Annotated in this window: 58 protein-coding genes and 1 tRNA gene (2 of these 59 running past the window's edge); 36 read left to right on the top strand and 23 right to left on the bottom strand. The window is 60.0% G+C overall.

The genetic code is table 11. From position 1 onward, the window contains the following. The 8 genes from IEX57_RS11020 to IEX57_RS10985 all read left to right on the top strand — a co-directional run. A protein-coding gene (locus IEX57_RS11020) for an NAD(P)/FAD-dependent oxidoreductase (protein ID WP_188704364.1) crosses the window boundary here: on the top strand, window positions 1-742 show its 3' portion. 500 nt of this gene lie to the left of the window's left edge; 742 of the gene's 1242 nt are visible here — the last part of the coding sequence; its start codon lies off the left edge, out of view; the stop codon is at window positions 740-742. After that, window positions 742-1272 carry a DUF3261 domain-containing protein gene (locus IEX57_RS11015; protein WP_188704363.1) on the top strand — a complete coding sequence of 177 codons (531 nt, stop codon included), beginning with the start codon at window positions 742-744 and terminating at the stop codon, window positions 1270-1272. Before IEX57_RS11020 ends, IEX57_RS11015 begins: the two co-directional genes overlap by 1 nt. Beyond that, the gene (locus IEX57_RS11010; protein WP_188704362.1) at window positions 1269-2435 is read left to right on the top strand and encodes a beta-ketoacyl-ACP synthase; all 1167 of its coding nucleotides are present in this window, start codon (window positions 1269-1271) and stop codon (window positions 2433-2435) included. Before IEX57_RS11015 ends, IEX57_RS11010 begins: the two co-directional genes overlap by 4 nt. Further along, window positions 2432-2890 (top strand): hotdog family protein, encoded by a 459-nt coding sequence (locus tag IEX57_RS11005; RefSeq protein ID WP_188704361.1) that lies wholly within the window; start codon window positions 2432-2434, stop codon window positions 2888-2890. Before IEX57_RS11010 ends, IEX57_RS11005 begins: the two co-directional genes overlap by 4 nt. Beyond that, window positions 2887-3609, top strand: a complete 723-nt coding sequence (locus tag IEX57_RS11000; RefSeq protein ID WP_188704360.1) for a 3-ketoacyl-ACP reductase FabG2 — start codon at window positions 2887-2889, stop codon at window positions 3607-3609. Before IEX57_RS11005 ends, IEX57_RS11000 begins: the two co-directional genes overlap by 4 nt. After that, entirely contained in the window at window positions 3606-4844 is a 1239-nt protein-coding gene (locus tag IEX57_RS10995; protein WP_188704359.1) for a beta-ketoacyl-ACP synthase, read from the top strand. The genes IEX57_RS11000 and IEX57_RS10995 overlap by 4 nt, the downstream gene beginning before the upstream one ends. A 151-nt stretch (window positions 4845-4995) precedes the next feature. After that, window positions 4996-5421: an OsmC family protein gene (locus IEX57_RS10990; protein ID WP_188704358.1), complete on the top strand. Its 426-nt coding sequence runs from the start codon at window positions 4996-4998 to the stop codon at window positions 5419-5421. 418 nt (window positions 5422-5839) lie between these two features. Then, on the top strand, window positions 5840-6142 hold the full coding sequence (locus IEX57_RS10985) for a hypothetical protein (protein ID WP_188704357.1): 303 nt from the start codon (window positions 5840-5842) through the stop codon (window positions 6140-6142). Window positions 6143-6238: 96 nt separating this feature from the next. Here IEX57_RS10985 and IEX57_RS10980 read toward each other — a convergent pair whose 3' ends face one another. Beyond that, window positions 6239-7303, bottom strand: coding sequence for a porin (locus IEX57_RS10980; RefSeq protein ID WP_188704356.1), 1065 nt, complete (start codon window positions 7301-7303; stop codon window positions 6239-6241). Window positions 7304-7631: 328 nt separating this feature from the next. Beyond that, complete coding sequence (locus IEX57_RS10975; protein WP_188704355.1) at window positions 7632-7808, bottom strand: hypothetical protein; 177 nt, start codon at window positions 7806-7808, stop codon at window positions 7632-7634. Between the two features lie 291 nt (window positions 7809-8099). Between IEX57_RS10975 and IEX57_RS10970 the strand changes: the two genes are divergently transcribed. Together IEX57_RS10970 and IEX57_RS10965 are read left to right on the top strand one after the other, a co-directional pair. Continuing rightward, on the top strand, window positions 8100-8774 hold the full coding sequence (locus tag IEX57_RS10970; protein ID WP_229708968.1) for an NAD(P)H-dependent oxidoreductase: 675 nt from the start codon (window positions 8100-8102) through the stop codon (window positions 8772-8774). A 541-nt stretch (window positions 8775-9315) separates the two neighbouring features. Continuing rightward, window positions 9316-11001, top strand: coding sequence for a hypothetical protein (locus tag IEX57_RS10965; protein WP_188704354.1), 1686 nt, complete (start codon window positions 9316-9318; stop codon window positions 10999-11001). A 325-nt stretch (window positions 11002-11326) separates the two neighbouring features. Here IEX57_RS10965 and ssb read toward each other — a convergent pair whose 3' ends face one another. From ssb to uxuA, 6 genes are all read right to left on the bottom strand, one after another. Further along, a complete protein-coding gene (ssb, locus tag IEX57_RS10960) occupies window positions 11327-11848 on the bottom strand; it encodes a single-stranded DNA-binding protein (RefSeq protein WP_188704353.1) in 522 nt (173 codons plus the stop codon). A 237-nt stretch (window positions 11849-12085) separates the two neighbouring features. After that, complete coding sequence (locus tag IEX57_RS10955) at window positions 12086-14524, bottom strand: glycoside hydrolase family 31 protein (RefSeq protein ID WP_188704352.1); 2439 nt, start codon at window positions 14522-14524, stop codon at window positions 12086-12088. Window positions 14525-14620: 96 nt separating this feature from the next. Further along, window positions 14621-15943: an MFS transporter gene (locus tag IEX57_RS10950; RefSeq protein ID WP_188704351.1), complete on the bottom strand. Its 1323-nt coding sequence runs from the start codon at window positions 15941-15943 to the stop codon at window positions 14621-14623. Window positions 15944-16032: 89 nt separating this feature from the next. Continuing rightward, the gene (locus IEX57_RS10945) at window positions 16033-16758 is read right to left on the bottom strand and encodes an oligogalacturonate-specific porin KdgM family protein (protein WP_188704350.1); all 726 of its coding nucleotides are present in this window, start codon (window positions 16756-16758) and stop codon (window positions 16033-16035) included. Between the two features lie 147 nt (window positions 16759-16905). Further along, window positions 16906-17796 (bottom strand): SDR family oxidoreductase, encoded by an 891-nt coding sequence (locus tag IEX57_RS10940; protein WP_188704349.1) that lies wholly within the window; start codon window positions 17794-17796, stop codon window positions 16906-16908. Beyond that, window positions 17793-18857, bottom strand: a complete 1065-nt coding sequence (gene uxuA / locus IEX57_RS10935) for a mannonate dehydratase (protein WP_188704348.1) — start codon at window positions 18855-18857, stop codon at window positions 17793-17795. Before uxuA ends, IEX57_RS10940 begins: the two co-directional genes overlap by 4 nt. A 208-nt stretch (window positions 18858-19065) precedes the next feature. On the opposite strand from uxuA, the gene IEX57_RS10930 reads away from it, so the two are divergent. Next, a complete protein-coding gene (locus tag IEX57_RS10930) occupies window positions 19066-19755 on the top strand; it encodes a FadR/GntR family transcriptional regulator (RefSeq protein WP_188704347.1) in 690 nt (229 codons plus the stop codon). Here the strand turns inward: IEX57_RS10930 and IEX57_RS10925 are convergent, their stop codons facing one another. Both IEX57_RS10925 and IEX57_RS10920 read right to left on the bottom strand, forming a co-directional pair. Then, window positions 19756-21126, bottom strand: coding sequence for an MFS transporter (locus IEX57_RS10925; RefSeq protein WP_188704346.1), 1371 nt, complete (start codon window positions 21124-21126; stop codon window positions 19756-19758). 36 nt (window positions 21127-21162) lie between these two features. Next, a complete protein-coding gene (locus tag IEX57_RS10920; protein ID WP_188704345.1) occupies window positions 21163-22380 on the bottom strand; it encodes an MFS transporter in 1218 nt (405 codons plus the stop codon). A gap of 357 nt (window positions 22381-22737) precedes the next feature. Here IEX57_RS10920 and uvrA point away from each other — a divergent pair, with 357 nt between their 5' ends. Further along, window positions 22738-25593: an excinuclease ABC subunit UvrA gene (uvrA, locus tag IEX57_RS10915; protein WP_188704344.1), complete on the top strand. Its 2856-nt coding sequence runs from the start codon at window positions 22738-22740 to the stop codon at window positions 25591-25593. Between the two features lie 74 nt (window positions 25594-25667). On the opposite strand, the gene IEX57_RS10910 is transcribed toward uvrA, so the two are convergent. Together IEX57_RS10910 and gloB are read right to left on the bottom strand one after the other, a co-directional pair. After that, on the bottom strand, window positions 25668-27305 hold the full coding sequence (locus IEX57_RS10910) for a lytic transglycosylase (RefSeq protein WP_188704343.1): 1638 nt from the start codon (window positions 27303-27305) through the stop codon (window positions 25668-25670). A 99-nt stretch (window positions 27306-27404) separates the two neighbouring features. Further along, the gene (gene gloB, locus IEX57_RS10905; protein ID WP_188704342.1) at window positions 27405-28160 is read right to left on the bottom strand and encodes a hydroxyacylglutathione hydrolase; all 756 of its coding nucleotides are present in this window, start codon (window positions 28158-28160) and stop codon (window positions 27405-27407) included. Between gloB and IEX57_RS10900 the strand changes: the two genes are divergently transcribed. Continuing rightward, on the top strand, window positions 28159-28920 hold the full coding sequence (locus IEX57_RS10900) for a class I SAM-dependent methyltransferase (protein ID WP_188704341.1): 762 nt from the start codon (window positions 28159-28161) through the stop codon (window positions 28918-28920). The genes gloB and IEX57_RS10900 overlap by 2 nt on opposite strands. A gap of 6 nt (window positions 28921-28926) precedes the next feature. Here the strand turns inward: IEX57_RS10900 and IEX57_RS10895 are convergent, their stop codons facing one another. After that, on the bottom strand, window positions 28927-29241 hold the full coding sequence (locus IEX57_RS10895; RefSeq protein ID WP_188704340.1) for a hypothetical protein: 315 nt from the start codon (window positions 29239-29241) through the stop codon (window positions 28927-28929). Window positions 29242-29396: 155 nt separating this feature from the next. Here IEX57_RS10895 and rnhA point away from each other — a divergent pair, with 155 nt between their 5' ends. From rnhA to IEX57_RS10865, 6 genes are read left to right on the top strand one after another with little or no spacing between them, the layout of a single operon-like run. Further along, on the top strand, window positions 29397-29840 hold the full coding sequence (rnhA, locus tag IEX57_RS10890; protein WP_188704339.1) for a ribonuclease HI: 444 nt from the start codon (window positions 29397-29399) through the stop codon (window positions 29838-29840). A 20-nt stretch (window positions 29841-29860) separates the two neighbouring features. Continuing rightward, window positions 29861-30604, top strand: coding sequence for a DNA polymerase III subunit epsilon (gene dnaQ / locus IEX57_RS10885; protein ID WP_188704338.1), 744 nt, complete (start codon window positions 29861-29863; stop codon window positions 30602-30604). Further along, on the top strand, window positions 30601-31308 hold the full coding sequence (gene ispD, locus IEX57_RS10880) for a 2-C-methyl-D-erythritol 4-phosphate cytidylyltransferase (RefSeq protein WP_188704337.1): 708 nt from the start codon (window positions 30601-30603) through the stop codon (window positions 31306-31308). The genes dnaQ and ispD overlap by 4 nt, the downstream gene beginning before the upstream one ends. A gap of 7 nt (window positions 31309-31315) precedes the next feature. Beyond that, on the top strand, window positions 31316-31813 hold the full coding sequence (gene msrC, locus IEX57_RS10875) for a free L-methionine (R)-S-oxide reductase MsrC (RefSeq protein ID WP_188704336.1): 498 nt from the start codon (window positions 31316-31318) through the stop codon (window positions 31811-31813). Next, a complete protein-coding gene (ispF, locus tag IEX57_RS10870) occupies window positions 31810-32286 on the top strand; it encodes a 2-C-methyl-D-erythritol 2,4-cyclodiphosphate synthase (RefSeq protein ID WP_188704335.1) in 477 nt (158 codons plus the stop codon). Before msrC ends, ispF begins: the two co-directional genes overlap by 4 nt. A 9-nt stretch (window positions 32287-32295) precedes the next feature. After that, a complete protein-coding gene (locus tag IEX57_RS10865) occupies window positions 32296-33228 on the top strand; it encodes a homocysteine S-methyltransferase family protein (RefSeq protein ID WP_229708967.1) in 933 nt (310 codons plus the stop codon). Between the two features lie 14 nt (window positions 33229-33242). On the opposite strand, the gene IEX57_RS10860 is transcribed toward IEX57_RS10865, so the two are convergent. The 3 genes from IEX57_RS10860 to IEX57_RS10850 all read right to left on the bottom strand — a co-directional run bounded on the left by IEX57_RS10860 (window position 33243) and on the right by IEX57_RS10850 (window position 35230). Continuing rightward, a complete protein-coding gene (locus IEX57_RS10860; RefSeq protein ID WP_229708966.1) occupies window positions 33243-34034 on the bottom strand; it encodes a UDP-2,3-diacylglucosamine diphosphatase in 792 nt (263 codons plus the stop codon). A gap of 82 nt (window positions 34035-34116) precedes the next feature. Then, window positions 34117-34620, bottom strand: a complete 504-nt coding sequence (locus IEX57_RS10855; protein WP_188704334.1) for a peptidylprolyl isomerase — start codon at window positions 34618-34620, stop codon at window positions 34117-34119. Between the two features lie 49 nt (window positions 34621-34669). Beyond that, window positions 34670-35230, bottom strand: coding sequence for a peptidylprolyl isomerase (locus IEX57_RS10850; protein WP_188704333.1), 561 nt, complete (start codon window positions 35228-35230; stop codon window positions 34670-34672). Between the two features lie 113 nt (window positions 35231-35343). Between IEX57_RS10850 and coq7 the strand changes: the two genes are divergently transcribed. After that, complete coding sequence (gene coq7, locus IEX57_RS10845) at window positions 35344-35997, top strand: 2-polyprenyl-3-methyl-6-methoxy-1,4-benzoquinone monooxygenase (RefSeq protein ID WP_188704332.1); 654 nt, start codon at window positions 35344-35346, stop codon at window positions 35995-35997. Window positions 35998-36163: 166 nt separating this feature from the next. After that, window positions 36164-37021 carry a formate/nitrite transporter family protein gene (locus IEX57_RS10840; RefSeq protein ID WP_188704331.1) on the top strand — a complete coding sequence of 286 codons (858 nt, stop codon included), beginning with the start codon at window positions 36164-36166 and terminating at the stop codon, window positions 37019-37021. A gap of 93 nt (window positions 37022-37114) precedes the next feature. Here IEX57_RS10840 and IEX57_RS10835 read toward each other — a convergent pair whose 3' ends face one another. Then, window positions 37115-37534 carry an OsmC family protein gene (locus IEX57_RS10835; protein ID WP_188704330.1) on the bottom strand — a complete coding sequence of 140 codons (420 nt, stop codon included), beginning with the start codon at window positions 37532-37534 and terminating at the stop codon, window positions 37115-37117. Window positions 37535-37894: 360 nt separating this feature from the next. Here IEX57_RS10835 and rplM point away from each other — a divergent pair, with 360 nt between their 5' ends. From rplM to recQ, 10 genes are all read left to right on the top strand, one after another. After that, window positions 37895-38323 carry a 50S ribosomal protein L13 gene (gene rplM, locus IEX57_RS10830; protein ID WP_184099901.1) on the top strand — a complete coding sequence of 143 codons (429 nt, stop codon included), beginning with the start codon at window positions 37895-37897 and terminating at the stop codon, window positions 38321-38323. Window positions 38324-38334: 11 nt separating this feature from the next. Beyond that, window positions 38335-38727 carry a 30S ribosomal protein S9 gene (gene rpsI / locus IEX57_RS10825; protein WP_188694433.1) on the top strand — a complete coding sequence of 131 codons (393 nt, stop codon included), beginning with the start codon at window positions 38335-38337 and terminating at the stop codon, window positions 38725-38727. 240 nt (window positions 38728-38967) lie between these two features. Next, complete coding sequence (gene argC, locus IEX57_RS10820) at window positions 38968-40011, top strand: N-acetyl-gamma-glutamyl-phosphate reductase (RefSeq protein WP_188704329.1); 1044 nt, start codon at window positions 38968-38970, stop codon at window positions 40009-40011. A 64-nt stretch (window positions 40012-40075) separates the two neighbouring features. Next, complete coding sequence (locus IEX57_RS10815; protein WP_188704328.1) at window positions 40076-40735, top strand: DUF6776 family protein; 660 nt, start codon at window positions 40076-40078, stop codon at window positions 40733-40735. After that, entirely contained in the window at window positions 40735-41160 is a 426-nt protein-coding gene (locus IEX57_RS10810) for a bactofilin family protein (RefSeq protein WP_188704327.1), read from the top strand. Before IEX57_RS10815 ends, IEX57_RS10810 begins: the two co-directional genes overlap by 1 nt. 108 nt (window positions 41161-41268) lie before the next feature. Further along, window positions 41269-41619 carry an iron-sulfur cluster insertion protein ErpA gene (gene erpA / locus IEX57_RS10805; protein ID WP_188694446.1) on the top strand — a complete coding sequence of 117 codons (351 nt, stop codon included), beginning with the start codon at window positions 41269-41271 and terminating at the stop codon, window positions 41617-41619. Between the two features lie 100 nt (window positions 41620-41719). After that, entirely contained in the window at window positions 41720-43237 is a 1518-nt protein-coding gene (gene pap / locus IEX57_RS10800) for a polyphosphate:AMP phosphotransferase (protein ID WP_188704326.1), read from the top strand. 70 nt (window positions 43238-43307) lie between these two features. Then, window positions 43308-43898 carry a malonic semialdehyde reductase gene (locus tag IEX57_RS10795; protein ID WP_188704325.1) on the top strand — a complete coding sequence of 197 codons (591 nt, stop codon included), beginning with the start codon at window positions 43308-43310 and terminating at the stop codon, window positions 43896-43898. A 148-nt stretch (window positions 43899-44046) separates the two neighbouring features. After that, a complete protein-coding gene (locus IEX57_RS10790) occupies window positions 44047-45123 on the top strand; it encodes a hypothetical protein (protein WP_188704324.1) in 1077 nt (358 codons plus the stop codon). A gap of 74 nt (window positions 45124-45197) precedes the next feature. Further along, window positions 45198-46994: a DNA helicase RecQ gene (gene recQ, locus IEX57_RS10785; RefSeq protein ID WP_188704323.1), complete on the top strand. Its 1797-nt coding sequence runs from the start codon at window positions 45198-45200 to the stop codon at window positions 46992-46994. 33 nt (window positions 46995-47027) lie between these two features. Here recQ and IEX57_RS10780 read toward each other — a convergent pair whose 3' ends face one another. Both IEX57_RS10780 and IEX57_RS10775 read right to left on the bottom strand, forming a co-directional pair. Next, entirely contained in the window at window positions 47028-49493 is a 2466-nt protein-coding gene (locus IEX57_RS10780; protein ID WP_188704322.1) for an ABC transporter permease, read from the bottom strand. Further along, on the bottom strand, window positions 49490-50206 hold the full coding sequence (locus tag IEX57_RS10775) for an ABC transporter ATP-binding protein (protein WP_444544640.1): 717 nt from the start codon (window positions 50204-50206) through the stop codon (window positions 49490-49492). Before IEX57_RS10775 ends, IEX57_RS10780 begins: the two co-directional genes overlap by 4 nt. Here IEX57_RS10775 and IEX57_RS10770 point away from each other — a divergent pair. Further along, window positions 50190-50804 carry an arylesterase gene (locus IEX57_RS10770; protein WP_229708965.1) on the top strand — a complete coding sequence of 205 codons (615 nt, stop codon included), beginning with the start codon at window positions 50190-50192 and terminating at the stop codon, window positions 50802-50804. The genes IEX57_RS10775 and IEX57_RS10770 overlap by 17 nt on opposite strands. Before the next feature lie 70 nt (window positions 50805-50874). Here the strand turns inward: IEX57_RS10770 and IEX57_RS10765 are convergent, their stop codons facing one another. The 4 genes from IEX57_RS10765 to IEX57_RS10750 are packed head-to-tail and all read right to left on the bottom strand — an operon-like array spanning window position 50875 to window position 53598. Continuing rightward, the gene (locus IEX57_RS10765) at window positions 50875-51480 is read right to left on the bottom strand and encodes a BON domain-containing protein (RefSeq protein WP_188704320.1); all 606 of its coding nucleotides are present in this window, start codon (window positions 51478-51480) and stop codon (window positions 50875-50877) included. Window positions 51481-51489: 9 nt separating this feature from the next. After that, on the bottom strand, window positions 51490-52080 hold the full coding sequence (locus tag IEX57_RS10760) for a phosphoheptose isomerase (protein ID WP_188694470.1): 591 nt from the start codon (window positions 52078-52080) through the stop codon (window positions 51490-51492). Window positions 52081-52084: 4 nt separating this feature from the next. Continuing rightward, window positions 52085-52432 carry a YraN family protein gene (locus tag IEX57_RS10755; RefSeq protein ID WP_188704319.1) on the bottom strand — a complete coding sequence of 116 codons (348 nt, stop codon included), beginning with the start codon at window positions 52430-52432 and terminating at the stop codon, window positions 52085-52087. Continuing rightward, window positions 52429-53598 carry a penicillin-binding protein activator gene (locus tag IEX57_RS10750; protein WP_188704318.1) on the bottom strand — a complete coding sequence of 390 codons (1170 nt, stop codon included), beginning with the start codon at window positions 53596-53598 and terminating at the stop codon, window positions 52429-52431. The genes IEX57_RS10755 and IEX57_RS10750 overlap by 4 nt, the downstream gene beginning before the upstream one ends. Window positions 53599-53655: 57 nt before the next feature. On the opposite strand from IEX57_RS10750, the gene rsmI reads away from it, so the two are divergent. The 4 genes from rsmI to IEX57_RS10730 form a co-directional block, all read left to right on the top strand. Further along, window positions 53656-54525 carry a 16S rRNA (cytidine(1402)-2'-O)-methyltransferase gene (gene rsmI / locus IEX57_RS10745; RefSeq protein ID WP_308433866.1) on the top strand — a complete coding sequence of 290 codons (870 nt, stop codon included), beginning with the start codon at window positions 53656-53658 and terminating at the stop codon, window positions 54523-54525. A 47-nt stretch (window positions 54526-54572) separates the two neighbouring features. Next, a tRNA-Leu gene (locus IEX57_RS10740) sits at window positions 54573-54657 on the top strand. Window positions 54658-54818: 161 nt separating this feature from the next. Then, complete coding sequence (locus tag IEX57_RS21425; RefSeq protein WP_188704316.1) at window positions 54819-55064, top strand: integrase arm-type DNA-binding domain-containing protein; 246 nt, start codon at window positions 54819-54821, stop codon at window positions 55062-55064. 406 nt (window positions 55065-55470) lie between these two features. Next, window positions 55471-55836: the start of a TAXI family TRAP transporter solute-binding subunit gene (locus tag IEX57_RS10730; protein WP_229708964.1), read on the top strand. Its footprint extends 879 nt past the window's final position; the window shows 366 of its 1245 coding nt (coding positions 1-366); its start codon is at window positions 55471-55473; the stop codon falls past the right edge of the window.

The raw sequence follows: 55836 nt of genomic DNA, 5'->3' as shown, positions 1-55836 counted from the left end.
TGGCCGCGTGCTGCCGCGCTTGCTGGATCTGGAAACCCCGTCGGCCTTCCCGGTGCGCGGTGCCATCTTTACCCATGTGGAAGACCGCATCGCGGTGAACAGCGGGTTTGATCGCAACAAGATCCTGATCACCACCCACCCGGAACACGAAGATGTCTGGTACTGGACTATTCCGTTCTCCAACGGCCATTGCTCGCTGGGCGTAGTGGCAGAGTCCGCTTTCCTGGCCCGCTATCCGGGCACGGAGATGGAACGCCTGCAAGCGGCGGTGGCGGAAGCACCCAACCTCAAAGCGCTGCTGGCTGATGCGCAGTGGAATATCCCGGCCCGCCAGATCACCGGTTACGCCGCCAACGTCAAATCGCTGTACGGCAAACATTTTGCGCTGCTGGGCAATGCGGGCGAGTTCCTCGACCCCGTGTTCTCGTCCGGCGTCACCATTGCCATGACGTCGGCCAGCCTGGCGGCCAAAGCGCTCGGCCGCATGCTGGATGGCGAAACGGTGGACTGGTCTGCCGATTACGCCGTGCCGCTTAAACGCGGTGTCGATGCATTCCGGGCGTTTGTCACGGCCTGGTATGACGGGCGCTTTCAGAAGCTCATCTATTTCAAAGGCAAGAACGACGACATCCGCCGCATGATTTCGTCCATCCTGGCCGGTTACGCCTGGGACGAATCCAACCCCTGCGTGCGGGCGCCAGAGCGCTGGCTGGCCGCGCTGGATTCCGCGGTGTCAATGTGATGAAACGATGCCTGATGCTGGCCTTGCTGGCGCTGCTCACTGCTTGTGCCAGCCTGCTGACGCGTGATTTGCCGCAGTTGCAGATCGCCCCGGCAGCGCTGGGCCAGCCGCGCACCGTGCAGCAACAATTGCAGATCAGCTACCCAGGCGGCGGCGCGGTCATGGATGCTGTGCTGCAAATGGATCAGGACAACGTGGAAGTCATCGCCAGCGCCATGGGCCTGAGAATGGCCACGCTCGATTACGATGGCCACGCACTCAAGGCACAGACGCTGCCGGCGATGAAAGTCCCGCCACAACGCATCATGAATGACCTGTTGATGGTGTTTGCGCCACACAATGTACTGCAACAAGCCCTGCCACAAGGCTGGGTGGTGCATGACGACGGTAACAAGCGCACCATCTTGCGCGGGGATGATCCGACCATCGACATCACCTGGGATAACCCGGACCACTGGCAAGGCCGGGCGGTGCTTGTGCACCACCAGCTTGCCTATACGCTGACCATTGATTCCAGCACGGTAGAATGACCTGTTATATCGCGGCCGCCGGCGCCTTGTGCGCGCTTGGCAATGACATCGACACCATCCGGCAGAACCTGTTTGCCGGCAACAGCCCCGGCTTGCGCCCGACGGACGCGTACAGCGCCGGGCGCGCGCTGGTGCTGGGGCAGATTGTCGATGCCGATTTACCGTCGCTGGAGCATTTGCCGCTGATTCATCGCTCACGCAATAACGCCGTTTTGCTGGCGGCCATGGCGCAGATTCGCCCGGCCTTTGATGCCATGGCTCAAGGACTGCCACGGCAGCGCATTGCGGTGATTCTGGGCACCAGTACCTCCGGCAGTTCTGACGGGGAAGACGGCCTGGCGGCGTATGAACTGGCAGGCGCATTGCCGGCTGGCTTTCATGTGCGCCAGCAAGAACTGGGTTCACCGGCAACCATGCTGGCCGAAACACTGGGCGTATCCGGGCCGGCTTACTGTATTTCTACCGCGTGTACCTCTGGCGCCAAGGCACTGGCTGCCGGCGCGCGGCTGATTGAACACGGCATGGCTGATCTGGTCATCGCCGGCGGGGTAGATACCCTGGCGCAATTTACGGTCGCCGGTTTCAGCGCCATTGAATCGGTCGCGGCCGAGCGCTGCCAGCCGTCGTCGGCCAACCGCCATGGCATCAACCTGGGTGAAGCTGCGGCGCTGTTCATCCTGAGTCGTAACCCGGCTGCAGTGCGCCTGGCCGGCTGGGGCGAAAGCTCGGACGCCCATCATATTTCTGCTCCGGCGCCGGATGGTCGGGGAGCGCGTGCCGCCATGACCGATGCACTGGCGCGGGCCGGTATCAACGCGGACCAGATTGGCTACGTGAATCTGCATGGCACCGCCACCCCGCAGAACGACGCCATGGAGAACACCGCCGTCGCAGACCGGTTTCCTGGCGTGCCGGCCAGCTCGACCAAATCGCTTACCGGGCACACGCTGGGAACGGCTGGCGCGCTGGAAGCGCTGTTTTGCTGGCTGGCGCTGACCGATGAACAACACCGCCTGCCGCCGCATATCTGGGATGGCGTGCAAGACCCGGCCTTGCCGGTGCTGCCGCTGGTACACGTTGGCCAGACGGCGCCGGTACGGGCGGTGATCAGTAACTCGTTCGCTTTTGGCGGTAACAATATTGCTTTGGTGCTTGCAGCATGACCGCGTTTGAATTGCCCGTTTCAGAACTGGTGCCGCATGATGGCCCCATGTGTTTGCTGGACGCCGTCGTGGCCGTTGCGCCCGATACACTGACCGCGCAGGTCGTACCGCGTGGCGACGGTCTGTTTGATGAAGATGGCACAGTCGGTGCCTGGGTCGGGCTGGAATACATGGCGCAAACCATGGCCGCACTGGCCGGCTGGGAACGCCGCAAAACCGGCCAGCCGCCGCGCGTGGGGCTGATGCTGGGAACGCGGCGTTATCAATGCCATGTGCCGCATTTTGTGGTCGGCCAGCCGTTGCTGGTGACGGCGACCCGTGAATTTGAAGCGGATAACGGCATTGGCGTGATGCAATGCCGGATCGAAACCCCGGATCATCAACTGCTGGCAGAGGCTTTGCTCTCGGCCTATCAGCCTGATGATCTTCAGGATTTTTTGAAAGAACACGCATGAGTACAGTACTGGTCACCGGTTCCAGCCGTGGTATTGGTCGCGCCATCGCCTTGCGGCTGGCGCGCGACGGCTACGACCTGGTTTTGCATTGCCGCAGCCGGCGCGAAGAAGCCGACGCCGTTGCCGCAGACATTGCCGCGCTGGGCCGCAGCGCGCGCATTGTGCAGTTTGATGTGGCCGATCGTGCCGCCAGCCGCGCCGCGCTGGAAGCCGATATTGAAGCGCATGGCGCGCCTTATGGCGTGGTCTGTAATGCCGGCATTGCCGCCGACGCTGCTTTTCCGGCCATGACGGAAGGCGAGTGGGATGGCGTGCTGCGCACCAACCTCGACGGTTTTTACAACATTCTGCATCCGCTGGTGATGCCCATGATCCAGACCCGCCAGCCTGGCCGCATTGTCACGCTGTCGTCGGTGTCCGGCGTGATCGGCAATCGCGGGCAGGTGAACTACAGCGCTGCCAAAGCCGGGATTATCGGCGCGACCAAAGCACTGGCGGTTGAACTGGCCAAACGCAAAATCACCGTCAATTGCGTGGCGCCGGGGCTGATCGATACCGAAATGGTCGACCCCATGGTGCTGGAAGAAGCCCTCAAGGTGATCCCGGCCAAGCGCATGGGCAAGCCGGAAGAAGTCGCCGCCACGGTGAGCTTTTTGCTCTCGGCCGACGCTGCGTACATTACCCGCCAGGTGATCTCGGTCAACGGGGGTCTGGCATGAGCCGGCGGCGCGTGGTGGTGACCGGTGCGGCCGGCATCAGCCCGATCGGCAATGACTGGCCCACCATCCGGGCCAACCTGCAGGCATACCGGAGCGGGGTGGTGAGCCTGCCTGAGTGGGGCGAGTACGAAGGGCTGAACACGCGCCTTGCCGCGCCCGCGTTGCCGTTTGAATTGCCGCGTGAAACCTACAATCGCAAACGCACCCGCAGCATGGGCCGCGTGGCGCTGATGTCGGTGCGTGCAACGGAACTGGCGCTGGCCGATGCCGGCTTGCTGGATCACCCGGTACTGCGCAGTGGCCGCACCGGGGTGTCTTATGGCTCCAGTACCGGTTCGCCCGATGCGGTAGCCGACTTTGGCAAGATGCTGCACAACAAGTCGACCGAGGGCGTGAACGCCAACAGTTACCTGAAGATGATGGGCCACACCACGGCGGTGAACATTGCCGTGTTTTTTGGCCTGACCGGGCGCGTCTATACCACCTCCAGCGCCTGTACCTCAGGCAGTCAGGGTATCGGCTACGCCTTTGAGGCCATCCGCCATGGCCAGGCCACGGTGATGGTGGCCGGCGGCGCCGAAGAACTGAACGTCACTGAAGCGGCTGTGTTCGATACCTTGTTTGCCACCAGCACGCACAACGACACGCCGCAGCTGACACCGCGCCCGTACGATGCCGCGCGGGACGGCCTTGTCATTGGCGAGGGCGCCGGCACGCTGATCCTGGAAGAATACGAACACGCCCTGGCGCGCGGCGCGCATATCTATGCCGAGCTGACCGGTTACGGCAGCAATTGCGACGGCAGCCATATCACGCAGCCCAGCGCCGCCACCATGGCCGTGGCCATGCAACTGGCGCTGGATGACGCCAGCCTGGGCATTGCTGATATCGGTTACATCAACGGTCACGGCACCGCCACCGAGCACGGCGATATCGCGGAAACCATCGCCACGCACCAGCTCTTTGGCCCGCGCGTGCCGATCTCCAGCCTGAAGAGTTATATGGGGCACACGCTGGGCGCCTGTGGTGCGCTGGAAGCATGGATTGCCATCCAGATGATGAACGAAGGCTGGTTTGCGCCGACCATCAACCTGCAAGAGATTGATCCGCGCTGCGGCGATCTGGATTACATCATGGGTGAGGGCCGGCATATGACGTGTGATCACGTCATGAGCAACAACTTTGCGTTTGGTGGTATCAACACTTCGCTGATTTTCAGCAAAATCACGCCCTGATCGCGCCCGTTGCAGCTATAACCCAAAAACCGCCGGCAAGGCGGTTTTTTCATGGTCGGCTGCCGTTCACCGGCCGGTCGGGTCATGGCGTGAACCTCGGCGCGGTGCGCCCGTCCCATAACGACCATTTCAACCAGTCTGGAGAAGCATCATGCAAAAGAGCGGTTCCGCACAATGGCAAGGCGCAATCAAGGATGGTATCGGGTCGATCTCGACCCAGAGTGGCGTGCTCAAAGACGCACCGTATGGTTTCAAAGCCCGCTTTGAAGGCGGCCCGGGGACCAACCCCGAAGAACTGATCGGCGCCGCCCATGCCGGGTGTTTTTCCATGGCATTGTCGTTACAGCTGACCGAAGCGGGAACCATTGCCGAGCAAATCAACACCAAGGCGACGGTGAGCCTGGAAAAAGATGACAGCGGCTTCACCATCACCGCAGTGCATCTGGATGTCGTGGCCCGTATTCCTGGCGCGACGGCAGAGAGTTTTGCCAAAGCGGCCAATGCGGCAAAAGCGGGCTGCCCGGTCTCGAAATTACTCAACGCCAACATCACCATGGATGCCCGGCTGGAGGCTTGAACCCGGCCAGACAAGGCCGCAACCGACGGCCGGCTCCTGTCGCCTGGAGCAGGCCGTTTGTATTGCCCGGATACAAGGGCACCGTGTAAGGAAACAAAACCCGTGTTAGGATAAATGCATATAGTCGTTCCAGTCCTCATTCCCGCGCGTTATCCAGAACCATAATGCGGGCCGCACAGCCATTCTTCGTCAGTGTTTGTCCCACAGAGGCATGGACAAGCCGCTGACTTGATATCGTTTTTCACGTACCGATATATTGGGCAACAGCCCGCAGGCCCTGTCATGACAGGCCCTGGCTGGCGGTCGTCGCCGGATGGATCCTCCGTCCAGACAGCCTGGTTCAGACATAATGGCAAGTTCGGCGCGGCGATTACGCATCAAGGCGCCCAGGGCCTGCCACCTTGCAGATACAAAAGAGATGAAAGAAAAAGCCCGTTCCACTGATGCAGAGGCAGCCGCCCAGTCGCGGATTGCGCTGGCGGAGTTGTTTGGCGATCACGTACCGCATTCCGCCGCGCCGGCCGCGCAGGCCACGGCGCGCGCGCAGTCCGAACCTGATTCAGTCCTGGCGCGCAAAAAAGCCAGAGAAGACGATATCAACGCCCGGACTGACCTGTTACGCCGCAAACGCGAAGCACGTGAACAGATTCTGGCGCGCGTCGCCGCAGCCGGCTTTACGCCTGAAGAGGTCATGAGCATTGCGGCGCAATTGCCGGAATGACCCGCTCGCCCTGATTGGCCACACAAACAAAAACCGCAGCCGGATGCTGCGGTTTTTGTTTGTTCAAACGTTTGTATCAACGACTGATGCGGTGGCTCAGAAGTTGGTACGCAGACCCAGCGAGAAAATATTGGCCTTGTCGCCCGCCGTACCGTTTGGCACACCCGTCGATTGCTCGAACGAAGCATTGGCATCGTTCTCAAGGCGGGTATAAGACACAAACACGCGCGTGGCCTTGCTCAGCTTGTAGTAGCCGGCAAGGTTGAACTGTTTGGCGCCGCTTTGCGCGATGGGCGCATCGCCCTTCACGTCGGCCATGTACAGGTAAGACGCGTGAACAGACCACGGGCCGGTCTTGTAGCCAATCAGGATCGCGGCATCATCCTGATGGGTATTGCTGCCGCTGTAGCTGGAAGCCACGCGTTCCCACAGGGCATTCAGCATGAAACCGTTCCAGTTGGCGCCGCCGCCCACCACGTAGCTTTCCAGGTTGTCGCCAGACTTGTAGGTGGTGGTCGACAACTCGCTGGTCAGCAGCGAAGAGGTATCGTTATCACGCTTGTACGATGCGCCGGCTGTGTAAGTGCCGTCATCGTAATAAGCGGTTGCAGCATATTGCAGCGGATTGGCGCTGCCGTTGTTCAGGCCCAGGTTCCCCACCGAGGCATTCACGCCAAAGTTGCCGAACTTGCTCGACTGGAAACTGGCGATATTGGCGTTGCGCTCTTCCAGGCGGAACAAGAGTTCGCCATTGCCCCAGGCATCTTCCGAATAGTTGTAGGTGCCATCCAGTTCCGGCACGTAATAACCGCTGGCGGTATACAGGGCATCTTCGTTGCGGCCGAAGGTGATGTTACCCAGGCTGCCTTTCACGCCAATAAACGTATTGCGGTTACCCCAGGTATCGCCAGAGGCAGCGCCGATATGCAGCTTGTTCTGTACCTGCCAGATGGTCGACAGGCCATCGTCCCACTTGTCTTCACCGGCCACGGCAATACGGCTGCCCTGATCCTCTACACGGGTCAGGTTGGCGCTGGTGCCCGGGCCTGATTGCTGTACGTATTCAAGGCCAGCACGAATGCTGCCGGTGATGGTGACGTCGGCCATGGCGGCCGGGGTGACACAGAGGGCGGCAAGGGCGCCCGCGATGATCTTTTGCACGGTCTTCTCCAAACTTGAACGGGTTGTTGTCGGTGTGGCGGACGACCTGCTGCGGGTCGTCCATACGGGCCTGTGATCAGGACGGGGCGGGACTATACGTATAGACGTATGAATGTCTGTTACGGTCAGGAGAAGATTTCGTGAAACCTTCATGGCGGATTTATTGCCTGCGTATGGCGCGGCGATATAACCCGCACCAGGCAAGGCTTTGCCAGGACAAGGACAGAAAAGGGGCGGTGACAGGACGCGGGGAAGGGGCGCTGCAGAAAAGAAAAAGGCCCCGAAAAACGGGGCCTGACTCACCACAAGGGGCAATAGACCTTTTGGGTCATTTGCGCTCTGGCGAGGTCTTTATGTCTTGCCGGACATCAAGTTGCAACCAGGAAAAGCCGGCGGGGTTACGCTGGGCGAAGGAGGGACGCACCTTGATCTGGTCGGTGTCCACTTCTGGTTTAACCACTTTTTGTTCTGGCAAGGCGTTCGTCGTCAAGGCAATCATGATCATGCACTCACTCTGGTTACGCAAAACCTGGAAACGGTCGGGATTATCCCCTGTCTGACGAAAATTGAAATGCACAATTTTGGTGAATTTGATCGTGGATCAATAAAACCGTGCTGTAAGCTGATGAGTGGCATAACGAAAGCCTGCATAGCGCGCGGCGATCCGGCTTTGTGCCCCAGATCAACCGGTTCTGGTGCGCCACACGCGGCTGCGCTTGCGGGTGATCAATATTACATTTGAAAAAATCGTCACCCGCCTGCATCTGGAGAGTTCCAATTTTCAGGAAACCCGGTTGTGTCCAACGCTCAAAATCCCGCCAGCTCGCTCGTATCCAATGATCTCGTCACTCGTCTGCAGTGGCGCTATGCCACCAAAAAGATGGACCCCTCCCGCGAGGTGTCTGACGAAAAGCTGGAACGCATCCTTGAAGCCACCCGCCTGGCACCGACCTCCAGCGGTCTGCAGCCGTATGAAATCCTGGTAGTCACCAACAAGGAAATCCGCGAGAAGATCAAGGCGATTGCGTGGAATCAGGGCCAGGTCACCGATTGCAGCAAGCTGCTGGTTTTTGCCGCGTGGGACAACTACACCACTGAACGCATCAACACCATGTTCGATCTGGTGAACGACGTGCGCGGCTTTACCAATGAAGGCTGGGAAAACTATCGCCAGATGCTGCTCAACACCTACCCGCAGCGCGACGCCCAGGTCAATTTCGAACACGCCGCCCGCCAGGCCTATATTGGTCTGTCGGTCGCGCTGGTGGCCGCCGCTTATGAAGAAGTCGACAGCACCCCGATGGAAGGCTTTGATGCCGCCGCGCTGGATGAAATCCTGAACCTGAAGGCCCGTGGCCTGCGCAGCGTGGCACTGCTGCCGCTGGGCTACCGCGATGCCTCCGGCGACTGGCTGGTCAACCTGCCCAAAGTCCGCCGCGCGCGCGAAGCATTCGTGACCGAAGTGGAATAAACCACCGCCAGTCCCTGACGATGCGCTACGGCGCGCGCAGGGCGCAGGCAACAAAAAACGGAGTCATGGACTCCGTTTTTTGTTGGGTACGACCAGCAGAAGCGACGCTTAGAGCGGTTGTGAGCGGGAAAAAGTGTCCATAGTGCTGGATGCGAATACTACTGCGGGTTCCAGAACACTCTCGCTTCAGAAATGTTAATAAAGTGCCGATTTTTGCTATGTTGTTTACATTTTCGTCAGTTAGTACCTTGCCAGCTGACGAGGACTGCGAAGAAATGTCTTAGGAGTCTAGCGGGAAATGGGGTAGAACCAGGAGCAAATTCACCGGTAGCCAAATAACCGAGTTTCACAGCAGACTCAGAGCCAATTTTTCCAAATATTGCGCACGTCATTCAATCAATTGCTCACCCCTTCGCGCTTATTGAGCAAGGGTGTTTCATTGATATTTGCGGCGCGTTATCCTCTGCCGAGGCAAGCTTTTTTTGGGTCAGAATGACCACTACAGGCACCCGCCCTGCCAAGTATCTTCTGGAATTGATAATTGACCAACTCAGTCCTTAAACGATTCGAAGCCATGGCTGACAGCCAATTCGAGTCGCAATTCTTACCTCATCCTAACGAGGCTATAGCTACCTGGTATCTACTTACCGCCTCGGAAGACATGCAGCGAATGTTATTCATATTTCCTGCTGATTCCCTGGGCAAGTGGGAAATAGATTTTTATTTAGACAGATATAAATTTTCCCTGCGGCATTGTCTTATGGCTGTACGTGCGCGAACGAAAGATAAGACTGTTACGCCATTGCCCTACAGAGCTGCACCCGCGTTTTATCAACGCTCAGGAGATTTCCTGAAAGCTGGTATTGATTACTCCACGGTAACTCAGATTTGCTCGGCAGCGCATTCAGGTAGTTTACAAGTGATAGACCGCGCTGAAGGGTATGCCTTAGAGTTCAACGAGCAGCTTGAGGATAGCCGTTACGGTGTATTGGAGCTAATGCGCCAAACCGCTGGGGCTCCAGTCATTTCCTTTGCATCGGCTTTATGGTTTTGGATACAAAATCCGAAAGAGTTACCAGATGTGGTATGCCGGATTGCGGAGCAAATTCGCGCCTCGAATGGGAAAATTCGTTATATCTACGACCTAGAGCTTGCGGTGCAACTTGCGCAGTATCTTCATCAGGCACCTTTTCTAATTCCGGAAAACTGGGCGTTCCCATGGGGTGGAAGGACTGAAACTACACTTCTTCAGAATGCTCTCTCACTCAGAATCATCTATCACCTATGTGCAGTGCACTTTGGTGCCAGTAGATTGCGGCTCAAAGGGATTGGAAATTCTGACCTTTGTCTCCGCATTGCACGAGAGCAGCTCGTTGAAGATATGGCGATGCTTTGTTCTCTGGAACGGCCTCTCATCGATAGCTTTGTTGATTACCTCACTTATGGGAGGGGTGTAGATTCGCCAGACCAAGCTTTGCAGCCTCTAGTGCCGCTGGGAAAGGAACGATTTGCAATGGCGGGGATTGGCTTTTTGTCCTCTAATATTGAACGCAATTTGCTCACATTACAGGCCCGACTTGAGCCCAAAATATTTGACTCGCGAAGCTCAGTTTTTGAAGTAGAAATGACAAAGCAACTTGGACCGCTCTTCGCGCAAAAATGGCAACGGGTTGCTGCGAATCGTACTTTTCAACTTGGTACGGTAAAAGAAGAACTTGACCTGCTTATTTGCGAACCTGAGACAAAGGCGCTACTTGTTCTCGAACTTCGCTGGATGCTTTCACCTGCGGATCCACGAGAAGTACAAACAAAAAAACGTATTTGTTATCAGAAAGTAGACCAGCTTGCCCGCAAAGTGACGGCCGTTTCAGGTAACCTGCCTCATTTACTTCGTGCTGCCTTTGACACCATTCTTGAGTCAACAGCCGGATGGAAGGTATACGGTGCAGTTGTAATTCAAGGCTTTGGTGGTGCCCTAAGTCAACTTGAGCAGTTTCCTGTGGTTCCTGACTGGGTTCTCGAAGCCGGGGTACACAAAGCCCAAACCCTTCTTTGCTTGGCTGAGTGGATGAAGTCGCTGGACTGGCTTCCAATTGAAGGCCGTGATTTTGAGGTCAGGGAGAATCCAGAGCTGTTATCCATTCCAATTATCTATAGAGGCATCGCTCCCCTCAGGACTGGCCGCGAGTACCTTCAGGACGCCACCAGTACAATGTCAAACCTCTGAGATTAGTTCCTCGAACGGAACCAGGGTTGCACCGGGCACTGTGGGCTGCTGCTGGCGCAGTTAGTAGAACTGGCGGAATCCCTTCCATGCAGGTAGCAGGCAGGGGGGAGAAGCTGGTGGAGAGAGGGGGGCTAGTGAATGTAGTCTATGAAAATAGGCTGGCTTGAGCACAAATTTGCAGCAACGGAGCCAGCCTGTTATTTACACTTTCATAGTCGCTTGAATGACAAGGTCTGACCCAATTGGGGAAAAAGTGTAAATAAGAAAAAAGCCTGCAAACACGGGGCTTGCAGGCTTTTTAGTTACATTTATTTAAAGATGCTTATTAGAAAGGGATGTCGTCTTCAAAGTCGTCAAAGCTGCGGGCCGGGGCCGGCTTTTTCGGGGCTGCTGCGGCCGGGGCCGGGGCTGCCATTTGCGGGCGGGCGGCCGGTGCCGGTGCGGCGGCGTATTCCTGGTTGAAGTCTTCGTAACCACCGCCACCCTGGTCGCCACCACCCATGCCGCCACCGGCACGGCCAGACAGCATTTGCATCTGGTCTGCAATGATTTCGGTGGTGTAGCGGTCAGCGCCGGTTTGCTTGTCTTGCCACTTGCGGGTCTGGATACGGCCCTCGATGTAGACCGAGCTGCCTTTTTTCAGGTACTGGCCGGCGATTTCCGCAAGGCGGTTGTACATGGTGATGTTGTGCCACTCGGTCTTTTCTTGCTGCTGACCTTGTTTGTCCTTGAAGCGTTCCGTAGTGGCAATGCTGAAATTGCATACGGCGCCGCCAGAGGGCAGATAGCGGGTTTCCGGGTCGCGGCCCAGGTTGCCGATCAACAGCACTTTGTTGAGCGATGCCATAGAGTGGTATTTCCTTGAAGATGAATGACAGACGGCGCCGCAAAAGCGCCTGGATAACGGGTGAGTATAACGGCGCAGACGTCCGCACGCGAGCGGGGTTTTAGTGCCGGTTGAGGCAAGCCCCGGCGAGAGCCGCGCCGGGTGGCGTTCTGCCGCGCATGACCGTATATCACTGTCGTAAAAAAACCGGCGCCAGACACTGTGGCGCCGGTTTTTGTGGCCCGGTCAAACCCGGTTTCAGGCCCGTGTGACGTCCAGGACGCGCCAAAGACCCGCCACCGCATCGACTACGCATGTGGCGCCGGTCAGTGTGACCTTGCGTGTTTCGCTGGCGGGCAACAGCAGTTGCAGCGTGGATTGCGCAAAGCGCGGATCGCCGCTGAAATCAATGGCGATGGCGAGGCTGCCGGTGCTTGCTGTGACGTCGATCCGCCACTCACCCCATGCGCTGTCCTGATAGCCAAAGCTCAGGCCATCGTCCTCAAAACAACGCGCCGCAAACTGCCCCTGCATGGGCGGGCACAGCAAGAATCCGCGGGCGTCGGCGGCGTGGGCAAAGTGTTGTTCTGCAACGTTGAGCGCAATGCCGCTGCCCTCACGCACCAGCAGGATCGGGCCGGCGCCCAGTTCTGCGGGCAGTGTCACCGTCTGCCCGCCCGCCAGGCGCTGGCCGGTGCTGTAGTGCAGCCAGTTGCTGCCAGCGGGCAGGTAGACATCCCGCGTACGCGCGCCTTGTTCCACCACGGCGGCAATGAGCAGGTTGTCACCGATCATCATGTCGTCGTTTTCGGCATAACAGCGCGCGTCATGCGGGAAGGTGTAATACGTGGGCCGCATGACCGGTTCAAAGGCCGTGTGCGAGCGGTACAGCAGGTCGTAGTAACAAGGAAGCAGGCGATAGCGCAGTTTGATCAGGTCACGGATTTGCGGCGTGATCTCCGGGTACATCCACGGTTCGGTAACGACTTCGCCACTGTTTTCAGAGTGGATGGAGAAACGCGGCAGGAAAATACCGAACTGCACCCAGCGCAAGAAGAGTTCGGCGTCCGGCTGCGGGCCAAGAAAGCCGCCAATATCGTGGCCGGTATTGGAGACGCCGGACATGGCCAGCCCGGTGCCCATGCGCACGTTGTATTTAAGCGTTTGCCATGAGGTGTAATTGTCGCCAGACCAGGTTTGCACATAGCGCTGCATGCCGGCGCAACCCGCGCGTGAGACGGTGAACGGCCGCAGTGTCGGGGCGTGTTCTTGCTGGGCTTCAAACGACGCCTTGCACATCAGCAGGGTTTGCAGCGGTTTGATCTGGATGGCCGGAACCGGCTGGCCGAAGTTGGCGGCCAGGGCGCGGGTATCCCAGATTTCAAACTCGTTGTTGTCGTTCCAGGCCGAACTGATGCCGTAATCAAGCAGAGCGGTTTTGACGCCGTTTTTCCACCAGTTGTAGCCGGCCTCTGCGGTGAAATCGACATACGCTGCGTCACCACCCCAGAACGCTACCGGCAAGGGCGTGCCATCCGGATTGTTGATCAGCGCCCCGGCCTGCGCGGCTTCAGCAAAGCGCGGGTGGGTTTTCAACAGCGCGGGTTTGATATTGGCGACCAGATGCACGCCGTGATCCAGATAACGCCGGGTAAAGCCCTTGGCATCGGGGAACTTGGCGGTATCCCAGTTGAACACATAGCGTTTGCCGGCAATGGTGGTGTAGCCGGAGGACAAGTGGAACGAGTCGCACAGGATGTCATGCGTGCTGCAGTTATCCAGAAACTCGTCCATGCGCGCCTGGGCGTCGGGCGCGTCGGTGTAGCTCATGGTCGAGCCTGAATAACCCAGACTCCAGCGCGGCGGGAAAGCCGGTGTGCCGGTCAGCCAGGTAAACCGGCGGACCACCTCGCGCACGGTGCCGCCGGCAATGAAGTAGTAATCCAGCGGGCCGGTCTCCGCCACAAAAGAGCGGTAGAACCCGTGGTAGTTATCGTGCTCGCGGCCGAAGTCGAAACGGCAATCGGCCGGGGTGTCGTAATACAGACCAAAAGTGGTCTGGTTGATGGCGTGACGGGTGATATAGAACGGGATGTGCTTGTACAGCGGATCGGTGCTTTTGGCGTTGTAGAACGCGGCGTCCAGATTGCACATGCGGTAGCTGTTGCCATGTCGGTTGGCCTCGCCGGTTTTTTCACCCAGGCCAAAATATTGTTCTTCTTCGGCCCGCGCCAGGTAGTGATAAACGCGCTCATCCCAATAACCAAAGTTGTAACCCTGGGTGGGACGGTCACTGGCGACTTTGATCCAGGCATCCTCACGCGGCATGAACCAGCTGCAGTAAAACCCGTTGAGGTCGATCTCCAGCCGGAGCGCGGCGGTGGAAATAACGGCGCGTTGCGGTTCGGTGACCAGTTGATATGACGGACGGGCAAAGCCGGGCAGTGCAGCGGCATCGTGGCCGTGCAAAGGGACATCCGCCATGCCAGGCGCGATGCACCAGCTGCGTGTGCGCGCCTGTGTGCCGGCGGGGATCACCTGGACGCGGATCAGATCTTCTTCCAGAACTTCAATCTGTACCGCGTGGCCCGCAGCAGCTTCAAAGCGCAGCATGTGAGCGTCTTGTTGCGCCAGACTGAATACCGGCGCGACGCGGCCGCTGGTGTCGTAAAGCTGGGACGAAACAGTAATTGCCATGAGTATTCACCTGCAAAGAAAAACCGTGGTTGCCCAAGGGCAGGGCAAGCAAGCCAGGCAAGCCGCACCTGGCCGCGTATCAAGCGTAGTCAGGCGTCAGGCCGGCTGCATGGCACCGGGCAGACGGCGTTCCCACAGCACGCCAATCATGATGGCCGCGCCGACCAGATCAAACAGGCCCAGGCAGACAAACACCCAGGTAAAGCCCGTTGCGCCATAAACCGTGGTAACCGAGCCGATCACCAGCGTGGAAATCGCTGCGGCGATCCAGGCAAACGAACCACGCAGCCCGTTGGCGGTGGCGACTTGTTCAACCGGCGTGGTTTCCATGACCAGCACGCCCAGCATGCTGGACACCAGTTGATGCCCCAGCCCGCCCAGCGAAATCAGCAGGACGGCGACATACGGGTTTTGGGCAAAGGCGGCGGCGACAAGGCTGACCATGATGCAGGCCCCGCTGGTCGACGTGACAATGGCGGCGTTGATGCGCGTCAGGTTGAACCAGCGGCCAATCCGGGGCGTGAGATAGCCCCCGAGCAGACTGCCCAGATCGGCCATCAGAAAAGGCAGCCAGGCAAACATGGCGATATCTTTGAGCTTGAAACCATGCACCTGGGCCATATAGAGCGGCACCCAGAAACCCAGTGCCTGCCATGCCGGCTCTGACAAGAACGCGGGCAGGCCAATGCCGTAAAAACGGCGCTGGCGCAGCAGACGGCCCAGCGAGGACCACAACGAGATATTCGTTTTGGCCAGGGGCGCGTCCTGATCGGCAATGATGTAATCACGCTCCACCGGATTGATCAGGCGGCTTTCCCGCGGCGGGGCGTAGACCTTGAACCAGACCACGGCCCAGACGATCCCCAGAATGCCGGGGACGACAAACGCCGCCTGCCAGCCAAACACCGAATGCAGGCCATAAATCAGCGGCGGCGCCAGCATGCCGCCCAGCGAGAACCCCACGCCGCCCCAGCCGTTGGCAATGGTGCGTTCCTTTTTGGGGAACCACTCTGTCATCACCTTGGTGTTGGCCGGCGCGGCGGCCGCTTCGGTCGAACCCATGAAAAACCGCAGCACGGCCAGATGCAGCCAGCTGCTGGCGCCGGAATGGAAAATACAAGTGACCGACCAGAGAATGGCGCACACCGCAAAGCCGATCTTCAGGCCGATCACGTCGATCAACCAGCCGCAGACGGGCTGCGCAAGCGTATAGGCGACCTGGAACGCCGTGGTGATATAGCCGTACTGTTCATTGGTCATGTTGAACATGGACTTCAGTTCCGGCGCCATGATCCCCAGCGAATTGCGGGTGATGTAATTGAGCGTGACCCCGGAAATGAACAGAACAATGATCAACCAGCGCATATTGCGAAACCCGGTTTTCACCGGCCGTACCAGGCCTGTTTTTTGCATGTTCATGGCAATACCTCGCCGCCGGCGCCGGGCGCCGGGGCTGTCAGACTATCGGGAACGGCGGCCGGATTTGCCCGGCCGCCAGGGGCGGCAGATCAGAAACGGAACACCGAACCGATGCGCAAACGCCATTCGCTGTCGTCATTGGCCAGGCTGGCCACCTTGCCCAGATAACCCACCTCGGCATACGGGATGAAAACGGGCGAGACCGAATAGCTGACTTTCAGGTTGTTGAGGTACTGCCAGTTGCGGCCGTTGTTATAGACGAACTGCTTATCGTCCTTGCGGTTCCAGGCGTAGTTGTATTCCACGGCGGTCTTGTCACCGATCCACTTGGTCAGCCAGAAATCAAACTGCCATTGATCGTTGCGGCCGTAGTAGGTGTAGCCGGCCGGCATTTGCCAGGTGCTGCCCACGTCATAATTGTTGTGGTCATACCGCGCGCGCACGTCAGCCCGCCAGGTCGGGGCAAAGGCCCAGTTCACCCGCAGATACGGCTTGATGGCAGAACCGGCGCTGCTCCAGGTCAGAAAGCCGCCCGGGATTACCGTCACGTCCGGGCTGGTCTTGTACAGATACCAGGCTTCGATCTCGTTGAAATCGGATTTGAACTCGTTAAGCGAGCCCTTGCCGTTGAACATGCCCGCTTCCAGCGAGGCCCCGAAATTGTTCTGCCATTGGTTGCCGATCTTGATGCGCGATCGCCAGGCTTCGCTACCGGTGCGGTATTCGCCACGGACATCGACATCAACAGCGTGCGTTGCTGCGGTTACGGCCAGCAAGGCTGCCGCCAGGGCCAGTTTGTTTTGCACTGCTTGCATGAGACTCCCCCTTTCCAGGTTTTGTGGTCAGCAAGCCGTGTTCGTGTAGATGTGGGGTATAGCCGTCCTCGGCGCCGTCCCGGGGGACGGTGCCTGGCGGTTCTTGTGTAAATCAGAAAATCAGGAAATCAGGATCGACGGGTGGAACTAGACGCCGGCATACGCGGCAAAGCCGCCATCCACCGGAATCACGACCCCATTCACAAAGCCGGACGCCGCCGGGCTGGCCAGCCACAAGGTCGTACCGGCCAGTTCTGTCGCTTCGCCAAACCGGCCCATGGGCGTGTGCGCCAGGATCTTGCCGGCGCGCGCGGTGGGGTCGCCTGTGGCTTCATCGAACAACAATTTGTGGTTTTGCGCCGTCAGGAAAAAACCCGGCGCAATGGCGTTGACGCGAATCCCCGTTTTGCAAAAGTGCACCGCCAGCCACTGCGTGAAATTGCTGACCGCCGCCTTGGCCGCGCTATAGGCCGGGATTTTGGTCAGCGGACAGAACGCATTCATCGACGACACATTGATGATGCTGGCCCCCGCCCGTGCCCGCCCGTCCGGCAGCAGCATCTGGCGGGCAAAAACCTGGGTCGGCAACAAGGTACCCAGGAAATTGAGGTTGAACACAAAGCTGATCCCGGCTGGGTCCAGATCAAAGAAGCTGGTCAGGCTTGCGTCGGCCAGATCACCAGGCTCCAGCCATTCCTTGCTGGTGGTGCCCTTGGGATGATTGCCCCCCGCGCCGTTGAGCAGCAGCGTGCAGGGGCCGAGGGTGGCGGCAATCTGTGCTGCGGCGTGTTCCAGCGAATCCCGCTGCAAGACGTCCGCGCCAATGCCCATGGCCTCGCACCCGGCCTCACGCAGGCGGGCGGCGACCGCTTCTGCCGCCGCGGGGTCAAGGTCGAGCAGGGCGACTTTCATGCCGGCACGGGCCAGCGCGCCAGCCAGCTCGCTGCACAGCACGCCACCGGCACCGGTCACGACCGCGACCTGGCCGGCCAGATCGGCGGGCAGAAAGGGCAGGGCATTTTGTTGGGCGGCGCTCATTGGGCACCCCCTTTTTGCGCGGCAGCTTCCCGGGCAATGCCTTCCCACAAACCGTTGAGATACACCGCCCCCAGCGCCCGGTCATACAAGCCGTAGCCGGGCTTGCCGGTTTCGCCCCAGATCATGCGGCCATGGTCGGGGCGGATATAGCCCTCAAAGCCGGCATCAAAATACGCTCGCATGATGTCTGCCATATCCAGCGAGCCATCGGCAGAACGGTGACTGGTTTCATGAAAATCGCCAGCCTCGTTGTGGCGGACATTGCGCATATGCGCAAAGTGGATGCGCCCGCGCCCGGCGAACTCACGCACCATGGCCGCGATATCGTTGTGGCAATCAGCCCCCAGCGAGCCGGAACAAAGCGTCAGCCCGTTGGCGGGGCGATCCACAATCTGCAGCAGCCGTTGCAGGTCTTCCCGGTTTTTGACAATGCGTGGCAGGCCAAAGATGGGGCGGGGCGGATCGTCCGGGTGGATGGCCATCTTGATGCCGGCCGCTTCTGCCACCGGAATCACGCGTTCCAGGAACCAGGCCAGGTTGGCCCACAGTTGTTCTTCGCCAATGTTGCGGTATTGGGCCAGCAAGGCCTGCAAGGCTTCGGGCTGGTAGCTGGCGTCCCAGCCTGGCAGCTGGATGCCCTCGGCCGGGTCGATCCGGTTGATGGCGTCCACATCAAAAGCCAGCGTGGTTGAACCGTCTTCCAGCTTTTTTTCCAGCGAGGTGCGGGTCCAGTCGAACACGGGCATGAAGTTGTAACACACCACTTTGAGGCCGCATTGCGCCAGGTGCTGCAGCGTCTGGCAATAGTTGGCCACCAGTTGTTCACGCCCCGGCTTGCCCAGCTTGATGTCCTCATGCACGGGCACGCTTTCGATCACCTCAAACGCCAGGCCGTGCGATTCAATCTCTTGCTTGAGCGCCATGATGCTGGCGACGGGCCAGACCTCGCCCACCGGGACGTCATATACCGCGCTGACGATGCCGTACATGCCGGGAATCTGGCGGATGTGCTCCAGCTTGACGGGATCACTCTGGCCGTACCAGCGGAAAGTCATTTTCATGGGATTGCTCCGGTCACGTTCGTGGTCATGTGGTATGGTGGTCAGGCCACCTGAAAGTGATTGCAGTATCACCACGCATCAAGGCATTCGCAAGGTGAGCAGATTGACGTACCTCAAGCAATGCCGAGTCAGCTCGCCCAGTCTTTGACATGACACTGGTGGCGCGGCACATTCGCCCCAGAGTCTCTGTATTTATCAGGAAAGCCGCATGGATTTACCCACGCTCAAAGTTGAACGCCTTTACCGGCAGATTTCGAATCTGATCATCCAGTACATCAAGGATGGCCGCTTCAAAGTGGGCGAGGCATTGCCGGCCGAGCGTGATCTGGCGCGGCAACTGGGGGTAGGGCGCTCATCCGTGCGGGAGGCGCTGATTGCGCTGGAGATCGCCGGCTGGGTGGAAATCCGGACCGGTACCGGCGTGTTTGTACTGGCCGCAGAGGAACCGGCCGTGACGGCCCCGGGCGCGGATGTCACCAGTGCGACGGCCTTGCTGGAAGCGCGCAGCCTGTTTGAGGGCGAACTGGCCGCACTGGCGGCGGAGCGTGCCAGCCCGGCGCAGATCGCGGCACTGGGTTTGCTGCTGGATGAAATGGCCCATGAAAGCGAGGAAAACCCCGCGTTTCATGATAGTGACCGCCGTTTTCACTGGCTGATTGCCGAGATGACGGGGAACGAGGTCTTGCAGGAGATGGCCCAGACGCTATGGAACAAACGCTATTCGCCGTTGTTCCAGCAACTGGAAAACCACTATGGCGTGGCGCAATGGGCTTCGCACGTGGTGGCAGAGCACCGCGCCATTCATGCCGCCATTGCGGCGCATGACGCGGTGGCGGCGCGGGCCGCCATGACCCGCCACCTGGATCAGGTGCTGGAAAAACTGTTCCGGCAGACCTGATCAGGCCGCGTTGCGGGTGGCGTCGATCAGCGTTTTCACGCCGGCTTCGTCCCAGCCGCTTTGCAGTACTTTAAGTAGTGCCACGCGCTCATCAATCAGCACCACCGCTTCTTTGACGCCGCTCAGGGCAGAGAGGTCTGCCGTGAGCTGAGTGGCATCGCCATGCCAGTTTTCGCCAATGTGGAACATCTGCGTTTTCACCGGCAGCGGCGGCTGCAGCCCGAAAGTGACAATCAGCCACAACGCCATCAGGGCGGCACACAACCAGAAAACCGGCGCGGCACCGCCATGCTGGAACAGCCAGCCCGCCGCCGCCGAACCCACGAACATCGCCAGTGACTGGCAGGTGTTATAGACCCCCATGGCGGTGCCTTTGGCGGCGGTCGGGGCGATCTTGCTGATCAGGCTGGGCTGGGTGGCTTCCAGAATATTGAAGGCGATGAAGTACAAACCCAGCCACACGCAGATCAGCGTCAGATTGGGCATGTACAAGGCCATGCCGGTCTGCGCCACCAGCATCAGCGCAATGGCCAGCAAAAAGACATTCTTCAGCTTGTTGCGCTTCTCCGCCACGATCACGGCCGGCACCATGAAAATAAAGCCGACCACCACCACCGGCAGATACACCATCCAGTGATTGGCAACCGGGACGTGGCCGGTGCTGGCCAGCAGCAGCGGCATGACGGTGAACATGGCCATTTGTGCAGCGTGCAGCGCAAACACACCGTAGTTCAGCCGGCGCAGTTGCGGGTGTTTCAGCACCGCTGGCAGGCGTGCCGCGCTGGCTTCGGCATCAGAGTGAAACCGCGACAGGGCCGGGCTGGGGATGACCTTCCACACGCCAATGATGGCCGCGACGGTCAGGCAGGCTGTCAGCAGGAAAATCCCCGGCAGGCCAATCCAGTTGGCCAGTTTGGGCGCCGCGACCAGCGAAACCGCGAAAGTCATGGCGATACTGCCGCCAATCATGGCCATGGCCTTGGTGCGATGCTCTTCACGCGTCAGATCTGCCAGCAACGCGGTAATCGCCGCAGAGATCGCGCCGGCGCCTTGCAGCGCCCGGCCGGCAATCATGCCTTCGATACTGGTCACGCTGGCGCACACCAGGCTACCAATGGCAAACATCACGAGGCCAAAGTAGATCACCTTCTTGCGACCGACCCGGTCTGACCACATGCCAAACGGCAACTGCAGCAGCGCCTGCGTCAAGCCGTATGCCCCAAAGGCCAGCCCGACCAGGGCGTGGTTGTCGCCGCCCGACAAGTGCGCAGCGTAAACCGCGAACACAGGCAGGATCAGAAACATGCCCAGCATGCGCAAGGCGTACAGCCCGGCCAGACCGAGCGAAGCGCGAAGTTCCAGAGGTGTCATCAGATCAGTTCAATCCGGCAGCCTTGCGGCCACCGTTTATTGTTTTGCGGGTTGTTCCAGATTAGGCAGGAATGCGGTCAACAGGCCAATCAATGGCAGGAAAGCGCATACCTGATACACGAATTCGATGCTGGTCCGGTCTGCCAGCAAGCCCAGCACCGCCGCGCCGATCCCGCCCATGCCAAAGGCAAAGCCGAAGAACAGCCCCGAGACCATGCCCACCTTGCCGGGAATGAGTTCTTGCGCGTACACCAGAATGGCAGAAAACGCCGAAGCCAGGATGACGCCAATGATGGCCGTCAGCACGCCAGTCCAGAACAGGTTGGCGTAGGGCAGGATCAGTGTAAAAGGTGCAACGCCCAGGATCGATGCCCAGATGACATATTTGCGGCCAATGCGATCCCCGATCGGGCCACCGATCACCGTACCTGCCGCCACCGCAAACAGGAACAAGAACAGATGCACCTGCGCCGCCTGCACGGTCAGGTTGAACTTGTGCATCAGGTAAAAGGTGAAATAACTGCCGATGCTGGCCATGTAGAAATACTTGGAGAAAATCAGCAGCAACAAGATGCTGATGGAAAAACCGATCTGCTTGTTGGTCAGGTGATGCACCACCTTGCGTCCACCCTTGCCGCGCGCGCCCAGATGATGCGCCTTGTACCAGCCGCCCACCTTGATCAGCACCGCAATGGCGACCAGTGCCGCCAGCGAGAACCACGCAATGCTGGGCTGGCCGAATGGCACGATGATCGCCGCCGCCAGCAAGGGGCCCAGCGACGACCCCAGATTACCGCCCACCTGGAACAACGATTGCGCCAGACCATGTCGTCCGCCCGAAGCCATGCGCGCCACGCGGCTGGATTCCGGATGAAAAATCGACGATCCCGTACCCACCAGCGCGGCCGCGACCAGCAAGGTGCCAAAGTTGGGCGCCACCGACAGCAGCAGCAAACCGCACAGCGTAAAACCCATGCCGATCGGCAAGGAGTACGGTTGCGGTTTCTTGTCGGTATACAAACCCACCAGCGGTTGCAGCAGCGATGCCGTGATCTGGTACGTCAGCGTGATCAGGCCAATCTGCGCAAAAGACAGGTTAAAACCGCCTTTCAGAATGGGATAAATAGCCAGGATCAACGACTGGATCATGTCGTTGAGCAAGTGCGAGAAACTGATCGCACCCAGCACCCGGAAAGCGGTGCCCTGTTCACTGGAAGCGGCTGCGTTGGCCGGCGTGCTCAGACTGTTCTGCATGCTGTCGCAAGTAACTGTATCAACGGGAAACACGTAGTTTATCAGGTTGGCATGATGGACGTGGGCGGCTTGCATGAACACACCGTTTTGTACGCCCGGGTATCCAGAACACTGCGCCGCAGGCGCTGCCAACTGGGTTGGTCCTGGCCAGCAAAGGCCACTTCTGGCGGCCTGACCGGATTTCTGCCTGCGCGGGAATGACGCCGCAATGTGTCAGTCAATGTGGACGCGCCCGGCCACAAGCATCAACGCCGCCCCCTCTGGAAATCCTGCAAATCCCCCATATCTGTTCCAACATGTTTAACCGACCGATTCTGTTATATTGACGGATTGGCTTTTCCGACTGGCATACGGCGCATGAACTATCGTCCCGCTATCGAGCAAGATATCCCCCTGATCCGTATTCGTGGTGCGCGCACGCACAACCTCAAGAACGTGAATCTGGATTTGCCGCGCGGCAAGCTCGTGGTCATTACCGGGCTTTCGGGCTCGGGCAAGTCGTCGCTGGCGTTTGATACGCTGTATGCCGAAGGCCAGCGCCGCTATGTCGAGTCGCTCTCGGCGTACGCCCGCCAGTTCTTGCAGTTGATGGAAAAACCCGATGTTGATCTGATCGAAGGCCTGAGCCCGGCGATCTCCATCGAGCAAAAAGCCACCAGCCATAACCCGCGCTCCACCGTGGGTACGGTGACGGAAATCCACGATTACCTGCGCCTTTTGTTTGCGCGTGTCGGTACGCCGTACTGCCCGGATCACGAGCTGCCGCTGGAATCGCAAACCGTCAGCCAGATGGTTGATCACGTGCTGGCGCTGCCGGAAGACACCCGCCTGATGATCCTGGCGCCGCTGGTGATCGGCCGCAAAGGCGAGAACCTGGAGCTGTTCGACGAGTTGCGCGCCCAGGGTTTTGTGCGGGTACGGGTCGACGGCGAAGTCTACGAGCTTGATGCCGTACCCAAGCTGGACAAGAACAAGAAACACACCATTGAGGTGGTGATTGACCGCCTGAAGGTGCGTGAAGACGTCAAACAGCGCGTGGCCGAATCGTTCGAGACCGCGCTGCGCCATGCTGATGGCCGTGCCATTGCCGTGGAAATGGAAAGCGGCAAAGAACACTGGTTCTCTGCCAAATTTGCCTGTCCGGTGTGCAGCTTCAGCCTGCCTGAACTGGAACCGCGCCTGTTCTCGTTCAACAACCCCATGGGCGCCTGCCCCAAGTGCGATGGCCTGGGGCAAATCACCTTCTTTGACCCCAAGCGCGTCGTGGCGCATCCGGAACTGAGCCTGGCGGCGGGGTGTATCAAGGGGTGGGACAAGCGCAACCAGTTTTACTTCCAGATGCTGACCAATCTGGCCGCGCATTACGACTTTGACACCAATACTGCGTGGGAAGACCTGCCGGAACATATCCAGCAAGTGGTGTTGTATGGCTCGGGCAAAGAAGAAATCACCTTTGTTTACCTGAACGAACGCGGCAGCCGGTTTGAGCGTGCGCATACCTTTGAGGGCATCATCCCCAATCTGGAACGCCGTTATCGCGAGACCGACTCTGTCGCCGTGCGTGAAGAACTGGCCAAGTACCAGAACAACCAGGCTTGTCCGAGCTGCGGCGGTTCCCGTCTGCGCCGCGAAGCGCGTTATGTCCGTGTGGGCGACGAAACGCTGCACCAGATTTCGCAAATGGCGCTGCGCGACTCCAGCCAGTTCTTTACTGCGCTGGGCTTTGAAGGTAACAAGGCGCAGATCGCCGAGAAAATCGTCAAGGAAATCCGCGAACGGCTGGGGTTCCTGGTCAACGTCGGTCTGGATTACCTCAGTCTGGAGCGCAGCGCCGACACCTTGTCCGGCGGTGAAGCGCAGCGGATTCGTCTGGCCTCGCAGATTGGCTCCGGGCTGACCGGCGTGATGTACGTGCTGGATGAACCTTCGATCGGCCTGCATCAGCGTGATAACGATCGCCTGATTGCCACGCTGATGCGTCTGCGCGATCTGGATAACACCGTGATCGTGGTTGAACACGATGAAGACGCCATCCGCGCGGCAGATTACCTTGTGGATATGGGGCCGGGTGCTGGCGAGCACGGCGGCCAGGTGATTGCCGAAGGCATACCTGAAGTGGTCATGAAGAACCCGGATTCGATCACCGGGCAGTTCCTGTCTGGTGCCCGCCGGATTGAACTGCCGGCAGAACGCCGCCAGCCAGATCCGGATAAATGGTTCACGCTCAAGGGCGCGCATGGCAACAACCTGAAGTTTGTTGATCTGGCGCTGCCGGTGGGTTTGCTGGTGTGTGTCACGGGCGTGTCCGGCTCGGGCAAGTCCACGCTGATCAACGACACGCTGTACGCCATTGCCGCACGTGACCTGAACGGTGCCTCGACTGAGCCTGCGCCGTATCACGAAGTGCACGGCATGGATCATTTCGACAAGGTCATCAACGTCGACCAGTCACCGATCGGCCGCACCCCGCGCTCCAACCCGGCAACGTATACCGGTCTGTTCACACCGATCCGCGAACTGTTTGCCGGCGTGCCATCGTCACGTGAACGCGGCTACGGGCCAGGCCGTTTCAGCTTCAACGTCAAGGGCGGCCGCTGCGAAGCGTGTCAGGGCGATGGCGTGATCAAGGTGGAAATGCACTTCCTGCCGGACGTGTACGTCCCGTGCGATGTGTGTCACGGCAAGCGCTACAACCGTGAAACGCTGGAAGTGCAGTACAAAGGCCAGAACATTACCGAAGTGCTGGAAATGACGGTCGAGCATGCGCTGGAGTTCTTCAGCGCAGTGCCGACGGTGGCGCGCAAACTGCAAACGCTGATGGACGTGGGCCTGGGTTATATCCGCCTGGGCCAGTCGGCCACCACGCTCTCGGGCGGTGAAGCGCAGCGCGTGAAGCTGGCGCTGGAACTCTCCAAGCGGGATACCGGTCGCACGCTGTATATCCTGGACGAGCCGACCACGGGTCTGCATTTCCACGACATCGACCTGTTGCTGGGCGTGGTGCGTCGTTTGCGTGAGCACGGCAATACGGTGGTGGTGATCGAACACAATCTGGACGTGATCAAGACCGCAGACTGGATTGTCGACCTGGGTCCGGAAGGCGGCGCGGGTGGTGGCGAGATCATTGCCGTGGGTACGCCGGAAGACGTGGCCAGAAGCAGCCGCTCGCACACGGCCAAATACCTCAAGCGCGTGCTGGATAGCCATCAGTAATCCGGCTTGGCCAGACGCAAAAAAGCCTCCGCATGCGGAGGCTTTTTTTATGGCGCTTGTCCGCGCGGAGCGTCTTAGCCGTTCGGCTGGTAAATCACCAGATGCACGCCCGGCGTGAACGATTGCTGCGGGTTCCAGCGCTTGATGTCTGCCGTATCGACATTGTGGCTGCGGGCGATGGAATTGAGCGTATCGCCGCGCTTGACCACATACTTTTGCGCCACCGGTGCGGTATAGCTGATGCGCTTGATTCCGGCGGTGTTGCTATTGCCGTTGCTGGCCAGTTTGAGCGTTTGCCCCAGCTGGATATGGTTGCTGCGCAGGCCGTTCATGGACTTGATCGAGGCCACGGTCACGCCGTAACGCTTGGCGATATTGAACACGGTATCGCCACGTGCCACGCGGTAAGAGATCACGCCATTGGCGCTGTCATCACGCATGGCCACGGCCGGCAGGCGGCGGGCCTGCGGCTTGTCCTGGGCGCCGGTATCGACCGGGTCTGCCGCGCGGTTGGCCGCCAGGGCAACCAGCGTTTGCTGTTCAGAGGCATTCACGTCTGCGTTTTTCGGCACCAGAATGGTCTGGCCCCGGGCAACGCGTTCGCGGTTGGTGATGTCGTTGACGTCCTTGAGTTCAGTAACCGACATGCCGAACGAGGCCGCCAGTTTGTCCAGGTTCTCACCCGGATGCGTCACGTACGGCTGCCAGTTCAACAGCGGCTTGTCGTAGCTGGCCAGGTTTTTCTGGAACACATCGACCTTGTCAGCCGGCAGCACCAGCAGACGCTCGTCCTTGTGGGCAATCACCGGGCGGATAAACCCGGGGTTCAGCCGCAGCAACTCTTCGACCGGGGTTTCTGCCAGTTCGGCAGCCACTTTGACATCCATGTGGCGGTCCGGGCTGACCGTGGCAAAGTAGGCGCGGTTGGGAATGTCGTTAAGCGCAATGCCAAACGCGGCCGGGTTCTGCACGATATTGCGGATGGCCAGCAGCTTGGGCACGTAATTGCGGGTTTCGTCCGGCATGCGCAGGCTGGCAAAATCGGTCGGCAGGCCGGCTGCCTGGTTTTTGGCGATGGCGCGGGCGACCGCGTTTTCGCCCCAGTTGTAAGAGGCCAGCGCCAGTTGCCAGTCGCCGAACATGCCATGCAGCTCTTCCAGGTAGTCCAGCGCGGCCTGGGTGGCGGCCACCACGTCGCGGCGGCCGTCGTACCACCAGGTCCGTTCCAGACCATAGCGCTTGCCGGTATCGGGGATGAACTGCCACATGCCGGCGGCACGGGCGGGCGATTCAGCTTTGGGGTTGTACGCGCTCTCGATCATGGGCAAGAGCGCCAGTTCCATCGGCATGCCGCGTTTTTCGACTTCGCCGGAAACATAGAACAGATAACGCTGGCCACGATCCAGAATCCGGTTCAGGTATTCCGGGCGGGCGGCGTAGTAGTTTTCCCATTTGGTGACGAGCGCACTGTCCGGGTCTTCCATGGCAAAACCGGCGCGCAGACGATCCCACAACGAGTTGTAGGCAGCGATCGCTTCCGGAGAAGTCTCGCCAAACAGCATGGAAACGGTCAGACGGGTGTCGTCATTGATCTGGAAAGCAGGGTCGTGCAGCTGGTAATCAAGCCGGCTGGTTCCGACTGTTTCTCCTTCAGCAAACGTCGCTGTACTGAGCAGGCCGGCGATAACGCCAGCGAGCAGTCGGTATTTCATGATGCCAAGGCCCTGATTAATTTCAAATTGAACGGATGTTGCCTGGGCATGCCGACCCTGTCAACAACGCATTTCCGGGAATAAAACACGACAGGCGGTTCAGCCGCGGAACTCATCCTTCCAGCGACGCAAGGCGGCAAAGACGCTGACCGGGTCCTGAGCGGCCGGATCACGGCTTTGGGCTGCGGCGATGACGGCGGGTTCATCGGCCCGCAAGAACGGATTGGTCGCCAGTTCCATGCCGATACTGGAGGGCAATGTGGGCAGGTTGACTTCGCGTTTTGCGGTATCGCTGATAATGCGGGCAGCCAGCGGTGCGCTGTCCGGCTCAACCGCGCGGGCAAAACGCAGGTTGGACAAAGTGTATTCGTGGGTGCAATAAACCTGGGTGTCTTGCGGTAGCGCAGCCAGGTTCGACAATGACTGGAACATTTGCGCCGGTGTGCCCTCAAAAAGGCGGCCACAGCCGGCGGCAAACAGCGTATCGCCACAGAACACGCCGCCCGCACCGACATAGCCGATATGGTCCAGCGTATGGCCTGGCAGGGCCATAATCCGGAAGTCATGATCGAGCAGACGGATGGTATCTCCATCTGTGACGGGATTGGTCACACCTGCAATGCTGCCCGGACCATAAACCGGGCAGGGCGCAGCCACGGCCAGTTCAGCAAGGCCGCCGACGTGATCGGCATGATGGTGGGTGGCCAGAATCGCGACCAGATTGAGCTGGTTGGCCTTGAGGTAATCCAGCAATGGCCGGGCGCTGCCCGGATCGACGGCGACTGCGGCGGTGCCGTCTTGCAAAAGCCAGATATAATTGTCTTCAAAAATGGGAATCGGGGTGATCTTGAACATGGACATGCCCGTCAGCGTGGAAAACACGTTCGACTATTTTGCCGCCTGGCTGCAAAGCCCGCTAGGCAGTTATGTGCTGGCCGAAGAAGCCGGCTGGTTTGACCGCACCACGGCCGATATTTTCGGCTACAAGGCCATCCAGCTGGAACTGCCGCAAGTAGACTGCCTGCGCAGTAACCGCATGCCCTGGCGCGCCATCGCCGGGCAGTCGGCGGGCGTGCGCGTGCGTTGCGTGCCAGAGCTGCTGCCGTTCGAGAACCAGTCGCTGGATCTGCTGGCGTTGCCGCACGTGCTGGATTTTTGCAAAGACCCGCACCAGGTGCTGCGCGAGGCCGAACGCGTGCTCGTGCCCGAGGGCCGTTTGCTGATCACCGGGTTCAATCCATGGAGCCTGTGGGGCATGAAACGCTTGCGGCATCGCCAGCAAAGCGTGCCCTGGCAAGGTCAGTTCATTGCGCTGCCAAGGTTGAAAGACTGGTTGTCGCTGCTGAATCTGGAATCCATGCGTGGCGAATATCTGTGCTACAGCTTGCCGGTCCAGCAGGAAAAATGGCTGAACCGCTCCCGTTTTCTGGAGAACGCGGGTGATCGCTGGTGGCCGGCGGCGGGCGGGATATATTGCCTGGATGTGGTCAAGCGCGTGCGCGGTGTGCGCATGATCGGCCCGGGCTGGAAACGCGTGCCGACCCCGTCGGGTACCCCGGCGGCGGCGATCGACAAGCTGCGCTTCCAGGCGGAAAAAGACCGCTGCAAACCCTGATCCGGATCAGTTGCTGCGTTCTTCGCGGTCGCAGGCTTTGGCGGTGTCGTTCAGGTCTTTCAGGATTTTCTGCGCTTCATCGCGGTTTTTGACCTGGATATGCAGGTCGTGACCGCTGCCCAGGTTGCCACCGCCAAATACGATATGCACGTCCGTATCGGTGACATCGATGTATTGCACCACGGTCAGGTTCAGCCAGCGATCCGGTTTGCCCGCCATGTCCTTGCCCCAGGGGGCTCGCCACAAGCAAAATGGCGCAGCTTGTGCTGCGGTGGATGTCAGCCCGGCAATCAGGAACGCAACCAGAAAGACAGAACGCATTGTGTGCTTCTCCATAAATCAGCAAGGGCCGCAGACCTGGCCCGGTAGAGCGGTGATGGCGAGACGCGCGAAGCGCAGATAGTACGACTCAGTATGGCAAGGAGTGCAACGCGGCCAGCGGGCTGTGTTGGTGGCTCCAGGCCCCAAGGATTTGAATGCCCATTGTAGAGATGTATACCGACGGTGCCTGCAAGGGCAACCCCGGCCCCGGTGGTTGGGGCGCTTTGTTGCGTTATGGCGATAAAGAAAAAGAACTGTTTGGCGGTGAACCCCACACCACCAACAACCGCATGGAATTGATGGGCGTGATCAAGGGCCTTGCGCTTTTGCTGCGCCCGTGTGAAGTCATGGTGTATACCGACTCGCAATACGTGAAGAACGGCATCGAAACCTGGATTCACGGCTGGAAACGCAACGGCTGGAAAACGGCCGACAAAAAACCGGTGAAGAACGCCGACCTCTGGCAAGAACTGGATACCCAGGTGCAGCGCCATCAGGTGAGCTGGAAATGGGTGAAAGGCCACGCCGGCCATGAATTCAACGAACGTGCCGACCAGCTGGCCAACCGTGGCGTCGACCAGGTGCTGGGTCGCTTGTAAGTTATTGATATAGAAAATATATGCGTCAAATCATTCTTGATACTGAAACGACCGGTCTGCGGGTTGACGACGGCAACCGGATTCTGGAAATCGCGGCGCTGGAAATGGTCGACCGCAAGATCGTGGCCGAACATACGCTGCATCTGTACATCAACCCGGAACGCGACAGCGAAGAGGGCGCCCTGAACGTACACGGTTTGACCACCGGGTTCTTGTCGGACAAACCCAAGTTCGCGGCGATTGTTGATGACTTCCTCAGTTTTGTGGCTGGCTCTGAGCTGATCATCCACAACGCCCCCTTTGACGTGGGCTTTCTGAACGCGGAACTGGGCCTGCTGGGGCGCGGCAAGATTACCGACCATGTCGCCAGCGTGGTCGATACGCTGGCCATGGCCAAAGAACAGTTTCCTGGCAAGCGCAACAGCCTGGATGCGCTGTGTGACCGCTTTGAAGTAGACCGCTCCGCCCGGGTGCTGCACGGCGCGCTGATTGACTGCGAGTTGCTGGCGGAAGTGTATCTGGCGCTTACCCGCGGTCAGGACAGCCTGTTGATTGATTTCCAGCCGGATACCGGCGGTGCTGGCGCGGCGGGCGTCAGCGCCAGCGGTATCGCCCGCAAACCCTTGAAAGTGCTACAGCCGACCGAAGACGAACGCGCTGCGCATGACACGTATCTCAATGATCTGGACAAGATCGTCAAAGGCCAGTGTCTGTGGCGTGCCATCGAGAACCCGGCCCCGGCTGAACCCGGAACCGTGCAATGAGCATCATTGCGCTGTTGCCCGCTGCCGGTAGCGGTAGTCGCATGGGTGCGGCCATTCCCAAGCAATACCTGCCTTTGTGCGGCAAAACGGTGATCGAACACACCGTGGCGGCGCTGCATGCGGTGGACGAGATCGACCACGTTGTCGTGGTGATCTCGCCTGATGACACGCGCTGGGATGAATTGTCCTGGCAGGGTTTTGCGCGGCTCAAGGTCTTGCGTTGCGGCGGCGACAGCCGGGCGGCGTCGGTCTGCAACGGTCTTGCGGCCCTGCGGGATGACGGGCTGGAGGCGCAAAGCTGGGTGCTGGTGCATGATGCCGCCCGGCCGTGTATCTCGCCCGCACTTGTGGCCGGCATGATTGCCGAACTGAAAGACGACCCCGTGGGCGGCATTCTGGCCGTACCTGTGGCAGATACCCTGAAAGCGGCGGATGCCGGCCAGCGCATTGCCGCCACCCGCCCGCGTGATGGCCTGTGGCAAGCGCAAACGCCGCAGATGTTCCGCCTGCAGCCGCTGCATGACGCCCTGGTGAGCGGCATGGGGCCGGACATCACCGACGAGGCCAGCGCCATTGAAAAAACCGGGCAATCCCCAAAACTGGTACACGGTAGCCCCTGGAATCTCAAGGTGACCTGGCCGCAGGATTTGCACCTGGCCAGCCTGATCCTGGCCGGTGCGCAAGCAACAACCAACAAGGATTAAGAAACACATGGCAGAAACACTGGTGATCGAGGGTGGCAGCAAGGCAGAACGCTACCAGTCGCTGGAAAAGCAACTGACAGCCCTGCTTGAGGGTGAACATGACCCCATCGCCCGCATGGCCAATACTGCAGCCGCACTGCAAATGACCTTTGGCTGGCTGTGGATCGGTTTTTACCGCGTAGTGGGCGAGCAACTGGTGCTTGGCCCGTTCCAGGGCCCGATCGCCTGCACCCGCATTGCGTATGGCAAGGGCGTGTGTGGTGGCGCGTGGGCACAGAACAAGACGCTGGTCGTGCCGGATGTCGATGCCTTTCCTGGGCACATTGCGTGTTCTTCTTTGTCGCGCTCTGAAGTTGTGGTGCCGCTGTATGACGCCGACGGCAAAGTCACCGGCGTGCTGGATGTCGACAGCACTGAGCTGGCCACGTTTGACGATGAAGACGGCTACTGGCTGGAACGCCTGATGGCAGTGATGACCGGCGTGCCGCTCAAGGTGGCCGCATGAGAATCGGCCAGGGGTGGGACGTGCACCGGCTGGTGGAAGGCCGCAAGCTGATCCTGGGCGGTGTGGAGATCCCGTTCCACCTGGGTTTGCTGGGGCATTCCGACGCAGATGCGCTGCTGCATGCCATTACTGATGCGGTGCTGGGTGCGGCCGGGCTGGGCGATATCGGCCGGCATTTTCCCGATACCGATGCGGCCTTCAAAGGGGCCGATAGCCGCGTACTGCTGCGTGAAGCGGTGCGCCGCGTGGGCGAGACCGGCTGGGTTATCGGCAATGTCGATGCCAGCATCTTGATCCAGCAGCCCAAAATGGCGCCGCATATTCCGGCCATGGTCGCCAATATTGCGGCAGACCTGGGCGTGACGCCGGCGCAAGTCAACGTCAAAGCCAAGACTTACGAAAAGCTGGGCCCTGTGGGCGCATCGGAAGCAGTAGAAGCGCAGGCGGTGTGCCTGTTGTTGCCGCGCGAATAAGGAGCCAGGGTGAGCACAACGCGTGAGTTGATCTTGCTCGATGGCGGCATGGGCCGGGAACTGGCCCGCATGGGCGCACCGTTCCGGCAGCCTGAATGGTCTGCGCTGGCGCTGATGGAAGCTCCCGAATACGTGCGTCAGGTGCACGACCGTTTTATCGCCGCTGGCGCGCAGGTGATTACCACCAACAGCTATGCCGTAGTGCCGTTTCACGTGGGTGAAGCCGTCTTTGCGGTAGAAGGCAAGCAACTGGCCATGCTGGCCGGCAAACTGGCACGGGATGCCGCCAGCGCGGCGCCCCATGCAGTAAAGGTGGCGGGCTCATTGCCGCCCACATGTGGTTCTTATCGGGCCGATCTGTTTGATCGCAAACAGGCCGACCGCATTCTGGCCTGCCTGATCTCGGGGCTGGCCCCGTCAGTGGATTTCTGGCTGGCAGAAACGCAGAGCACGACCGCAGAAGTAGTGGCGGTGCGGGCTGCGCTCAATCTTCAGCAGCAACGCCAGCCGTTGTGGGTGTCTTACACACTGGAAGACGAAAACCCGGATCTGACCCAGCCGCGTATCCGCTCGGGCGAGTCGGTGGCTGATGCGGTCAAGGTGGCGGTAGAACTGCACGCGGCCGCCATCCTGTTCAATTGCAGTCAACCAGAGGTCATGAGCGGTGCCGTGCGCGCCGCCCGGGCCATGCTGAATCAATTGGGCGTGGATTTGCCGCTGGGCGTCTATGCCAATGCGTTCCCGCCGCAATCTGCAGATGCCCAGGCCAATGGCGAACTTGATGCCCTGCGGCCAGACCTGGACCCGCCGGGTTACGCGCATTGGGCCGCACGCTGGCTGGACGAAGGCGTGAGCATTGTCGGGGGCTGCTGCGGGATTGGTCCGGCGCATATTGCCTGCGTGCATGACGTGATTGCCGGACACCGTCACCCGCACGACTGAACGACGCGCTGCCGTCAGTGGGCGTGAACCGGCAGCCGCGTATCGGGCAAGGGCTGGCCGGTTTCATCCAGCAAGGGCGCGTTGGCCAGCGTACGCATCGCCCATTCCCCCTCTTGCCATTGCAGATAACCACCCAGGCCGGCGTACCAGTCCGGCAGTACCCAGCGTGTGCCAAACGGGGCTTCGTGCCGCGCGGGCCGATGGGTGTGGCCGTGAACCAGCACCTGCGCGTGTGCATGGCGCAAGGCCGCTTCAATGGCCGCCGCGTTTACATCCATGATGCTTTGCATCTTGGCCTGATTGGCCGCGCTCGACTGCGCGCGCAACTGCCCGGCTTTGCGATTGCGCCAGCGCAAGGGCAGGGCCAGCCAGATTGCCTGGGCCCAGCGGCTGCGCACAATGCGGCGGAACTTCATATAGCTCGCGTCATCCGTGCAGTAAGCATCGCCATGCGCCAGCAGCACGGGCGTGGCGTCATCCAGTGTGATCGTCGCCGGGTCTGGCAGGATGGTCAGCCCGGCCGTGCGCGCCAGCCGCTGGCCGCACAGGAAGTCCCGGTTGCCCGGCATGAAATACACCGCCACGCCGGCATCGGCCAGGTGCTTGATGTCCTGGGCCACGGCCGCGTAATACGGTTCGGATAACTGGTCGTCGCCGATCCAGGCGTTAAACAGATCCCCCAGAATGTACAAGCGGCTGGCAGCGCGGGCACGTCCGGCCAGAAACTGCCGGAATGCGTCGGTGGTGGCCGGGTCTGCCGGGGACAAATGCAGATCGGAAATAAACAGGATCGGTCGGGTCATCATGAATGAGGAGCATACAAAAAGCGCGGCCAGATGACCGCGCTTTTTTTGTGAACCGGCATGGCAATGCCGGCAAACGGACTGTTTATTCCAGAACTTCAGCGGTCACGATGGTGACATCGTCACGCGGCACGTCCTGATGGAAGCCCTTGTTGCCGGTCTTCACACCCTTGATCTGGTCAACCACGTCCTTGCCTTCCACTACTTTGCCGAACACGGCATAGCCCCAGCCTTGCGGGGTCGGGGACTTGTAGTTCAGGAAGTCGTTGTCAGACACGTTGATGAAGAACTGCGCGGAAGCAGAGTGCGGCTCCGGTGTGCGGGCCATGGCGACCGTGTAGGCATCGTTCTTCAGGCCGTTGCCGGCTTCGTTCTCGATGTTTTCACGGGTCGGCTTTTGCTTCAGGCCGGATTCAAAACCGCCGCCCTGAATCATGAAGCCGTCAATGACGCGGTGGAACACCGTACCGTTGTAGTGGCCGTCTTGTACGTATTGCACAAAGTTGGCGACGGTTTTCGGTGCCTTGGCTTCATCCAGCTCCAGCACGATATCGCCCATGGAGGTGGAAAGCTTCACTTTGGTCGTCATGGTGTCGTGTCCTTTGAAAGGTTCTGCAAATTACAAAAATCAAACTGATTTACTTGCTGCCGCTGGTGCGGGCGCTCTTGATCAGGATCGGGGTGGCCGGTACATCGCCCGGCACGGTCGGTGCATCGGCAATGGCGTCAACGACATCCATGCCCTTGATGACCTTGCCGAATACCGCATAACCGTAGCCATCACGGCTCGGGTAATTCAGGAAATCGTTGTTCTTGAGGTTGATATAGAACTGGCTGGTGGCCGAGTCTGGATCACCGGTACGGGCCATGGCCAGCGTGCCGCGATCATTCTTCAGCCCGGCCTTGTAGGCTTTGGCTGCTTCGTTTTTGATCGGCGCGCGCGTCGGACGTTCCTTCATGCTGGCGTCCATGCCACCGCCTTGTACCACAAAGTCTTTGACCACCCGATGAAAGATAGTGCCATCGTAGTGTTTGTCTTTTACATATTGCAGAAAGTTGGCGACAGACGCCGGAGCGGCATCCGGGTACAACTCGACGGTGATCGGGCCCTTGGAGGTATCCAGAACCACTTGCGGATTGGCTGCGGCAGCCACGCCGGCGATCAGTGTCAGGCCCAGTGCCAGCAAGAACTTTTTCATGCTTCATGACTCGGTGAGGGGACAAGGCGGCAATGATAGCACGGCAATTTGCTGCCTCCTTGCGCTAGAATGGGCGCAAATCTGTCGCCTCAGTGACTACCGGAACTCTTGCCATGCTGCCTGTCCCCCGCCTGCCCGCCCTGCCTTCCGTTGACCGTCTGATTTCTGAATTCGACGTCATGCTGCGTACGCTGGCGGCGCCGGCCATCAGCGAGCGCGCGCACCCGGATGCCCACATCGATGAAGCCGAACTGACCGAGGCCGACAAAACCCACGCCGCCGGCCTGATGCGGGTGAACCATAGTGGCGAGGTATGTGCCCAGGCGCTTTATCAAGGGCAAAGCCTTACCGCCCGTGACCCGGCCGCCCGCGATGCCCTGCGCCACGCCGCGCATGAAGAAGTCGAGCATCTGGCCTGGACCGAACAACGGCTGCACGAACTGGGCAGCCGCCCAAGTCTGCTGAACCCGTTCTGGTACGCCGGCAGCCTGGCGCTGGGCGTGGCCGCCGGGGTGATCGGCGACAAGTGGAACCTGGGTTTTCTGGCCGAGACCGAACGCCAGGTCGGCGAGCATCTGCAATCCCACCTGCGGGAATTGCCGCCGCAAGACGCCAAGAGCCGCGCTGTGGTCGAACAAATGCATACCGACGAGATGCAGCACGCCCATCTGGCTGAAGAAATGGGTGGCGCGCCGCTGCCCTTGCCCGTGGTGCATTTGATGGCGCAGACCTCCAAAGTCATGACCTCGCTGTCTTATCGCCTGTGATGTAAATCCTCCGGATGGCGGAGGAGTGGTACTTCATCACAGTGTTTTCTTGATACGAATCAATTGTTTGTAAAGTCACGCTGCTGAGCGGAACTTGTTCACAGAGAAGGCCCTGATGCCGCGCGTATAACTGCATGTCATATCACATTGACCACGCAGGTGCGGCATGTCACTCCTTCGATCTCCTTCTGAAATTGTCGATTACATGGCGCATCACGGCACTGAAAAAGCCGTGATGCCGGTATGGCGGCTCGGCCTGATGGCCGTGCTGGGCGGTATGTTTATCGGCCTGGGTACGTTACTGGCCATGGAAGTGGCCGGCGGCGCCACCGGCCTTGCGGCCAGCAATCCTGGCTTGCAGAAATTCCTGTTCGGTGCTGTTTTCCCGCTGGGCTTCATTGCAGTGACGCTGACCGGGGTTGATCTCTTTACCTCTAACTGCGCCGGTGGTTTTACCGCCTGGTGGCAAGGGGGGATTGGCAGCAAAACGCTGACCCGCTTCTGGGTGATCTCGTTTGCCGGTAACGCCATTGGCGCCGTCGCGACCGCCTGGCTGTTTGGTCTGGAAACCCATTTGCTGACCACCGATGCCGCCACGCAATATCTCGTCAACATTGCCAGCGCCAAAGTCTCGCACCCGTTCTGGATGACCTTCACCAAGGGTGTGCTGGCCAATATGCTGGTGTGCGTAGCCTCCATGCAGGGTTACTCGGCCAAGGACACGTTCGGTCGCATGCTGGGCATCTGGTTCCCGGTGATGGCCTTTGTCACCCTGGGCATGGAGCACAGCATCGCCAACCTGTTCATCATTCCCGCCGCCATGATGGCCGGCGCCGATATCAGCCTGAGCCAGTTCATCGTCGGCAACCTGATTCCGGCAACGCTGGGTAACCTCGTGGGTGGTGCCTTGCTGATCGGCCTGCCGTACGCGCTGATTTATCTGCCCCAGCACAAGAAATCAGCACCCGTGAAAGCGCATGAACATCCGGCCGCAGAAGGTTGTGTGCCTGATCTGGTGCCCTGATCCGCTGCACCAGCGTGGCGTCGCCCAACAAAAAAAGCCGCAATCAGCGGCCTTTTTTGTTGGTGGTGCAACTTGCATTGTTTGTTTAATCGTTCAATCCGCCTCGCGGATTTCGAAGTCATGCGTGATATCCGCGGTCTTGCCCAGCATGATCGAGGCCGAGCAGTATTTTTCTGCCGACAGCTTGATCGCGCGTTCCACTTGCTCAGGCTTGAGCGCCTTGCCGGTCACAATGAAATGAAAGTGGATACGGGTGAAGACTTTCGGGTCTTCCGTGGCACGGTCAGAGTCCACTTCCACCACGCAGTCACGCACGTCGGCGCGGCTCTTTTTCAGAATGTGGATGACGTCGTACGTGGTGCAGCCCACGGTACCCATCAGCACCAGTTCCATCGGGCGCGGGCCCAGATTGCGGCCGCCACCTTCGGGCGCGCCATCCATCAGCACCGCATGGCCAGAGCCGGATTCGGCCAGGAAACTGACTGCTTCAACCCATTTCAATCGTGCTTTCATCGTATCCCGCTTGTCTGTCTGAATATCAAGAATATATGTGGTGCCCGATTGTAGCCTTTCAATCGGCAGCGAGACCAGCAGGGGTGGACTTTGCTCCGATTGTCGCACCGCAGCAAATTTGCTTGAAACGATTTAGCTGTTTGTCATATACTGCTATTGCAACGTCAGGGCTTGCCTTGATGTTGTCTCCTCCATCCTCCTTCTTTGGTGGAATTCAGCGCAATCCAGACCAGGATTGCGTTTTTTTTACCACCGTATGTCAGCGTTAGTGTCTCCAGACGTATTCAGGTTTGACAGAGCCTTGAATACAGGGATAAAATCCGCGACTTTCTCCAAATCGAATTGTGGATACGAGCAGTTATGAAAACTTTTTCTGCCAAGCCGCACGAGGTAAAGCGCGAGTGGTACGTCGTTGACGCCACTGACAAAGTGCTGGGTCGTCTCGCGGCTGAAATCGCCAAGCGTCTGCGTGGCAAGCACAAGGCCGAGTACACCCCGCACGTTGATACGGGCGACTACATCGTAGTGGTTAACGCAGACAAACTGCGCGTAACCGGTGACAAGGCAACGTCCAAGATTTACTACCGTCACTCCGGTTTCCCGGGCGGTATCTATGAACGTACCTTCACTGAACTGCAAAACAAGTTCCCGGGCCGTGTGCTCGAGACCGCAGTGAAAGGCATGCTGCCGAAGGGCCCGCTGGGCTACGCCATGCTGAAGAAGCTGAAGGTTTACGCTGGCACTGAGCATCCGCACTCTGCCCAGCTGCCGCAAGTTCTGGATATCTAAGGAAAGCCCAAATGGTAGGTAAATACTATTACGGTACCGGTCGTCGCAAGAGCGCAGTTGCTCGTGTGTTTCTGACCAAGGGCACCGGTAACATCGTTGTTAACGGCAAGCCGCTGGATCAATACTTCGCTCGTGAAACCGGCCGCATGGTCGTTCGCCAGCCGCTGGAACTGACCCAGAACCTCGAATCCTTTGACATTCTGGTCAATGTGGTTGGTGGTGGCGAAACTGGTCAAGCCGGCGCGCTGCGTCATGGCATCACCCGTGCCCTGATCGACTTCTCCGCTGAGCTGAAGCCGACTCTGAAGGCTGCTGGTCTGGTTACTCGCGATGCACGTGAAGTTGAACGTAAGAAGGTTGGTCTGCGCAAGGCCCGCCGTCGCAAGCAATTCTCCAAGCGTTAATTCGCTGCGAGTGTTACTTGCTCAAAAGAACCGCCCCTTGTGGGCGGTTTTTTCATTTTCGGGCTTCGCTCCATGGATTTGTGGGGCGGCTTCATGATTTCATGATGGTTTTTTGACGCCTGACGAGCGGCCCGTGGCGGCAGACTTGCGATGAAGCGTGTTACAGAGATGTCAGTAAGGTTGGCACTTTAGTCTGTTAGAATTATCAGTCTGACTTTTCAGCCACAGGAGAAAGCGAACATGATCAACGTAGGCATTGTTGGCGGCACCGGTTACACCGGGGTAGAACTGCTGCGTCTGCTTTCCCGACATGGTGGCGCCAGAATCAAGGCCGTAACCTCCCGCAAGGAAGCCGGCATGCCGGTTTCTGACATGTTCCCCAGCCTGCGCGGCTGTGTGGATGTGGCGTTTTCCTCGCCGGATGACTCGGACCTCAAGCAATGCGACGTCGTGTTCTTTGCCACCCCGCATGGCGTGGCCATGGCCCAGGCGCGTGAGCTGCTTGAAGCCGGCGTCAAGGTGATTGATCTGGCGGCGGATTTCCGCCTGAAAGACCCCGCAGAATTCCAGAAATGGTATGCCATGGAGCATACCTGCACCGATCTGCTGGCCGAAGCCGTCTACGGCTTGCCCGAAGTGAACCGCGACGCCATCCGCAAAGCGCGTCTGATCGGTATGGCCGGTTGCTACCCGACCTCCGTACAACTGGGCTTCAAGCCGCTGCTTGATGGCGGCAAAAAGCTGATCGACACCCAGACGCTGATTGCAGACTGTAAGTCCGGCGTATCGGGTGCCGGGCGCAAGGCCGAAGTCGGCACCCTGTTTGCCGAAGCGGGCGACAACTTCAAAGCCTATGGCGTGAAGGGGCATCGTCATTCCCCGGAAATGGTGCAGGGGCTGACCGCCATTCACGGCGCGCCGGTGAATCTGACCTTTGTGCCGCACCTGACTCCGCTCATTCGCGGTATTCATTCCACCTTGTACGCACGCATTTTGCCTGAAGCGCGTGATACGGATTTCCAGAAGCTGTTTGAAGACTGCTTTGCCAACGAGCCGTTTGTGGATGTGATGCCCGCGGGCGCCACGCCGGAAACGCGGTCGGTGCGCGGTTCCAACTACGCCCGGATCGCGGTACATCGCCCGGGCAATGGCGACTTGCTGGTCATTCTGGTGGTGGAAGACAACCTGGTGAAGGGGGCTTCCGGTCAGGCCGTGCAGGTGATGAACCTGATGTTCGGCCTGCCTGAGCAGCAGGGTCTCGAAATTGTTCCGTTGCTGCCCTAAGGCCGGCTGACCCATGCGACGACGGCTTTACCGTTTGCAAAGGGCGCGGCTGTCAGCCGCGCCTTTGTCTGTCAAACCCGCGCCCGGTGTCACCGGCCGGCTGCTGCAGCTGACCACGCTGGTCGGCGTATTGTCGGTGGCGGTCGTGGCGGGCGTATGGTGGGGCTATCAGAACGGCGCCCGCCAGGAAAGCGAGCGTCTGGGGCAGGCGGCCAGGGCCTCGCTGGCCAATGCCAGCGCACTGGCGCAAGTCAGCCTGCAACTGGCCGAGAAAACCCAGCAACTGCAAATGGCAGATGCCGCGCGTACGGCGCTGGCCGGTGATCTGTCCAGCGCCCAACAAGAGCTGGCCAGCAGCCGCGAACGCCTTGCGTTTTTCGAGACATTGCTGACGGCCAATGATCGCGCTCATCAGGTCAGCTTTGCCTCCTGTGAGTTTGAGCCGGGCGAGCAAAACAAATGGCATTACCGTCTCACGGTCGTGCAAGGGGTAGACCGGGCGCCAGAGTTTGATGGTGTGCTTAATATTTCTGCCACCAGCAAGGCCAGACCTGCGCGGATCGAATTTGCCCAGCAAACGGTGCGGATCAAGCATTACCAGCGCATTGAAGGGGATGTCACGGTGCCCGATGGCGCGCGGCCAGAGCTGTTTGAGGCCACGCTGGGCGTCAAGGATGCCAGGACCACACTGGCGCAATGTCAGAAGAAAGCCGGAGGAATTTGATGTTCAAGAACAAAAAGGGTAGCCAGCGTATCGACAGCCTGATCGGTCAGGGCAGCGCCGTCAGCGGTGATGTTGTCTTTGCCGGTGGCCTGCGTGTTGATGGCACCATCCGTGGCAGCGTGACTGCTGCTGATGAAAAAAACGGCACGCTCGTCGTCTCGGAAAAAGCCAGGGTTGAAGGCAAGGTGCGTTGCAGCCATCTTGTACTGAACGGCGAAGTCGTGGGCCCGATCGAGTGTTCGCAGTTCGTGGAACTGCAACCGAAAGCCCGGGTCAAGGGCGATCTCACCTACAAGATGCTGGAAATGCATCCGGGCGCGGTGATTGAAGGTCGTCTGATCCCGCTGGCAGGCGCCAGTGTGGTGACCCCGGTGGCAGAGAAGTCGCCGCAGAGCGCGCCAGAGAAAGAAACCGCGCGCGTCTGACGGGCGCCGCATGCATGCGATGCCTGCTTTGTCCGCAAGATGGATTGACCGTCCGCCATGCGAGGCGGATAATCCAACTATATTAGTCAACTATTGCAGGAGCATCCCATGAATGCGGTAGCCGAAATGCCGAGCCCGTTCATTTTCACTGATTCCGCGGCCAGCAAGGTACGCGAACTGATCGAGGAAGAAGGCAATCCCGATCTGAAACTGCGCGTATTCGTGACCGGCGGCGGTTGCTCTGGCTTTCAGTACGGCTTCACGTTTGACGAAATCGTCAACGAAGACGACACCCCGGTTGAAAAGAGCGGCGTGACCCTCTTGATCGACCCGATGAGCTATCAGTACCTTGTCGGTGCTGAAATCGACTACGTCGAAAGCCTGGAAGGTTCGCAATTCACCATCAAGAACCCGAACGCCACCTCCACTTGTGGTTGCGGCTCGTCGTTCTCGGTCTGATCTGACACCACGATCAAATCAAAAAAGGAAGTCTGCGGACTTCCTTTTTTCATGTCTGTCATCCCCATAATGAAGCTTTCGGCCTCACGAGGGCAGGTTCATGTTTGAAGCAGCAGAACTCGGGCATCACATCGACAAGGCCACCTACAAGGCCGAAGAGCCCACCCTGCGGGAAGCATTGCTGGACTTGCAATACCAGATGCACGAACGCGCAGCGCGCTCTGTGGTGATCTTGCTCAGCGGCGTGCCTACCGCCGGCAAGGGCGAAATGGCCAACAAGCTGATGGAGTGGATGGACCCGCGGCACATTGCCACCCATGCGTTCAGCACGCATCCGCAAGACGATGCCGGCCGTCCCGGCATGTACCGCTTCTGGCGCAGCCTGCCGCCCAAAGGCCAGATCTCCATCCTGTTTGGCGGCTGGTATACCGGCCCTGTCTGGGCGGGTGAACACCAGCAAGCCCCGGCCACCTTGCAGCGAGAGGCAGAAAAAATCGCACGCTTTGAGCGCATGCTGGCTTCAGAAGGCGTGCTGTTGCTCAAGTTCTGGCTGCATTTGTCGGCCGACGAACTGAAAAAGCGCATGAAGGCGCTATCGGATAATCCGCTCACCGCCTGGCGCGTGGCCGATGAGGATCATGCCTACCTCAAACACTATGAACGCAATCTGGATGGTGCCCGCAAGCTCTTGATGGCGACCAATCTGGCGGACGCACCGTGGCGGGTGGTGGAGTGCGTGGATGAGAATTTCCGTGCGCTGACCGTGGGCCGGCAGTTGAAAGATGCGCTGGCGCATCATCTGGCCCAAGGCGAGCAGGGTACGACGCGGGTGGACGCCCCACCTTTGTTGCCGCCGGTGGATGGCCTGCGGCTGCTCGACACCCTCAAGCTCGATCATGAGCTCGACAAGAAAGACTATCTGCAAGAGCTGGAAGCCCTGCAGGGGCGCCTCAACGGGCTGAGCCGTGAACCGGGCTTCAAGGATATGGCCGTGGTGGTCGCGTTTGAGGGCATGGACGCGGCCGGCAAGGGCGGCAGCATCCGCCGGATTACCGGCGCGCTGGACGTGCGCAGTTATCAGGTGGTGCCCATTGCGGCCCCGACCGATGAGGAAAAAGCGCAGCCCTGGCTCTGGCGTTTCTGGCGGCACGTGCCGGCGCGCGGCCGGTTTACGGTGTTTGACCGCACCTGGTATGGCCGGGTGCTGGTCGAGCGCATTGAAGGCTTTGCCCATGTGCCCGAATGGATGCGGGCCTACAACGAGATCAACGACTTTGAAATGCAGCTCGATGCCGCCAACGTGATCGTGGTGAAATTCTGGCTGGCGATTGATCAGGATGAACAGCTCCGGCGGTTTCAGTCGCGTGAAGCAATTGGCTACAAACGCTTCAAGATCACCGATGATGACTGGCGCAACCGCGAGAAATGGAGCCAGTACGTTGAAGCCGCCAGCGACATGGTCGAGCGCACCAGCACGCCACATGCGCCCTGGCACCTGATCGGCGCCAATAACAAGTATCATGCGCGAATCAGAGTGCTGCGGACCCTGTGTGAGGCCATTGAGGCCCGCCTGGCCCGGCAGCATGCGGCCGATAAAACCGCGCACAAGAAAAAGTAAACGCAGAATCCTGAACCTGACGCCGGCGCCGCAATGCGCCGCGCGTTTTTTGCTTGCCGGAGACTAGTGCATGAAACCCATCCTTGATGCAGCCGTGCTGGACCAACTGTTTGCCAACGCGCGCACCTACAGCCATTTCAAGCCGCAGGAAGTCACTGACGCCACCCTGCAGCGCCTGTATGAACTGTGCCGTTATGCGCCGACTGCGGCCAACTCCAACCCGGCCCGCTTTGTGTTCGTCAAATCGCAAGCCGCCAAGGAAAAGCTCAAGCCTGCGCTGTCTGCCGGCAACGTTGATAAAACCATGGCTGCACCGGTGACTGTGATCGTCGCCTATGACCTGGAATTCTACGAGCAATTGCCCAAGCTGTTTCCGCATGCCGATGCGCGCAGCTGGTTTGCCGGTAACGATGCCGCCATCCAGAGCACGGCATTCCGTAACGGCAGCCTGCAAGGCGCTTACCTGATCGAAGCCGCCCGCGCGCTGGGTCTGGATTGCGGCCCGATGTCCGGGTTCGATAACGCCGCAGTCGATGCCGCCTTCTTTGCCGGCAGCAGCTGGAAATCCAACTTCCTGATCAACCTGGGTTATGGGGACGATACGCAACTGCACCCGCGCAATCCGCGTCTGGATTTCGACGAAGCCTGCCGTATCGATTAAGCTTGTCTCCGGCCGCCCACCTGCGGCCGGTGAGCGCGCCCGCGCAACACGGGCGCGCTACGCACAGAACAATGATAAAGCCGCGCCGGGTGTGCTAACCTGGCATCGGCCGTGGATGCGCGCATCCACTTTGGGGATCGCAAGCAAGATGAGTGACTGGAGCGTCTGGAAAGCGCTGGAAGACTGGCGCAACCGCAAGCACGAACTCGACCCGATGTTTGCCGCTGCCGGCGTTGCGCCGGAGCTGGAATCCATGGTGTCGCGCGTGCTGGTGGACATTCGCCGCGCTCCGCCTACCGCGCCGCTGGCCAGCGGCAACAAGCCGCAGGATGACGACGAATATCGCCGTTACACCGAGGCCTTTTACCGGCATTACGACGACAGCCTGTTCAAGGCCGAGTCTTTGCTGCGCCACCCCTGGGTGCCCGAAGCCGAACCCCTGGCGCGCAATGTGCGTAACGAAGTCACGCGCATGCGCCAGGCCATGGAAGCCAACCCGGGCAAGCCGCCTGATTTCAGCCGCCTTGAAACCGCGCTGGGGCATTACCTCAAGCTTGATGACCCGGCGCTGCCGATCAACCCGCAAATGCTGGCGGCGCGCAAGCAAACGCTGACCGAAATTGCAGGCTACCCCTTGCTGGTGCAGCACTCGCAATCGCACCAGTTCAATGATCTGCTGCCGCCCATGGCGTCAGAATCGTTTGAGGCTGACTACAACCAGCATCTGCAAGCGTATCTGGAAACGCCCTGGCTGCACTCGCGCCTGATCACGCAGTGGTATGCCACGGTGGCCGTTGAAATGGCCATGGCAAAGCGCAAGCGTGATGCGGTGAACGATGAGCGCCTGCGTGAAGGCCTGGGCTGGCGCTGGCCGGCCCCGTCGGTCTGGCTCAAGGATTTCGACCAGGCTGACCAGATGTGGTACCTGGTGCTGGTCATCATCGCCATTGCGGCGCTGTTCATGGAGTGGTGGCTGCTGGCGTTTGCCATCATTGTGTGGATGAACCTGTCGCTGGCGGCATTCCGGCGCGAGCAAAAAGAAATTGAACGCCGGCGTGCCCATGTGGTGGCCCGGCTGCATTTGCTCAAGAAAGTGCGCGACCGCTTTGCCAACGGCCACACGCCACTGGAACGGCTGGAAACCCAGTTGCATCAGCTTGATGAGGGCGACCTGCTCAACGAGCGCATGCTGCAGCTTTTGCATCTGCATCAGCACACCGCCTGACCGGGTTCTGCGCAAAAGCGGGGTAAGGCTGGCGCGGCTGCGGTAAAATCACGCCTTTCTTGCAAGCCGCAGCCATGTCCGCCCGTCCCGCCCCACTGGAAATCCTTCAGCACGTGTTTGGTTACCGCGATTTTCGCGGTATGCAGACTGATATCGTCCAGCATGTGACAGAGGGTGGCGATGCGCTGGTGCTCATGCCCACTGGCGGCGGCAAATCATTGTGTTACCAGATTCCGGCGCTGGCCCGGCCCGGCTGCGCCGTGGTGGTGTCGCCGCTGATTGCGCTGATGCAAGACCAGGTGGATGCCTTGCGGCAACTGGGCGTCTCTGCCGCGTTCCTGAATTCCACCCTGAGCCAGGAAGAATCCCGCGAAGTTGCCCAGGCCTTCGTCAACGGCGATCTCCAGCTTTTGTATGCGGCACCAGAGCGTCTGGTGACGCCCTCGTTCATGTCGCTGTTGCAACAAGCGCAGATTGCGCTGTTTGCCATTGATGAGGCGCACTGCGTTTCGCAATGGGGCCATGATTTCCGCCCGGAATACCTGGGTTTGTCCGTGCTGGCCGAGCAATTTCCGGGCGTGCCGCGCATTGCGCTGACCGCGACGGCGGACCACGCTACGCGTGAAGAAATCGTCACGCGGCTGGCCTTGCAGAACGCCCGCCAGTTCATCACCAGTTTTGACCGCCCCAACATCACCTACACCATTGTCGAGAAAAAGAACGCGCGTGATCAGTTGCTGACGCTGTTGCGGCGCGAGCATGAAGGCGATGCCGGTATTGTGTACTGCCTGTCACGCAAGAAGGTGGAGGAAACCGCCGCCTGGCTGCGTGAGCGCGAGATCAAGGCGCTGCCGTACCACGCCGGGCTGGATGCCAGCACGCGCGCCAGGCACCAGCAATTGTTCCTGCGCGAAGAAGGCGTAGTGATGGTGGCGACCATTGCGTTTGGCATGGGCATCGACAAACCCGATGTACGTTTTGTGGCGCACCTGGATCTGCCCAAGAGCATCGAGAACTACTACCAGGAAACCGGCCGCGCCGGGCGCGATGGCCAGCCTGCCACGGCCTGGATGGCCTACGGTCTGAATGATGTCGTACTGCTGGCCGAAATGATCGAGCAAGGCAACAGCGGCGACATCCAGAAACAGGTCGAGCGCCGCAAACTGGATGCCATGCTGGGGCTGTGCGAGGCCACGGATTGCCGCCGTCAGGCGCTGCTGGGTTACTTTGGCGAGCACATCGCGCCGTGTGGCAACTGTGATAACTGCCTGAACCCACCCCAACTGACCGATGTGAGCGAGTCAGCGCGCAAGGCGCTGTCGTGCGTGTTCCGCACCGGCAACCGTTTTGGCGTCGGGCATCTGGTGGATGTCTTGCGCGGCAAGCTCAATGACAAGGTCAAAAGCTGGCAGCACGACAAAACCAGCACTTTTGGTATTGGCCAGGATATCGATGAACCCACCTGGCGGGCCATCTACCGCCAATTGCTGGCCAAAGGCGCACTGCAAGTCAGTGGTGATGGCCATGGTGGCCTGGCCCTGGGCGATGCTGCCCGGCCTATTTTGCGGGGCGAAGCACCGCTGTACCTGCGTGCCCGTACCGAGAAATTCAAGGTGCGTGAGCGCGATAGCAGCGAGTTCCTGGAGCCGGAAGACAAGCAACTCTGGGCCGCCTTGCGCCGCAAACGCAAGGAACTGGCTGATACGCAAAACGTACCGGCCTACGTGATCTTTGCCGACGCCACACTCAAGGAAATGGTCCGCCTGCGCCCAGCAGACCGCTACGAAATGGCGCGCATTTCCGGCGTGGGTGATCGCAAGCTGGAAAAATACGCCGATGATTTCCTGGCGGTGATTGCCGAGCGGGGCTAAGCCCGCCCGGTGTGATTGATCCAGCCCGGCTGATCAGGCCGGATCACGCAGCAAGGCCAATGCCGTCACGCGGCTTAGACGGCGCCGCTCCCATGCGGTGACCGCACCCGCCAGCACCACGCCGCTAACCACGCTGATCAGCGGCAACCAGCCATTGAATTGCACCGGCAAATCCAGCACCTCTTTGCCCAGCGCCCAACCGGCAACGCTGGCGCCCAGCCCCGCGACCAGGCCGGCGACGGCACCAATGGCCAGACCTTCCCAGCGCTGAATCGCCGCAATGTGGTGCCGCTGCGCGCCCAGCGCCCGCAGAATGGCAACTTCACGCTGCCGCTCCGGCGCCGTGGTTTCCAGCGCGGCCACCAGTACCACCAGGGCGGCGACGAGGCAGAACACAAACACCAGACTGAGTGCGCTGGTGGCCAGACCCAACACGCGGCGTACCTCGGCCAGCACTTCGCCCACATCAATGACGGTGACGTTGGGGTAGGCGGTGACAATCTGCGGGATCAGCGCGGTCTTGTCCGGCGGCAAATAAAAGCTGGTGATCAGGCTGGTGGGCAGATTGCGGAACAGCGCGCGCGTACCGGTCACGAAGAAATTGACCCTGAATGAATCCCAATCAACCTTGCGCAGATTGATCACCCGGGCGGTGACCGGCGTGCCGGCAACATCAAAGGTCAGCTCGTCACCCACCTTGATATGCAAGGTCTCGGCAATGCCGCTTTCGACCGAGAACCCGGGCTCGGATTCGCGCAGCGGCACGCCGGCGACCAGCCGGTTGTCCTCGCGCAGGGTGTCGCCCCAGGACAGGTTGAACTCACGCTCCGCCAGTTGGCGGGCCCGATCTTCCTTGTAGCCATCCAGCTTCACCGGCTGGCCGTTGCGTTGCGTCCAGCGGCCACGAATCATGGGTTGCAGCGGCGCATCGGTTACACCGCCGGCTTGTAGCGTGTGGCCAAAAGCAATGGCCTGGGCTGGCTGGATATTGATCGCAAACTGGTTGGGTGCACGCTCCGGAATCTTGCTTTGCCAGCTGGCGAGCAGATCGTGTTCCACCACCGTCAGCAGCCACACGCCTAGCAGGCCCATTGCCAATGCCGCCATTTGTGCCATGGATAACCAGCGCCGCCGGATCAACTGACGCAAGGCAATGCGCGCCGCAAAACCGCGGCTGAACCGCCCCAGCAAGGCAAGGCACGCCCAGCCCAGCAAAGCAGAAACAACCAGCGCCCCGCCCATGGCCCCAAGCACAATCAGCGTGAGTTTAAGCCGGCCGCCCAGCCAGAACATCAGCGCAATGGCGCACAGGCCGGCCAGCAACCAGGTGGCCCAGACCGAGGCCGGGGCACTGCTATCGTGCCGCAGTACGCGTATGGGGGGCGTGCGGGCCAGTTGCAGCAAGGCCGGCCCGGCCGTGCCCAGCAGCAAGATGCCACCCAGCCCGGCGGCAACCAGCCAGTGCCATGCATCACCCGGCGGCAAGGGCGCCGGCAGGCTGTTGCGCACCAGCCAGGCCAGGGTTGCCTGGGCCGCCCAGCCCAGCGCGCCACCGACCAGGGCGGCCAGCAGCCACAGGATCAACAATTCGGCCCACAGCATGCTGGCGATACGCCGGCGCGAGGCGCCAATGGCGACAAACAGCGCAACCGCATCGGTCTGGCGCAGTGCATGGCGGCGCGCGGCCAGCAAAACGGCGGCAGACGCCAATGCCGCAGCCAGCAGGGTGACCAGGCGCAGAAAATCCTCCGCCCGCTCCAGCGTGACCTTGACCTCAGGCCGCGCGCTGCGGACGTCTTCCAGCCGTTCACCGCGTTGCAGCTGGGCGTGGGTGGCCTGCTTCCATTGCGTGATTGCTTGCGGCGTGCCAGCCACCAGCAGGCGATAGCGCACCCGGCTGCCAAAGCCGAGCAAGCCGGTTGCCGGCAGATCGGCCGCATTCATGGTCAAACGCGGCTGGGTGCTGGAGAAATCCAGCGCGGCGTCGGGTTCTTTATCCAGCAGGGCTGCGACCTTGAAGTGGCTCAGACCCAGATCAAGCGTGGAACCCACCTTGAGGCCCAGCAGCACGGCAAGCCGCGGATCAATCCAGACTTCGCCCGGTGCCGGGATGCCATTGGCCTGACGCACGCCCGTGTCCGCTTGCAGCGTAACCGTGCCGCGCAGCGGGTAACCGGCATTCACCGCCTTGATCGCCGCCAGCCGGGTTTTGCCATTGCCGCTGACCATGCTGGGGAAGCCGGCAGTCTGCGTGGTGAGCAGCTGCGCCGTCACCGCACTTTGCTGGTAATGCGCAGGCACCGGGTGATCGGCAGACAGTACGGCATCGGCTGCTAGCAAGGTATTGGCCTGGGCGTTCAACAGGCTGCCCATGCGTCCGGTCAGAATGCCGACGGCGGTGAGCGCCGCGACGGTCACGATCAGCGCAGCCAGCAGCGTACGGTAGTCGCCGGCCAGCAGGCCTCGCCAGAAACGGCGCCAGGTCAGCCGCCAGATCATGCTGCAACCCATTCAAGCATGCGGCCGGCGTCCAGACGTAACCGCGCGCCGCAGCGGGCAGCCAGCGTTTCATCGTGCGTGACCAGCACCAGCGTGGCGCCGGTTTCGCGGTTCAGTTCAAACAGCAGATTGGCCACGTGCTCGCCAGTGTGGCTATCCAGGCTGCCCGTGGGTTCGTCGGCGAACAGGATGTCTGGCTGTGTGGCAAAGGCGCGTGCCAGCGCCACCCGTTGTTGTTCGCCGCCAGAGAGCGTGCGCGGCGTGTGATCCAGCCGCCTGGCAAGGCCTACGCGGTCCAGCCAGTGGCGGGCGGTTTCACGCAGTGATGACGCCGGGGCTTTGTTGCCCAGCAGTTCCAGCGGCAGCATCACGTTTTCCAGCGCCGACAGTTCCGGTAACAACTGGAACGACTGAAAAACAAACCCCGCATGCGCGCCGCGCAGCCGCGCGCGGCCGTCTTCGTCCAGCGTCGACAACGCCTGGCCGGCCAGCCGTACTTCGCCATGGCTGGGGGTATCCAGGCCCGCCAGCAAAGAGAGCAGGGTGGATTTGCCCGAGCCCGAGGCCCCCACAATGGCCAGGCTCTGCCCACGTGTGAGTGTGAACGAGATATCGTGCAGAATGTCGATGGTTTCATCGCCGGCCATGACGCGCTTGCCCAGCGCATCGGCCGCCAGCATGTCAGGAGAAACAGAATTGCGTAGATCGTTCATTGTGGCTGCTTTGATCCTGTTGATCAGCAAAGTGGCGTTCGCAGCGGCTGCCGCGCCGGTCATGCTGGTGTTTGGCGATAGCCTGTCTGCAGGTTACGGGCTGGCGGCCGATCAGGCCTGGCCGAGCTTGTTGCAACGTGATCTTGCCGGCACGAAAACGCCGTATCGCGTCGTCAATGCCAGTGTGTCTGGTGAAACCACTGCGGGCGGGCTGACCCGGCTGCCTGCCGCGCTCAAAGAACATCATCCCCGGCTGGTGGTGCTGGAGCTGGGCGCCAACGATGGCTTGCGCGGCCTGCCGGTTGATGCTGCGCAACGCAACCTTGCCCGGATGATCGAACTGGCACAAGCCGCTGGCGCCAAAGTCCACCTCATCGGCATGCAGATGCCGCCCAATATGGGCCCGGATTACACCCGCAACTTTGCCAATATGTACCCGGCGCTGGCCAGGCAGTATCGCACCGGTTTGACGCCGTTCTTGCTGGCGCCGGTCATCACGCATCCGGATCTGTTCCAGGCCGACCAGCTTCACCCCACGGCTGCGGGCCAGCCGTTGCTGGCAACGCAAATCCGCAAGGATCTGGCGCCCTTGCTATGACACAGGCTTTGCTGGCGTAAGACAACAAAAAAGGTGCGAAGATTCGCACCTTTTTTTATCAGGATCACATTCAGTTGCGATCCGCCGGGCCCGCCGGTTGGGTTTCCACAACCTTGACCACCTGTTCCACGCCGGAGACCACGCTGGCAGCCTGTGCTGCACGGTCTGCGACATCCGGTTTGGCAATGCCCATCAGGTACACCACCTTGCGCTCGGTGATGACCACCAGGTGCAAGCCGCTGGAATCCATGCCGCTCTGGCTGACAATGGATGTTTTCACGCGCGTGGTCAGTTGCGTATCGTTCAGGCGGTCGGTGGTCGAAGAGACCGGCCCGACCACGGTTGCGTTGACCACACGGCGCACGCCAGGCTGGCTTTGCGCAATCTGCTGCACGCGGTTGTGAGCATCGGCATTGGGCACTTCACCCGTCAGCAACACCACACCGTTGAAGATGTTTACGTTTACGTGCGCCTGGTCTTTCCAGGTGTCGTTGATATTGGCGCCGATGCGGTTGCCCAGATCGACGTCGGTCTTGATGGTTTCGCTCGGGCGCGGATCAGTACCAATCAGCACACCCAGCGCAGCACCACCGGCAAACACCAGCGGCACACACCCTTGCAGGCCAATCAGGACAGCGGCACCGGCCGCGGCCAGCAGTTTTTTATTGATCAACACGGTCATTCCTTATTCGCCCCCTAGCAGCAAATAGTCGATAGCGTCACACATCGCATGAATGATGGTGACATGCATTTCCTTGATACGCGCACTGCGTTCCACAGGTACGCACAGCAATGTGTCTTCGTTGGAGAGAATGTCGGCCACCTGGCCGCCATCACGTCCGGTCAGCGCAATTACGCTCATCTGCCGATCATGGGCCGCGTGTATGGCAGAGATCACGTTGGCAGAGTTCCCGGAGGTCGAGATTGCCAGCAGCACATCGCCAGCCCGGCCAATGGCGTGGACCTGGCGCGAGAACACCATGTCGAAGTCGTAATCGTTGGCAATGGCCGTCATGGCCGAGGTGTCCGTCGACAGTGCAATGGCCGACAGGCCCGGGCGCTCGCGTTCAAAGCGGCCGACCATTTCGGTGGCAAAGTACTGGGCGTCTGCGGCAGAACCGCCGTTGCCGCAGGTCAGAATCTTGCCGTCGGCAATCAGAGTCTGCATCAGGCGCTCAGCCGCCTGGGCAATTTGCGGCGCCAGAATCTCGCGCGTGAGTTCAGCGGCGCTGATCCCGTCGTCAAAGTGCTGGCGCACGCGTTGCATCAAATCCATTCAGTCAATATCCGTCAGAAGCGTCGATACAGTTTTTCAACCATTCAAACCGGCTGCCTTCAATGAGCAGTGCATCAAAGCGGCAGGGCGGCTGGGGCTGCAATTGGGCCAGATAAAGGGCAGAGGTGGCAAGCAGTCTGGCTTGTTTGGCCGGGGTGATGCTGAAAGCCGCCCCGCCAAAGCGCGTGTTGCGGCGCTGGCGTACTTCAACAAATACCAGCGTTTCGCCATCTTGCGCAATCAAGTCGATCTCACCAAAGCGGCAATGCCAGTTGCGCGCCAGGATGACAAGCCCGCGCGCAGTGAGGAAATCCGCCGCGCGCGCCTCGGCGATATCCCCTTGCTGCCTCATGGCGCAGAGGCGGGGGCAGAGGCAGAGGGCGTTTCGGAATAACCCGGTGCTTCAGCATTGGGAATGCTGACCGACAAGGTGCCGGGGATCAGTTCGCGCTGGATGACATTGTGAGTGTCCATGCGCAAGCGCCCGCTCAAGCCATCGGGAATGGCAATCTGCCCCGGCGGTGTGACCAGCAGCGCAGCGGCGATCTTCCAGGCATCCACGCCCATGGCAAACAGGCGCTCCAGACCGTTGGACGGCGAACGCGCATGTTCATAAATCTTGTATTCCGGATTATCCGGGTTGATCAGCCAGGGCATGTCCAGATAATGAATGCCCGCCAGATCCAGCAGCGCCGTGGTGGCCTGCTTGCCGGTGTTGATCTGGCTGGTGGCGTAAATAGGCCGCCCGGTACCAATAAACGGCCGCACCCGCCGCGCCATGCGCTCATCCATCGCCAGAAACACCGCATCGATATCGGCCAGATCCAGCTGCGCCTTCAGTTGTGGCATATCTTTGGTGCCCAGCTTGATCACCGACGCGCCCTCAACCCCCTGTTGCCGCCAGCCATCGGTAAAACCCTGCGTCATGCGCAAGGGCAGGGCGCCGTCTACCGACACCACCATCGGGTGCGCATAGCCATCTGCCCGGATCTGCTGCGCCACCTGCGCCGCCTCGGCCTCGACCGACAAGCTGAAGCTATACAGATGCAGCTGGCGCGGAGTCTCGCTATCAAAGCTGTTCAGGGCCAGCACGGGAAACGAGAACTCGCCGCTATCAGCCAGTTTGTTGACCGCGCTTTTGGTCAACGGCCCGATCACCGCCGCCGCACCCATCTGGCTGGTCCGTTCAAACTGCGCCAGGATGTCTTCATCGGCATCGGTCGTATCAAAAATGCGCAAGGGCGGCTGATTGCCATCGGATAACGCAGACTCTGCGGCAAACAGCCCGGCCTTGATCGCCTCTACCGCCGGGCGCCAGGCCTTGGCTTTGGCCGGCAGCAGCACGGCAATAAAATTGCCGCCCTTTGCGGGGGCGGCTTGCGGGCTGGAGGCGCTGGCGCTGGCCGGTGCAGACACCGGCGCACTAGCAACCTGGCTGGCATTTGGGGACTGTGCGGGGGCAGAAGCGATCCGGAACTGCACCACGGGCTCCGCATGCAGCGGACTGGCCGCCAGCATGGTCAAGCCGTATAGTACGGCCGCGACACCGCGCATTACCGCAGGGAGAACCCGAGCGTGCATACAGAGCCTTTATTTGTCAGTAAGTCTTCATTATATGTGGTGGCCACGCCCATCGGAAACCTGCAGGACATGACCCCCAGGGCCATCGACATTCTGCGTGGCGTAGATGTCATTGCGGCAGAAGATACCCGCGTTACCGGCCAGCTACTCAAGTATTTTGGCATCACCACGCCCATGATCAGCTTGCGTGAACACAACGAGCGCGCAATGGCAGAAAAACTGGTGCAGCGCCTGCACGCGGGCGAAGCCATCGCCCAGGTTTCAGACGCCGGCACCCCCGCGATCTCTGACCCCGGTGCACAACTCGTTGCCGCGGTGCATGCAGCGGGCCTGCGCGTCGTGCCCGTGCCCGGGGCCTCGGCCCTGACCACCGCACTGTCTGGTGCCGGCTTTACCTGCCCGCACACCCTGTTTTATGGTTTTTTACCGCCTAAATCACGCCAGCGCCAGGACGCCATCGCCCCGCTCACCGGCTTGCCGTACGCCACGGTCTTTTACGAAGCACCACACCGCATCCTCGACACCCTCAAAGACCTGGCTGACGGCTTTGGCCACGACCGCATCGCCCTTATCGCCCGCGAACTGACCAAAACCTTCGAAACCCTGCGCCGCGCCCCGCTGGGCGAACTGTTGCCCTGGGCCGAGGCCGACAGCAACCAGCAACGCGGCGAATTCGTCATCGTCATCGACGCCGCCCCACCCGCCGCGCCAGACGAAACCAATGCCCACGACCACGTATTGCAACCCCTGCTGGCAGAACTGCCGCTAAAACAAGCGGTTGCCCTGGCCCAGAACATCACCGGCGCCCCCCGCAACGCCCTGTACGAACGCGCGCTGGAACTCAAGAAAGACATGCAAACGTAACAAGCACTTGCCAGCCGGACACCATCTGGTTGATAATCCCGCCTCCTGCCCGAGTGGTGGAACTGGTAGACGCGCCGGACTCAAAATCCGGTTCCGAAAGGAGTGTCGGTTCGATTCCGACCTCGGGCACCAGATTCCCTTCCAAGGAAGTCCAAGGAAGGCTCAAAACCCCAGAAGAATCAACGCTTTTGGGGTTTTTTGTTTCCAGCGCTGTCCAACAGCGACCATGGAAATCCAACACTCATTGGTATACGCTTAGGTATATCTTCGGTTCGATAAAGAATCGTATACCTATGCCGCGTATAACCAAGCCCCTGACTGACGCCGACTGCCGTAACGCCCGCCCGCGAGACAAGGATTTTTCTCTGTTTGACGGGGGTGGTTTGCACCTTCTGGTCAAGAAAAACGGCACCCGTTCTTGGCGTTTCAAGTACACCAAACCCAGCGGAAAGCCTGGATTGACCGCATTTGGTGACTATCCCACGCTGACTTTGTCATCGGCTTCAGCCGAGGAGCTGCTTCGGCACGCCATTTCCTGAATCTGGCCGACACATTGCTAAAAACACATCCGGGGGATACGGCTTCCTTTTTAAAGCGCAGCCATAGTTTTGCTCTGTTGTTTGACACCGTTGCGACAGGGCAGCTGGACAACTTACAACTCGGCATCCTTTCCTCGACTGAGTCCGCATTTCATTTCGTGGCCAGTCGAGAGCGCCGTATTAGTTTCCCGGTGGTGGCACTGCAACACGCTGAGGCTCGTCCTTAACCTCGCATGCGCGTTCAACAGTGCTCTTATTCCTGGTGGCCAGTCTAGAATTGCAGAGTCGCCCCCTGGAATTTCCACGGATGATTCGCCGCCACTCACCGCGTGATTTGCATATAACGCACGCCTACTCGGTCTGGCGGGATCATGCCTGGTTTTGGGGCGCGATCGTTTTTTTGGGCATGCTGACCATCGTACTGGTGGTGTGGCTGTTTGAACCCGCACCTCCCAAAACCATTGTTATCAGCGCTGGCCCGCCTGACGGCTCGTTTTTACCCGCTGCCGAAGAATATAAAAAGATTCTGGCGCGCAATGGCATCACCCTTAAAGTACTGCCCTCAGATGGCTCCCTGCAAAACCTGCACCGGCTGCTTGACCCGCACCAACACGTGGATCTGGCGCTGGTCCAGGGCGGCGTTGCGCAAGGGCTGGATACTTCATCGTTGATGTCATTGGGTAGCGTGTTTTATGCGCCGATTGTGGTGCTGTATCGTGGCCCGGAAGTCACCCGGCTGGCGCAGTTGCGAGACAAGCGCATTGCCATCGGC

Origin of the sequence: Silvimonas iriomotensis (assembly GCF_014645535.1) — a bacterium.
GTDB lineage: Bacteria > Pseudomonadota > Gammaproteobacteria > Burkholderiales > Chitinibacteraceae > Silvimonas > Silvimonas iriomotensis.
This window is presented reverse-complemented; position numbering and strand designations above follow the sequence as displayed.

Bases quoted from the DNA above. Each gene is read 5' to 3' on its own strand.
- IEX57_RS11015 (WP_188704363.1), top strand. From the start codon at position 742: ATGAAACGATGCCTGATGCTGGCCTTGCTGGCGCTGCTCACTGCTTGT.
- IEX57_RS11010 (WP_188704362.1), top strand. From the start codon at position 1,269: ATGACCTGTTATATCGCGGCCGCCGGCGCCTTGTGCGCGCTTGGCAAT.
- IEX57_RS11005 (WP_188704361.1), top strand. From the start codon at position 2,432: ATGACCGCGTTTGAATTGCCCGTTTCAGAACTGGTGCCGCATGATGGC.
- IEX57_RS11000 (WP_188704360.1), top strand. From the start codon at position 2,887: ATGAGTACAGTACTGGTCACCGGTTCCAGCCGTGGTATTGGTCGCGCC.
- IEX57_RS10995 (WP_188704359.1), top strand. From the start codon at position 3,606: ATGAGCCGGCGGCGCGTGGTGGTGACCGGTGCGGCCGGCATCAGCCCG.
- IEX57_RS10990 (WP_188704358.1), top strand. From the start codon at position 4,996: ATGCAAAAGAGCGGTTCCGCACAATGGCAAGGCGCAATCAAGGATGGT.
- IEX57_RS10985 (WP_188704357.1), top strand. From the start codon at position 5,840: ATGAAAGAAAAAGCCCGTTCCACTGATGCAGAGGCAGCCGCCCAGTCG.
- IEX57_RS10975 (WP_188704355.1), bottom strand. From the start codon at position 7,808: ATGATCATGATTGCCTTGACGACGAACGCCTTGCCAGAACAAAAAGTG.
- ssb (WP_188704353.1), bottom strand. From the start codon at position 11,848: ATGGCATCGCTCAACAAAGTGCTGTTGATCGGCAACCTGGGCCGCGAC.
- IEX57_RS10955 (WP_188704352.1), bottom strand. From the start codon at position 14,524: ATGGCAATTACTGTTTCGTCCCAGCTTTACGACACCAGCGGCCGCGTC.
- IEX57_RS10950 (WP_188704351.1), bottom strand. From the start codon at position 15,943: ATGAACATGCAAAAAACAGGCCTGGTACGGCCGGTGAAAACCGGGTTT.
- IEX57_RS10945 (WP_188704350.1), bottom strand. From the start codon at position 16,758: ATGCAAGCAGTGCAAAACAAACTGGCCCTGGCGGCAGCCTTGCTGGCC.
- IEX57_RS10940 (WP_188704349.1), bottom strand. From the start codon at position 17,796: ATGAGCGCCGCCCAACAAAATGCCCTGCCCTTTCTGCCCGCCGATCTG.
- uxuA (WP_188704348.1), bottom strand. From the start codon at position 18,857: ATGAAAATGACTTTCCGCTGGTACGGCCAGAGTGATCCCGTCAAGCTG.
- IEX57_RS10930 (WP_188704347.1), top strand. From the start codon at position 19,066: ATGGATTTACCCACGCTCAAAGTTGAACGCCTTTACCGGCAGATTTCG.
- IEX57_RS10925 (WP_188704346.1), bottom strand. From the start codon at position 21,126: ATGACACCTCTGGAACTTCGCGCTTCGCTCGGTCTGGCCGGGCTGTAC.
- IEX57_RS10920 (WP_188704345.1), bottom strand. From the start codon at position 22,380: ATGCAGAACAGTCTGAGCACGCCGGCCAACGCAGCCGCTTCCAGTGAA.
- uvrA (WP_188704344.1), top strand. From the start codon at position 22,738: ATGAACTATCGTCCCGCTATCGAGCAAGATATCCCCCTGATCCGTATT.
- IEX57_RS10910 (WP_188704343.1), bottom strand. From the start codon at position 27,305: ATGAAATACCGACTGCTCGCTGGCGTTATCGCCGGCCTGCTCAGTACA.
- IEX57_RS10900 (WP_188704341.1), top strand. From the start codon at position 28,159: ATGGACATGCCCGTCAGCGTGGAAAACACGTTCGACTATTTTGCCGCC.
- gloB (WP_188704342.1), bottom strand. From the start codon at position 28,160: ATGTTCAAGATCACCCCGATTCCCATTTTTGAAGACAATTATATCTGG.
- IEX57_RS10895 (WP_188704340.1), bottom strand. From the start codon at position 29,241: ATGCGTTCTGTCTTTCTGGTTGCGTTCCTGATTGCCGGGCTGACATCC.
- rnhA (WP_188704339.1), top strand. From the start codon at position 29,397: ATGCCCATTGTAGAGATGTATACCGACGGTGCCTGCAAGGGCAACCCC.
- dnaQ (WP_188704338.1), top strand. From the start codon at position 29,861: ATGCGTCAAATCATTCTTGATACTGAAACGACCGGTCTGCGGGTTGAC.
- ispD (WP_188704337.1), top strand. From the start codon at position 30,601: ATGAGCATCATTGCGCTGTTGCCCGCTGCCGGTAGCGGTAGTCGCATG.
- msrC (WP_188704336.1), top strand. From the start codon at position 31,316: ATGGCAGAAACACTGGTGATCGAGGGTGGCAGCAAGGCAGAACGCTAC.
- ispF (WP_188704335.1), top strand. From the start codon at position 31,810: ATGAGAATCGGCCAGGGGTGGGACGTGCACCGGCTGGTGGAAGGCCGC.
- IEX57_RS10860 (WP_229708966.1), bottom strand. From the start codon at position 34,034: ATGATGACCCGACCGATCCTGTTTATTTCCGATCTGCATTTGTCCCCG.
- IEX57_RS10855 (WP_188704334.1), bottom strand. From the start codon at position 34,620: ATGACGACCAAAGTGAAGCTTTCCACCTCCATGGGCGATATCGTGCTG.
- IEX57_RS10850 (WP_188704333.1), bottom strand. From the start codon at position 35,230: ATGAAAAAGTTCTTGCTGGCACTGGGCCTGACACTGATCGCCGGCGTG.
- coq7 (WP_188704332.1), top strand. From the start codon at position 35,344: ATGCTGCCTGTCCCCCGCCTGCCCGCCCTGCCTTCCGTTGACCGTCTG.
- IEX57_RS10840 (WP_188704331.1), top strand. From the start codon at position 36,164: ATGTCACTCCTTCGATCTCCTTCTGAAATTGTCGATTACATGGCGCAT.
- IEX57_RS10835 (WP_188704330.1), bottom strand. From the start codon at position 37,534: ATGAAAGCACGATTGAAATGGGTTGAAGCAGTCAGTTTCCTGGCCGAA.
- rplM (WP_184099901.1), top strand. From the start codon at position 37,895: ATGAAAACTTTTTCTGCCAAGCCGCACGAGGTAAAGCGCGAGTGGTAC.
- rpsI (WP_188694433.1), top strand. From the start codon at position 38,335: ATGGTAGGTAAATACTATTACGGTACCGGTCGTCGCAAGAGCGCAGTT.
- argC (WP_188704329.1), top strand. From the start codon at position 38,968: ATGATCAACGTAGGCATTGTTGGCGGCACCGGTTACACCGGGGTAGAA.
- IEX57_RS10810 (WP_188704327.1), top strand. From the start codon at position 40,735: ATGTTCAAGAACAAAAAGGGTAGCCAGCGTATCGACAGCCTGATCGGT.
- erpA (WP_188694446.1), top strand. From the start codon at position 41,269: ATGAATGCGGTAGCCGAAATGCCGAGCCCGTTCATTTTCACTGATTCC.
- pap (WP_188704326.1), top strand. From the start codon at position 41,720: ATGTTTGAAGCAGCAGAACTCGGGCATCACATCGACAAGGCCACCTAC.
- IEX57_RS10795 (WP_188704325.1), top strand. From the start codon at position 43,308: ATGAAACCCATCCTTGATGCAGCCGTGCTGGACCAACTGTTTGCCAAC.
- IEX57_RS10790 (WP_188704324.1), top strand. From the start codon at position 44,047: ATGAGTGACTGGAGCGTCTGGAAAGCGCTGGAAGACTGGCGCAACCGC.
- recQ (WP_188704323.1), top strand. From the start codon at position 45,198: ATGTCCGCCCGTCCCGCCCCACTGGAAATCCTTCAGCACGTGTTTGGT.
- IEX57_RS10780 (WP_188704322.1), bottom strand. From the start codon at position 49,493: ATGATCTGGCGGCTGACCTGGCGCCGTTTCTGGCGAGGCCTGCTGGCC.
- IEX57_RS10775 (WP_444544640.1), bottom strand. From the start codon at position 50,206: ATGAACGATCTACGCAATTCTGTTTCTCCTGACATGCTGGCGGCCGAT.
- IEX57_RS10760 (WP_188694470.1), bottom strand. From the start codon at position 52,080: ATGGATTTGATGCAACGCGTGCGCCAGCACTTTGACGACGGGATCAGC.
- IEX57_RS10755 (WP_188704319.1), bottom strand. From the start codon at position 52,432: ATGAGGCAGCAAGGGGATATCGCCGAGGCGCGCGCGGCGGATTTCCTC.
- IEX57_RS10750 (WP_188704318.1), bottom strand. From the start codon at position 53,598: ATGCTGGCGGCCAGTCCGCTGCATGCGGAGCCCGTGGTGCAGTTCCGG.
- IEX57_RS21425 (WP_188704316.1), top strand. From the start codon at position 54,819: ATGCCGCGTATAACCAAGCCCCTGACTGACGCCGACTGCCGTAACGCC.